Origin of the sequence: Arthrobacter sp. NPDC057259, from assembly GCF_042668995.1 — a bacterium.
GTDB lineage: Bacteria > Actinomycetota > Actinomycetes > Actinomycetales > Micrococcaceae > Arthrobacter.
In genome coordinates this window covers 506339-562216 of record NZ_JBHUYA010000001.1, presented here as the reverse complement: position 1 = coordinate 562216, position 55878 = coordinate 506339, and the positions used below count along the sequence as shown (strand labels likewise).

At 68.2% G+C, this 55878-nt stretch carries 56 protein-coding genes and 1 pseudogene (2 of these 57 only partly in view); 27 read left to right on the top strand and 30 right to left on the bottom strand.

The window, feature by feature from the left end:
• Positions 1–1082, top strand: partial view of a S9 family peptidase gene (locus ACFUCU_RS02705; protein ID WP_377970504.1) — the 3' portion only. Its footprint begins 982 nt before the window's first position; 1082 of the gene's 2064 nt are visible here — the last part of the coding sequence; its start codon lies off the left edge, out of view; the stop codon is at positions 1080–1082.
• Positions 1083–1106: 24 nt separating this feature from the next.
• Here the strand turns inward: ACFUCU_RS02705 and ACFUCU_RS02700 are convergent, their stop codons facing one another.
• Entirely contained in the window at positions 1107–1832 is a 726-nt protein-coding gene (locus ACFUCU_RS02700; protein WP_377970503.1) for a peptide deformylase, read from the bottom strand.
• Positions 1833–1841: 9 nt separating this feature from the next.
• Positions 1842–2915: a hypothetical protein gene (locus tag ACFUCU_RS02695; protein WP_377970501.1), complete on the bottom strand. Its 1074-nt coding sequence runs from the start codon at positions 2913–2915 to the stop codon at positions 1842–1844.
• Between the two features lie 95 nt (positions 2916–3010).
• On the opposite strand from ACFUCU_RS02695, the gene ACFUCU_RS02690 reads away from it, so the two are divergent.
• Complete coding sequence (locus ACFUCU_RS02690; protein WP_377970500.1) at positions 3011–3415, top strand: nuclear transport factor 2 family protein; 405 nt, start codon at positions 3011–3013, stop codon at positions 3413–3415.
• A 34-nt stretch (positions 3416–3449) separates the two neighbouring features.
• On the opposite strand, the gene ACFUCU_RS02685 is transcribed toward ACFUCU_RS02690, so the two are convergent.
• The 3 genes from ACFUCU_RS02685 to ACFUCU_RS02675 are packed head-to-tail and all read right to left on the bottom strand — an operon-like array spanning position 3450 to position 6606.
• Positions 3450–4613, bottom strand: a complete 1164-nt coding sequence (locus tag ACFUCU_RS02685; protein ID WP_377970498.1) for an FAD-dependent oxidoreductase — start codon at positions 4611–4613, stop codon at positions 3450–3452.
• The gene (locus tag ACFUCU_RS02680; RefSeq protein WP_377970497.1) at positions 4610–5380 is read right to left on the bottom strand and encodes a class I SAM-dependent methyltransferase; all 771 of its coding nucleotides are present in this window, start codon (positions 5378–5380) and stop codon (positions 4610–4612) included. The genes ACFUCU_RS02685 and ACFUCU_RS02680 overlap by 4 nt, the downstream gene beginning before the upstream one ends.
• Before the next feature lie 8 nt (positions 5381–5388).
• The gene (locus tag ACFUCU_RS02675) at positions 5389–6606 is read right to left on the bottom strand and encodes a type III polyketide synthase (protein WP_377970495.1); all 1218 of its coding nucleotides are present in this window, start codon (positions 6604–6606) and stop codon (positions 5389–5391) included.
• 140 nt (positions 6607–6746) lie between these two features.
• Here ACFUCU_RS02675 and ACFUCU_RS02670 point away from each other — a divergent pair, with 140 nt between their 5' ends.
• The 3 genes and pseudogenes from ACFUCU_RS02670 to ACFUCU_RS02660 all read left to right on the top strand — a co-directional run.
• A complete protein-coding gene (locus tag ACFUCU_RS02670) occupies positions 6747–9149 on the top strand; it encodes an ATP-binding cassette domain-containing protein (protein ID WP_377970493.1) in 2403 nt (800 codons plus the stop codon).
• Between the two features lie 39 nt (positions 9150–9188).
• Positions 9189–9578, top strand: a complete 390-nt coding sequence (locus ACFUCU_RS02665) for a RidA family protein (RefSeq protein WP_377970491.1) — start codon at positions 9189–9191, stop codon at positions 9576–9578.
• Positions 9579–9704: 126 nt separating this feature from the next.
• Positions 9705–10343 (top strand): annotated as a pseudogene (locus ACFUCU_RS02660) (class I SAM-dependent methyltransferase); the annotation flags it as partial.
• 243 nt (positions 10344–10586) lie between these two features.
• Here ACFUCU_RS02660 and arr read toward each other — a convergent pair.
• Positions 10587–11012 (bottom strand): NAD(+)--rifampin ADP-ribosyltransferase, encoded by a 426-nt coding sequence (gene arr, locus ACFUCU_RS02655; protein ID WP_377970489.1) that lies wholly within the window; start codon positions 11010–11012, stop codon positions 10587–10589.
• Positions 11013–11175: 163 nt separating this feature from the next.
• Between arr and ACFUCU_RS02650 the strand changes: the two genes are divergently transcribed.
• The 6 genes from ACFUCU_RS02650 (at position 11176) to ACFUCU_RS02625 (ending at position 15443) form a co-directional block, all read left to right on the top strand.
• Entirely contained in the window at positions 11176–11784 is a 609-nt protein-coding gene (locus ACFUCU_RS02650) for a GNAT family N-acetyltransferase (RefSeq protein ID WP_377970487.1), read from the top strand.
• On the top strand, positions 11774–12001 hold the full coding sequence (locus ACFUCU_RS02645; RefSeq protein ID WP_377970485.1) for a hypothetical protein: 228 nt from the start codon (positions 11774–11776) through the stop codon (positions 11999–12001). The genes ACFUCU_RS02650 and ACFUCU_RS02645 overlap by 11 nt, the downstream gene beginning before the upstream one ends.
• Positions 12002–12303: 302 nt before the next feature.
• Positions 12304–13158 carry a hypothetical protein gene (locus tag ACFUCU_RS02640; RefSeq protein ID WP_377970483.1) on the top strand — a complete coding sequence of 285 codons (855 nt, stop codon included), beginning with the start codon at positions 12304–12306 and terminating at the stop codon, positions 13156–13158.
• 582 nt (positions 13159–13740) lie between these two features.
• A complete protein-coding gene (locus tag ACFUCU_RS02635; protein ID WP_377970481.1) occupies positions 13741–14085 on the top strand; it encodes a hypothetical protein in 345 nt (114 codons plus the stop codon).
• 21 nt (positions 14086–14106) lie between these two features.
• Complete coding sequence (locus ACFUCU_RS02630; RefSeq protein WP_377970479.1) at positions 14107–14616, top strand: DUF427 domain-containing protein; 510 nt, start codon at positions 14107–14109, stop codon at positions 14614–14616.
• A 101-nt stretch (positions 14617–14717) separates the two neighbouring features.
• On the top strand, positions 14718–15443 hold the full coding sequence (locus ACFUCU_RS02625) for a hypothetical protein (protein ID WP_377970477.1): 726 nt from the start codon (positions 14718–14720) through the stop codon (positions 15441–15443).
• A 54-nt stretch (positions 15444–15497) separates the two neighbouring features.
• On the opposite strand, the gene ACFUCU_RS02620 is transcribed toward ACFUCU_RS02625, so the two are convergent.
• Entirely contained in the window at positions 15498–15806 is a 309-nt protein-coding gene (locus ACFUCU_RS02620) for a hypothetical protein (protein WP_377970475.1), read from the bottom strand.
• 133 nt (positions 15807–15939) lie between these two features.
• On the opposite strand from ACFUCU_RS02620, the gene ACFUCU_RS02615 reads away from it, so the two are divergent.
• The 3 genes from ACFUCU_RS02615 (at position 15940) to glgX (ending at position 19145) form a co-directional block, all read left to right on the top strand.
• On the top strand, positions 15940–16362 hold the full coding sequence (locus tag ACFUCU_RS02615; protein ID WP_377970473.1) for an ASCH domain-containing protein: 423 nt from the start codon (positions 15940–15942) through the stop codon (positions 16360–16362).
• 26 nt (positions 16363–16388) lie between these two features.
• Positions 16389–16925 (top strand): SRPBCC domain-containing protein, encoded by a 537-nt coding sequence (locus ACFUCU_RS02610; protein WP_377970471.1) that lies wholly within the window; start codon positions 16389–16391, stop codon positions 16923–16925.
• Between the two features lie 168 nt (positions 16926–17093).
• Positions 17094–19145, top strand: a complete 2052-nt coding sequence (gene glgX, locus ACFUCU_RS02605; RefSeq protein WP_377970469.1) for a glycogen debranching protein GlgX — start codon at positions 17094–17096, stop codon at positions 19143–19145.
• A gap of 85 nt (positions 19146–19230) precedes the next feature.
• On the opposite strand, the gene ACFUCU_RS02600 is transcribed toward glgX, so the two are convergent.
• From ACFUCU_RS02600 to ACFUCU_RS02590, 3 genes are all read right to left on the bottom strand, one after another.
• On the bottom strand, positions 19231–19578 hold the full coding sequence (locus ACFUCU_RS02600) for a peptidase (RefSeq protein ID WP_377970467.1): 348 nt from the start codon (positions 19576–19578) through the stop codon (positions 19231–19233).
• A 109-nt stretch (positions 19579–19687) separates the two neighbouring features.
• A complete protein-coding gene (locus tag ACFUCU_RS02595; protein ID WP_377970466.1) occupies positions 19688–20797 on the bottom strand; it encodes a cation diffusion facilitator family transporter in 1110 nt (369 codons plus the stop codon).
• The gene (locus ACFUCU_RS02590) at positions 20794–21159 is read right to left on the bottom strand and encodes a metalloregulator ArsR/SmtB family transcription factor (RefSeq protein WP_364135642.1); all 366 of its coding nucleotides are present in this window, start codon (positions 21157–21159) and stop codon (positions 20794–20796) included. The genes ACFUCU_RS02595 and ACFUCU_RS02590 overlap by 4 nt, the downstream gene beginning before the upstream one ends.
• A gap of 110 nt (positions 21160–21269) precedes the next feature.
• Between ACFUCU_RS02590 and ACFUCU_RS02585 the strand changes: the two genes are divergently transcribed.
• Positions 21270–21659 carry a tautomerase family protein gene (locus tag ACFUCU_RS02585; protein ID WP_364135639.1) on the top strand — a complete coding sequence of 130 codons (390 nt, stop codon included), beginning with the start codon at positions 21270–21272 and terminating at the stop codon, positions 21657–21659.
• Here ACFUCU_RS02585 and ACFUCU_RS02580 read toward each other — a convergent pair.
• Entirely contained in the window at positions 21656–22231 is a 576-nt protein-coding gene (locus tag ACFUCU_RS02580) for a cysteine hydrolase family protein (protein WP_290257808.1), read from the bottom strand. The two genes, ACFUCU_RS02585 and ACFUCU_RS02580, sit on opposite strands and share 4 nt — an antisense overlap.
• 156 nt (positions 22232–22387) lie before the next feature.
• Between ACFUCU_RS02580 and ACFUCU_RS02575 the strand changes: the two genes are divergently transcribed.
• Positions 22388–22822, top strand: a complete 435-nt coding sequence (locus ACFUCU_RS02575; protein WP_377970464.1) for a DUF3054 domain-containing protein — start codon at positions 22388–22390, stop codon at positions 22820–22822.
• Between the two features lie 98 nt (positions 22823–22920).
• A complete protein-coding gene (locus ACFUCU_RS02570) occupies positions 22921–23202 on the top strand; it encodes an Lrp/AsnC family transcriptional regulator (protein WP_290257806.1) in 282 nt (93 codons plus the stop codon).
• A gap of 70 nt (positions 23203–23272) precedes the next feature.
• On the opposite strand, the gene trpD is transcribed toward ACFUCU_RS02570, so the two are convergent.
• The gene (gene trpD, locus ACFUCU_RS02565) at positions 23273–24331 is read right to left on the bottom strand and encodes an anthranilate phosphoribosyltransferase (protein ID WP_364135632.1); all 1059 of its coding nucleotides are present in this window, start codon (positions 24329–24331) and stop codon (positions 23273–23275) included.
• Positions 24332–24538: 207 nt separating this feature from the next.
• On the opposite strand from trpD, the gene ACFUCU_RS02560 reads away from it, so the two are divergent.
• The 4 genes from ACFUCU_RS02560 (at position 24539) to ACFUCU_RS02545 (ending at position 28817) form a co-directional block, all read left to right on the top strand.
• Positions 24539–25117 carry a heme-copper oxidase subunit III gene (locus tag ACFUCU_RS02560; protein ID WP_377970461.1) on the top strand — a complete coding sequence of 193 codons (579 nt, stop codon included), beginning with the start codon at positions 24539–24541 and terminating at the stop codon, positions 25115–25117.
• Positions 25118–25204: 87 nt separating this feature from the next.
• Complete coding sequence (locus ACFUCU_RS02555) at positions 25205–25993, top strand: c-type cytochrome (protein WP_290257803.1); 789 nt, start codon at positions 25205–25207, stop codon at positions 25991–25993.
• 96 nt (positions 25994–26089) lie between these two features.
• Positions 26090–27160, top strand: coding sequence for a Rieske 2Fe-2S domain-containing protein (locus tag ACFUCU_RS02550; protein WP_377970459.1), 1071 nt, complete (start codon positions 26090–26092; stop codon positions 27158–27160).
• Positions 27138–28817, top strand: a complete 1680-nt coding sequence (locus ACFUCU_RS02545; protein WP_290257801.1) for a ubiquinol-cytochrome c reductase cytochrome b subunit — start codon at positions 27138–27140, stop codon at positions 28815–28817. The genes ACFUCU_RS02550 and ACFUCU_RS02545 overlap by 23 nt, the downstream gene beginning before the upstream one ends.
• Before the next feature lie 100 nt (positions 28818–28917).
• On the opposite strand, the gene ACFUCU_RS02540 is transcribed toward ACFUCU_RS02545, so the two are convergent.
• Positions 28918–29685 carry a GntR family transcriptional regulator gene (locus ACFUCU_RS02540; RefSeq protein WP_377970794.1) on the bottom strand — a complete coding sequence of 256 codons (768 nt, stop codon included), beginning with the start codon at positions 29683–29685 and terminating at the stop codon, positions 28918–28920.
• A gap of 170 nt (positions 29686–29855) precedes the next feature.
• Between ACFUCU_RS02540 and ACFUCU_RS02535 the strand changes: the two genes are divergently transcribed.
• Entirely contained in the window at positions 29856–30140 is a 285-nt protein-coding gene (locus tag ACFUCU_RS02535; RefSeq protein ID WP_377970457.1) for an HPr family phosphocarrier protein, read from the top strand.
• A gap of 81 nt (positions 30141–30221) precedes the next feature.
• Here the strand turns inward: ACFUCU_RS02535 and ACFUCU_RS02530 are convergent, their stop codons facing one another.
• From ACFUCU_RS02530 to ACFUCU_RS02510, 5 genes are all read right to left on the bottom strand, one after another.
• Positions 30222–30623 (bottom strand): cytochrome c oxidase subunit 4, encoded by a 402-nt coding sequence (locus ACFUCU_RS02530; protein WP_290257799.1) that lies wholly within the window; start codon positions 30621–30623, stop codon positions 30222–30224.
• 2 nt (positions 30624–30625) lie between these two features.
• Positions 30626–32344, bottom strand: a complete 1719-nt coding sequence (ctaD, locus tag ACFUCU_RS02525; RefSeq protein WP_290257798.1) for a cytochrome c oxidase subunit I — start codon at positions 32342–32344, stop codon at positions 30626–30628.
• A gap of 12 nt (positions 32345–32356) precedes the next feature.
• Positions 32357–33229, bottom strand: a complete 873-nt coding sequence (gene coxB, locus ACFUCU_RS02520; protein ID WP_377970454.1) for a cytochrome c oxidase subunit II — start codon at positions 33227–33229, stop codon at positions 32357–32359.
• A gap of 205 nt (positions 33230–33434) precedes the next feature.
• Positions 33435–33824, bottom strand: a complete 390-nt coding sequence (locus ACFUCU_RS02515; protein WP_290257796.1) for an iron-sulfur cluster assembly accessory protein — start codon at positions 33822–33824, stop codon at positions 33435–33437.
• 159 nt (positions 33825–33983) lie between these two features.
• Positions 33984–35417, bottom strand: a complete 1434-nt coding sequence (locus ACFUCU_RS02510; RefSeq protein WP_377970452.1) for a dipeptidase — start codon at positions 35415–35417, stop codon at positions 33984–33986.
• Between the two features lie 152 nt (positions 35418–35569).
• Between ACFUCU_RS02510 and ACFUCU_RS02505 the strand changes: the two genes are divergently transcribed.
• Entirely contained in the window at positions 35570–36163 is a 594-nt protein-coding gene (locus ACFUCU_RS02505) for a DUF3043 domain-containing protein (RefSeq protein WP_290257794.1), read from the top strand.
• A 111-nt stretch (positions 36164–36274) separates the two neighbouring features.
• Here the strand turns inward: ACFUCU_RS02505 and ACFUCU_RS02500 are convergent, their stop codons facing one another.
• On the bottom strand, positions 36275–37348 hold the full coding sequence (locus tag ACFUCU_RS02500; RefSeq protein WP_290257793.1) for a quinone-dependent dihydroorotate dehydrogenase: 1074 nt from the start codon (positions 37346–37348) through the stop codon (positions 36275–36277).
• A gap of 79 nt (positions 37349–37427) precedes the next feature.
• Here ACFUCU_RS02500 and ACFUCU_RS02495 point away from each other — a divergent pair, with 79 nt between their 5' ends.
• Both ACFUCU_RS02495 and ACFUCU_RS02490 read left to right on the top strand, forming a co-directional pair.
• Positions 37428–39128, top strand: coding sequence for an FAD-binding dehydrogenase (locus tag ACFUCU_RS02495; RefSeq protein WP_377970450.1), 1701 nt, complete (start codon positions 37428–37430; stop codon positions 39126–39128).
• A gap of 44 nt (positions 39129–39172) precedes the next feature.
• Positions 39173–40153, top strand: coding sequence for an alpha/beta hydrolase (locus ACFUCU_RS02490; protein ID WP_377970792.1), 981 nt, complete (start codon positions 39173–39175; stop codon positions 40151–40153).
• Here the strand turns inward: ACFUCU_RS02490 and ACFUCU_RS02485 are convergent.
• The 3 genes from ACFUCU_RS02485 to leuA all read right to left on the bottom strand — a co-directional run bounded on the left by ACFUCU_RS02485 (position 40123) and on the right by leuA (position 43585).
• Entirely contained in the window at positions 40123–40965 is an 843-nt protein-coding gene (locus ACFUCU_RS02485) for an isoprenyl transferase (protein ID WP_290257791.1), read from the bottom strand. The two genes, ACFUCU_RS02490 and ACFUCU_RS02485, sit on opposite strands and share 31 nt — an antisense overlap.
• Positions 40966–40967: 2 nt before the next feature.
• Positions 40968–41723, bottom strand: a complete 756-nt coding sequence (gene recO / locus ACFUCU_RS02480) for a DNA repair protein RecO (protein ID WP_290257790.1) — start codon at positions 41721–41723, stop codon at positions 40968–40970.
• A gap of 122 nt (positions 41724–41845) precedes the next feature.
• A complete protein-coding gene (gene leuA, locus ACFUCU_RS02475; RefSeq protein ID WP_290257789.1) occupies positions 41846–43585 on the bottom strand; it encodes a 2-isopropylmalate synthase in 1740 nt (579 codons plus the stop codon).
• Between the two features lie 254 nt (positions 43586–43839).
• Between leuA and ACFUCU_RS02470 the strand changes: the two genes are divergently transcribed.
• Positions 43840–45792 (top strand): M13 family metallopeptidase, encoded by a 1953-nt coding sequence (locus tag ACFUCU_RS02470; protein ID WP_377970447.1) that lies wholly within the window; start codon positions 43840–43842, stop codon positions 45790–45792.
• A 78-nt stretch (positions 45793–45870) separates the two neighbouring features.
• Here the strand turns inward: ACFUCU_RS02470 and ACFUCU_RS02465 are convergent, their stop codons facing one another.
• The 5 genes from ACFUCU_RS02465 to ACFUCU_RS02445 form a co-directional block, all read right to left on the bottom strand.
• A complete protein-coding gene (locus ACFUCU_RS02465) occupies positions 45871–47457 on the bottom strand; it encodes an LCP family protein (protein WP_377970446.1) in 1587 nt (528 codons plus the stop codon).
• A gap of 106 nt (positions 47458–47563) precedes the next feature.
• The gene (gene era / locus ACFUCU_RS02460; protein WP_377970444.1) at positions 47564–48523 is read right to left on the bottom strand and encodes a GTPase Era; all 960 of its coding nucleotides are present in this window, start codon (positions 48521–48523) and stop codon (positions 47564–47566) included.
• Positions 48507–49838 (bottom strand): hemolysin family protein, encoded by a 1332-nt coding sequence (locus ACFUCU_RS02455; protein WP_377970443.1) that lies wholly within the window; start codon positions 49836–49838, stop codon positions 48507–48509. The genes era and ACFUCU_RS02455 overlap by 17 nt, the downstream gene beginning before the upstream one ends.
• Positions 49835–50308, bottom strand: a complete 474-nt coding sequence (gene ybeY / locus ACFUCU_RS02450) for an rRNA maturation RNase YbeY (RefSeq protein ID WP_290257784.1) — start codon at positions 50306–50308, stop codon at positions 49835–49837. Before ybeY ends, ACFUCU_RS02455 begins: the two co-directional genes overlap by 4 nt.
• On the bottom strand, positions 50305–51393 hold the full coding sequence (locus tag ACFUCU_RS02445) for a PhoH family protein (RefSeq protein WP_364135588.1): 1089 nt from the start codon (positions 51391–51393) through the stop codon (positions 50305–50307). The genes ybeY and ACFUCU_RS02445 overlap by 4 nt, the downstream gene beginning before the upstream one ends.
• Before the next feature lie 502 nt (positions 51394–51895).
• On the opposite strand from ACFUCU_RS02445, the gene ACFUCU_RS02440 reads away from it, so the two are divergent.
• Positions 51896–52804 carry a GerMN domain-containing protein gene (locus tag ACFUCU_RS02440; protein ID WP_377970442.1) on the top strand — a complete coding sequence of 303 codons (909 nt, stop codon included), beginning with the start codon at positions 51896–51898 and terminating at the stop codon, positions 52802–52804.
• A gap of 77 nt (positions 52805–52881) precedes the next feature.
• Here ACFUCU_RS02440 and ACFUCU_RS02435 read toward each other — a convergent pair whose 3' ends face one another.
• The 3 genes from ACFUCU_RS02435 to hrcA all read right to left on the bottom strand — a co-directional run.
• A complete protein-coding gene (locus ACFUCU_RS02435) occupies positions 52882–53673 on the bottom strand; it encodes a 16S rRNA (uracil(1498)-N(3))-methyltransferase (RefSeq protein ID WP_377970440.1) in 792 nt (263 codons plus the stop codon).
• A 2-nt stretch (positions 53674–53675) separates the two neighbouring features.
• Positions 53676–54806 (bottom strand): molecular chaperone DnaJ, encoded by a 1131-nt coding sequence (gene dnaJ, locus ACFUCU_RS02430; RefSeq protein WP_377970439.1) that lies wholly within the window; start codon positions 54804–54806, stop codon positions 53676–53678.
• A 66-nt stretch (positions 54807–54872) separates the two neighbouring features.
• On the bottom strand, positions 54873–55878 hold the 3' portion of the coding sequence (hrcA, locus tag ACFUCU_RS02425; RefSeq protein WP_377970437.1) for a heat-inducible transcriptional repressor HrcA. The gene runs 8 nt beyond the window's last position; the window shows 1006 of its 1014 coding nt (coding positions 9–1014); its start codon lies off the right edge, out of view; its stop codon occupies positions 54873–54875.

The following is a 55878-nucleotide window of genomic DNA, read 5'->3' as shown; positions in this document are numbered from 1 at the left end:
GGCTCAGCGACCCGGAAACCCAGGACATCGCGGGCCCGCTGGAACCGGCCGGGACGGACAGCGTGCTGGTGATGAACAACGCGCGCGGTGCCGTTGAGCTGCTCCGCGTCGGCCCCGACGGCAGCAGCACCGCTCTGACAACCGGGCCGCGCGTGGTCACCGGCGCCGCGGATGCAGCCGGAACCGTCTGGATCAGTTTCACCGACGCCGGGACCTCCGGTGACGTCGCCGTGCTCGGCGGGGGGGAGCCCCGGACGCTCACCGACTTCTCGGCTCCGCTGCGGGAGGAGGCCGGCGTGCTGGTGCCGCAGGAGCTCACCTTTGCCTCACCGGACGGCTACCCGGTGCACGGCTGGCTGGTCATGCCCGAGGGCAGCGGCCCGCACCCGGTGCTGCTGAACATCCACGGCGGCCCCTTCGCGCAGTTCACCGGGGCGCTCTTCGACGAGGCGCAGGTCTACGCCGGTGCCGGGTACGCGGTGCTGATGTGCAACCCGCGCGGCTCTGCCGGCTACGGCCAGGAGCACGGGCGCAGCATCAAGGAGCGGATGGGCACCGTGGACATGCAGGACGTCCTGGCCTTCCTCGACGGTGCGTTGGAGAAGTTCGAGGAGCTCGACGGCGGCGCCCTAGGCATCATGGGTGGCTCCTACGGCGGCTACCTGACGGCCTGGACCATCAGCCACGACCACCGCTTCAAGGGCGCAATCGTCGAACGCGGCTTCCTGGACCCCGTAAGCTTCACCGGCTCGGCCGACATCGGCTGGTTCTTCGGCGGCGAGTACACCGGCCGCTCGGCGGAGCAGATGGAAGCCCAGAGCCCCATGGCCCGGATCGGGGAGGTGCGCACTCCCACCCTGGTGATCCACAGCGAGGAGGACCTGCGCTGTCCGGTGGAGCAAGGCCAGCGCTACTTCACGGCGCTGAAGCAGCAGGGGGTGGAGACGGCCTTCCTGGTCTTCCCGGGCGAGAACCACGAGCTGTCCCGCTCGGGCACGCCGCATCACCGCCGGCAGCGGTTCGAGCAGATCCTGCAGTGGTGGGGCCGGTATCTGCCGACGGCCACTAACGCAGTGTCCTAAGCCCCGGGCCCTAGGCCCCCGGTCCTAGGGCCGCGCGTCACCCGGGCCCGGCAGGAATCCCAGTTCCTGCCGGGCCTTTGTGATGTCCGGCTGGGCCCAGCGGGCGGCGTATTCGGTGTTGGTGGTCAGGGACCGCAGTTCTGCCCTGTCCAGATACAGCACGCCGTTGACGTGGTCCGTCTCGTGCTGGACGATCCGGGCCTGCCAGCCGGTGAACTCCCTGGTCTTCACCTCGCCGTCCGGGTCGGTGAAGGTCAGGCGCACCGATTCGGGGCGCAGGACGGCGGCCTGCAGTCCGTTGACGGACAGGCACCCCTCGTAGAAAGCCTTCCGCTCTGTGCCGAGGGGTTCGTAGCTGGGGTTGAGCATGGCGAAGAACTCCAGCGGCTGCCGACCCCGGACGGCAGCGACCTCCGGGTCGACGTCGAACGTGTCCTCCAGCACGGCCAGCCGCAGCGGGATGCCCAGCTGCGGGGCGGCCAAACCCACCCCCGGCGCTTTGTGCATTGCCCGGCGCATCAGATCGATCAGGGCGGACAGGGTGGGGGCGTCCAGCTGCCCCGTGAACGGGGCCGCGCTCTGCCGGAGCACAGGGTGGCCAGCCTGCACGATCGGCGGCAGCACTCCGGCCTCGAGGATCCGGTGGACGGTTTCCCGGATCCGGTCGTCGAGGGAGGGAGTCCCGGCGGAATCGGTGTCCGCGCTGGTCGGATCGGTGTCTGGACTGAGGTTGCTGGCGTCTGCTGGCATGGCTCCAGACTACTGGCGACCGCACGCGGCGGTGACGAAATCGTAGATCCTGCCGCGCAGCGCCATCCCGGCGTCGATCTTGAGTGTGCCTGCCCGGCCTGCCACGGTGACGTGGAGCGGTATCAGCGTGCCCACCTTGTCCTCGGCCACGGCGTGCGGGTCGCACCGCGCCGGCCGCAGGCCCAACGGGACCACGCGTTCGGGCTGGTCGGCGGTGATCTCCAGCCCGTGCGGCCACGGCGCCGCGGCGTCTTCGGCCAGCAGCGTGGTGCCGCCGACGCCATCGATGGTGAGCGCTTGCTTCGACGTCGAATCTCCAGCGTGGCGCGGGGTGATGACGAGGTCGACGACGGCGGCGCGGCCGTCTGCGGTGGGCCGCAGGTCCGGGGCGAACCGGAAACCCGCGACGGCATTCGCCGCCTGCGCCACGCACTGTTCGTCGTTGTTCCGGGTCAGCACCCCGAAGGGGTCGGTGACGGCAACCGTGACCTGGCGGACCGCCCCGGTGGTGTCACGGAGCCGCAGGGTGGCCTCGCCGGCCTTCGCTTCGCTGCCGGATGCCGTACCCGTGGCCTCGGTTCCGGCATTGCCGGATGCTTCGCCGGCCGCCGGGCACGCTGCGGCCGGGAGCGGGGCTGGCAGGCTCTTGGCTTGGCCCGGCGGAAGTTCGGTCCCGCCGCCCGGGGTCGTCCAGCCGATGGCACCGGCGAATAGGGCGGTGGTCACGTCGGCCGCCTCGACGGTGAGGGCGGCGGAGGTGGTGTTGGTCAGCTGGATTTCGACGATCTGCTTGCTGTAGTTGTCCCGGAACTGGTTCATCGCCGCGGTCACGGGTGCAGCGGACGGGGTGCCGGTCGGGGCAGACGCGGTGGCGGGGACGGAGGACCCGGGCGTGGGCGCGGCCGGCGGCGATGTACCCGTGGCGGCGGGGCCGGCGGGGCCCGTGGGGCCGGTGCAGGCCACGGCTACGAACACGGACACCAGCAGCGGCACGATCGTCAGCGCGGCGCGGGCCCGGTGTGGCGGGATCTGCGCCGTCCGCCGTTCCGGCGGTGGCCTGCGGCGGGTCGGAGGGCTGCCCATGCGGCCAGTGTAGGCGCGGGTGCCGCACCGCGGCAGGAGCCGGCTCGGGGAGGTGCCGGGTCCGGGGCGGTTGGTCACTCGGTTAGTCTCAAGGTATGACTGACGCCGCGCCCCTGGATCGTGTGCTGGGACTGCTCCGTGCCATCGAGTCCGGTGCCGGGTCCGCGGCGTTGGAGCCATTTCTCGCCGAGGACTATGTCCTGACGGAGGCTCCCCACCTGTTGGACCCCGCCGGGAGCACCCGGACCCGGGAGCAGGTGCTCGCCGCCGCAGACCGCAGCGGAGAGGTCGTGACCGGGCAGCACTTCGACGTCCGCCGGACCACGTGCGAAGAGGATCGGGTGGCGGTGGAGGCGGAATGGTCGGCCGTCCTGCAGCTGGACCTGCCGCTCTGGGACAAGGGTGAGACCATCCGCGCCCGGACCGCCTCGGTCTTCGAACTCCGCGACGGCCTGATCGTCAGCCAGCACAGCTACGACTGTTACTACACCCCCGAGTAGGCGCCGCCCACACGTCAGTGCACGGTGAAGGGGCTCACTGCATGGTGAAGCGGCGGGCCGTCCACCGGTTCAGCGCCGGAACCGCGGCGGCCGCCGCAATTGCCCCGTTCCGGGCCGCGAGGAGTCCCGCCGGCAACGGCCGTCCCAACGCCATATTGATTTCGGATTGCCGCACGGCCCGTGCCGCGGCCCTGAGCCTGCGGTGCTCGAACGCCCGCACCCCGGGCGCCATGGACGGGTCATGGGCCCGCCCGGTGGACAGTAAGGAGGGAATGAGGCCGGCCAACTCGACGGCGTCCAGCCAGCCGAGGTTCATTCCCTGACCGCCGATCGGGCTGATCTCGTGGGCGGCGTCGCCGATGAGGACGCAGCGCCCCGCGGCCATCCGCCGGACCAGCCGCGAGCGCACGCCGAAGGTGCTCAGCATGGTGTTGTTGCCGGCGTCGACGGTGACGCCGGTGCGCCGTCGAACCTCCCCGGCCAGCCCATGTGCCCCGTCGCCCGGGATGGTGCGCCCGTTGAGGCGCACCACCCAGCGCCGCTGCCGGCCCGGCAGCGGGAAGGACTCCACGATCCCGTCGGCTGCGAGGAAGAGCGCCGCGTCCGGGCCGAGGTCGGTACCGTCGTCGAAATCGCCCATCAGGTACCGGTCCGGGTAGTCCCGGCCGTGTGTCCCGAGGCCCGCGGCGGAGCGCACCGTGGAACGGACGCCGTCGGCGCCGACGACCAGGGACGCCTCGAACTCCTCCTCGTGGCCGGCGCTGTCGGTGCGCACCCGCACGGGGCCGCCCTCCCGGCCCCCACCGGCCAGGCCCGTCACCCGTACCCCGCAGCGGACCGCCCCGGGGTCCAGGCCGCGCAGCCTGGCCGCCAGGACCTCTTCCGTGGTGTTCTGCGGTAGGGACAGCACGAACGGGTAGGGCCCGGGCACTGCATTGAAACTCATCTCCGCCAGGGTGCGGCCCGCGTTGACCGCCACGCCGCGCCGGATCGGGACGCCCCGGCGGATCAGCTCCTGGTCCACGCCGGCGCGGGACAGTGCGTTCAGGGCCGGCGGGTGGATGCCGATGGCGCGGGAGTGCCCGCCGGTCCCGGCGGTCCGGCGTTCCAGGACAGTGACGGATATCCCGCGCTGCAGAAGCAGCGTGGCCAGAAACAGGCCGACGGGCCCGCCGCCGACGATCGCGACGTCGATCACGGGCGACGGCCCGGCGTCGCGGAATCGTCGGACGCGCCCTGAGGGTTCCCGGTGCCGGGAGGGACCTCACTGGCGGGGCGCTCCAGCAGTAGGAGGTTGCGGAACGGAAAGCCGGGCCGCACCGTCCAGCCCGGGGGAGCGGCGGCGCGCAGTTCGGCGGGCGTGTAGCTGCGGCGGATGGACGTCAGCCCGTCGGCCCGGATGAACGATCCACGGAATGGCAGGGCGGCGCCGGAGAACAGCCCGTAGGCCAGTGCGCTGCGCCGCAGGTCGTTGTGCAGGACCAGCCGGCCGGCCAGCGCCGCCGACTCGGCCAGGAACCCGGGCAGATGGTCGTCCGGGAGGTGGTGAAGGACGTGGTTGGAGACCACGACGTCGAACCGCTCCCCGGCGGCCAGGAGCCCGGTGGTGTCCTGCCTCCGGAAGCTGACTCCTGGGGCCTTCCCCGCGGCAGCCCGGGCCTCGGCGAAGGCGGCGGCCCGCGGGTCCGGGTCCACGGCCGTGACCCGTAGCGGAAGCCGGTCGCGGGCGGCCCAGCGGGCCAGCCGGACGGCGACGTCTCCGCCGCCACAGCCGACGTCCAGCAGGGACACCGGGGTCCCTGCCGCGAGAAGCGGCCTGAGGTGCTGCCGGTAGATCCCCCGCCAGCCCGAGACGGCGCGGTTTACCAGGTCAAACTGCGCGTAGGTGCGCTCCAGCCGGCCGGGGTCACAGTCATCCCGGTCCATTTCCTCGACGGCATCGGCCGCCCGGACACTCAGCAGCACGGAAGATCTCAGGCCAGGGCGGACGCGGCGGACGCCGCAGCGGCCGGCTTCAACGCGCGTGGGGAATCCTCACGAGCCCCGGTGACCTTGGTGAACAACGCGGTCTCCACGGTCAGCCCCGGCCCGAACGCCATCGAGCAGATCCGCTCGCCGCGCCCGTCGCCGTCGTCCGCTCCCGGATCGGCGGGAAGGTCCAGGATGTGCCGGAGGACGAAGAGCACCGTGGCGCTGCTCATGTTCCCGTAGTTGCGCAGCGTTTCCCGGGCCGGCCGCAGTTGCTCCTTGCTGAGGCCCAGCCGGGCCTCGACCTTGTCCAGGATGCTGCGGCCGCCCGGGTGGATGGCCCAGTGCCGGATGTCGCCGTACGCGGCACCGGCCAGTGAGGGGTCACGGGCCAGGAGGGGTTCCAGGGCGCCGACGATGTGTTCGTCGATGATGTGCGGGACATAGGTGCCAAGCACCATTTCGAAGCCGGCGTCGCCGATGTTCCAGGCCATGGCCTCCTCGCCCACGGGGGTGAGTACGGTTTCGAAGTGGTCCAGGGTCATCAGCGCCGGCGCGTCCGGAACGTCCCTGGCCGTCACGACGGCGGCGGCCGCCCCGTCGGCGAAGAGGGCCGAGCCCATGATGGTGTCCGGGTCGTTCGAGGTGCGCACGTGCAGCGAACAGAGCTCGGCGCAGACCACCAGCACCACGGCGTCCGGATCCGCCTCGCAGAAGGAGGCGGCGGCCCGCAGCGCCGGGAACGCGGCGTAGCAGCCCATGAACCCGAGGTGGTACCGCCGGACGGAGGGTTTGAGGCCCAGGCCGCGGACGATCTTGTAGTCGGGTCCGGGGTTGAAGAACCCGGTGCAGGAGACGGTGACCAGGTGGGTGATGTCCTCACGGGCGATGCCGGCGCAGGCGTCGACGGCCTTTTCCGCGGCCTCGATGAAGAGTTTGCTGGCCTCGACGGCGAAGACGTCGTTGCGGGCCTTGGTGCCCGGGCTGAGCAGCATCCCGGTCGCGGCGTCGAAGAATTGCGGGTCGGCGGCGGTGCTGCGCGTGGTCAGTTCATCGACGGCGGTGTAGCGCGTATCGATCGCGGCGCCGTCGAAACACGTGGCCACCAGGCGTGCGCCGAGCCTGCTGAGGCCCGGCTGGGCGGCGAAGACGTCGCGGGCTTCGGACTGGATCAGGACAGTGGGCGGGACAGCAGTTTCCAGGGACCTCAGGTAGACCGTCATGGTTCATTCTGTGGGAGCCCGGGGGATTAGACAATGGCGCCCCGGATCCGGCCGCCGCCCGCCGCCGTCGTTCCCGCCCGCTAACGCCACCGACTGTTCTAAGCTGGCCCTGCACGCCCAATGGAAGGAGACGCGGCAGCATGACACCAGCAGGGGAGCCGGCCCCGGCGGCGGCCCACGTCGCGGACACCCATGACCTGATCCGGGTGCAGGGGGCACGGGAGAACAACCTCAAAGACGTCAGCGTCGAGATCCCGAAGCGCCGCCTGACCGCGTTCACCGGCGTCTCCGGCTCCGGCAAGAGCTCGCTGGTGTTCGCCACCATCGCGGCCGAGTCCCAGCGCATGATCAACGAGACCTACAGCGCCTTCGTGCAGGGGTTCATGCCCACCCTGGCGCGCCCCGACGTCGACCTCCTCGAGGGGCTGACGACGGCGATAATCGTGGACCAGGAGCGGATGGGCGCCAACCCCCGGTCCACGGTGGGCACCGCCACGGACGCAAACGCGATGCTGCGGATCCTGTTCAGCCGGATCGGCACCCCGCACGTCGGCCCGCCCACGGCGTTCTCCTTCAACGTCCCCACCCGCAAGGCCAGCGGTGTCATGAGCACCGAGAAGTCCGGCCGCGTGGAGAAGAACGTGGTGCAGAACGTGGTCTACCTGGGCGGCATGTGCCCGCGGTGCGAGGGCATGGGGTCCGTCTCCGACATCGACCTGACCGCCCTCTACGACGAGACCAAGTCGCTGGCCGGCGGGGCGCTGACCATTCCCGGCTACAGCATGGACGGCTGGTACGGCCGGATCTTCAGCGGCTCCGGGTTCTTCGACATGGACAAGCCGATCAGCAAGTTCACCAAGAAGCAGCTGGATGACCTGCTGTACCGCGAGCCGACCAAGATCAAGGTCGAGGGCATCAACCTGACCTACGAGGGCCTGATCCCCAGGATGCAGAAGTCCATGCTGTCCAAGGACCCGGAGGCGATGCAGCCGCACATCCGCGCCTTCGTTGAGCGGGCGGTCACATTCCAGTCCTGCCCGGAGTGCGACGGGACCCGGCTCAGCAAGGAGGCCCGGTCCGCCCGGATCAACGGCAAGAACATCGCCGAACTCTGCGCCATGCAGATCACCGACCTGGCCGGCTGGATCCGGGAGCTCCGGGAACCGTCCGTGGCGCCGCTGCTGGGCGGCCTGCAGCACCTGCTGGATTCCTTCGCGGAGATCGGCCTGGGGTACTTGTCCCTGGACCGGCCGGCCGGGACGCTGTCCGGGGGAGAGGCGCAGCGGACCAAGATGATCCGCCACCTGGGATCCTCGCTGACGGACATCACCTACGTCTTCGATGAGCCCTCGATCGGCCTGCACCCGCACGACATCGAACGAATGAACGGGCTCCTGCTGCAGCTGCGGGACAAGGGCAACACGGTGCTGGTGGTAGAGCACAAACCCGAGACCATCGGCATCGCGGACCACGTCATCGACCTGGGGCCCGGCGCCGGAGCGGGCGGCGGTGAGGTGGTCTACCAGGGCACCGTGGCGGGGCTGCGGGGGAGCGGCACCGTTACCGGCCGGCACCTGGATGACCGGGCCGCGGTCAAGGACCCGGTGCGGACACCGGTGGGGGTATTGGAGGTCCGCGGAGCGTCCACGCACAACCTCAAGGACGTCGACGTCGACCTGCCGTTGGGCGTTCTGTGCGTGTTGACCGGTGTCGCCGGCTCCGGGAAGAGTTCGCTGGTCAACGGATCGGTGGCCGGGCGCGACGGCGTGGTGGTGATTGACCAGGCCGCCATCAAGGGTTCGCGGCGCAGCAACCCGGCGACCTACAGCGGGCTGCTGGAGCCCATCCGGAAGGCGTTCGCCAAGGCCAACGGCGTCAAGCCGGCGCTTTTCAGCTCCAATTCGGAGGGCGCCTGCCCGGCCTGCAACGGCGCGGGCGTGATCTACACGGACCTGGGTGTCATGGCCACGGTGGAATCGACGTGCGAGGAGTGCGACGGCAAACGCTTCCAGGCCTCCGTCCTGGAGTACACGCTGGGCGGCCGGAATATCGCCGAGGTGCTGGCGATGTCCGTGGCCGAGGCGAAGGACTTTTTCGGCGGGGGAGAGGCAGCCACCCCGGCCGCCCATAAGGTCCTGGACCGGCTCGCCGACGTGGGATTGGGTTACCTGAGCCTGGGCCAGCCGCTGACGACCCTGTCCGGCGGCGAGCGTCAGCGGCTCAAACTGGCGGCCCAAATGGCCGAAAAGGGCGACATTTACATCCTCGACGAGCCGACCACCGGACTGCACCTGGCCGACGTCGCGAACCTTCTGGCGCTGCTGGACCGGCTGGTGGACTCGGGCAAGTCGGTGATCGTCATCGAGCACCATCAGGCGGTCATGGCGCACGCGGACTGGATCGTCGACCTGGGTCCGGGTGCCGGGCACGACGGCGGCAGAATCGTTTTCGAGGGCACACCGGCTGAGCTGGTAGCCGCACGGTCCACGCTGACGGGCCAACATCTGGCCACCTATGTGGGCCACCAGACCGCTGACAACTAAACCCTTGAAAGTTCAACCGTAGGAAAGGAACTGGTGTCCATGACCCGCCAGAGTGTTCTCGCATCGACGGCACCGAAGCCCATTGGACCGTATTCACAGGCCGCCACGGCACCCGGACTGGGTGTGCTGTTCCTGTCCGGTCAGACGCCCATCGATGCGTCCACCGGCGAACTGGTGGACGGCGACGCTGAAGCACAGACCCGGCGGGTTTTTCACAATCTGGAGCACGTTCTGACCGAAGCCGGCCTGGGCTGGGACGACGTCGTCAAGGTCAACGTGTACCTGACGTCGATGGCTGACTTTGCGGCGATGAACTCGGTGTACCGTGACATCTTCAATGAGCCGTTCCCGGCGCGCACCACGGTGGCTGTCGCTGAACTTCCGCTCAACGCGCGCGTGGAAATCGAACTGACAGCGGCACTGCGCTAAGCCCCTCCCGGGTTCCTGGCCGTAACGCCGATAATCAACATTATGTAAAGTAAAGCTGAAGTACCCCTCTCCGCCCACCGCCTTCTCTGGCTCCTCGTACCGCGTCGTCACCGTTTCGCCCCGCACGTGGATCACACTGGATGCCGGGAAGACATCATCGACCAGGGGGAAATCGTGGCAGCAGCAGGAACCGATCAAAGTAGCGCAGGTGCCTGGTCCGGCGTCGGGCCTTCGTACGCGAAAAGTTTCGCCCACCTGTGCGCGGGTGCCATCGCGCCGCTGCTTGAGGCAACAGCCGGGATCCTTGGCCCGTTGTCCGGTCGCAGGCTGGCCGACGTCGGGTGCGGAAATGGGAACCTCGCCGCCGTGGCGATCGAACTGGGCGCCGACGTCACCGCTGTAGACCCGGATGCCGGGATGCTCTCCATGGCCCGCGCCGCGGCACCTCAGGCCGACCTGCTTCCGGGCGGTCTGCCTGACCTGCCACTCCCCTCGTCCGATTTCGACGCCGTCCTCGCCAATTTCGTCGTCAACCATGTCGGGGATCCCCGCGCCGCCGTCGCCGAACTCATCCGGATATGCGGCCCGCAGGGCGCGGTCGGCCTCACCATCTGGCCCTCCGAGCTTTCGGCCATCAACACCCTGTGGGCGGACGTGGTGAATGCCAGCGGGGTAACGGCAGCCGGCCAGGAGAGACTTCCGGTGGACAAGGATTTTGATCGGACCGAGCCGGGCCTGCGGGAGCTGCTCCACCGCGCGGGCCTGGAAACCGTGCAGACGAGGACCCTCTCCTGGGAGTTCATGATCGATGCCGAAGACCTGTGGGCCGGTCCGGCCGGTGGCGTCGGGGGAATCGGCAAGATTGTTCGCAGCCGGGCCCCGTCCGTTCAGGCCGCCATGCACCGGGACTACCTGAGACTGGTCTCCCCCATCACCACGGACGGAAAAGTCGTGCTGCCGGCGGTTGCACTGCTCGGCGTGGGACAGGTTCCTCACAAGAAAGAGCTGCTAGTTGATGATTTCGCCGTGGCCGTCGGACAACAGGACCGAAAGCCGTTCGCGCCACATCTGCAGCTGCTCGGGCGTAAGCCGGGTCCACTCAAAGATCTCCCCGGTGATCAGCAGCGGCTCAGCGCTCCGATACGACCGGGTGGGGTTGCCCGGAAACTTCTTGTCCGTCACGTTCGGGTCGTCCTCAAACGCCCCGATGGGTTCGACGACGTAAACACGGGGGCGCAACGCGCCGTCGGACAACTCTGCAGCGATTTCCGCCGCCAACCCGGCCCCATCGACGAGGGCCGTGAAGTAGATGTGGTTCATCACGACCTCGGGACGGTAATTCGACCGTCGGCCCGCAGTCAGCAGGTCCCCCACCCGCAGATCCGCGACCGTGCCATGGAAGAAGGGACCATTCTCACTGGATGCTCCGGACACCCTGTTCCTCCCCTGCCTGGGCCGACGTCGACGCCGCTCCCCTACGTTAGCCCGCATTCCTATCATCCCCCGGCGAGGCACCATCCGCGGAGGGAGCCGACACCGCCGTTGACGTCGACGGGGCGTCCCCGATCGCCAACCCGGGCGATGGCAGACTGGCGCAATGAACACCCGCGGCGACATGCCACCCTGGCCAGCGACCCACCCGGAACAGGGCCCCATCCGTCTGCGCAGGTTCACGGATGCGGACGCGGCCATGGCCATGGCCCTATCGCGGGATCCATACGTCCCGACGGTGGGAAGCCTCCCCGCGAACGCCACCCTGAAGGAGGCTCTTGCGTGGATCGCGCGGCAGCGGCAGCGTTTCACCAATGGCTCGGGGTTCTCCTTTTCGATCGCCGAGCTGACGAGTGACCGGGCCGTGGGAAACATCGGGCTCTGGACCAGGGATCTGGGCCAAGGACGCGCGCAAGCAGGCTACGCGGTCGTCCCCAGCGCCAGGGGCGCCGGGATCGCGGCGGCAGCCCTCGGAGCCCTCACGGCTTTCGCCTGGTCCATCGAACAGCTGCACCGGGTCGAGCTGTTTATCGAGCCTTGGAATGTGGGGTCCATGCGAACCGCAGAACGAAGCGGCTACCGCCGCGAGGGACTACTCCGCAGTCACCAGGAAATTGCCGGGAAACGGTGTGACATGGTCCTTTACGCAACGACCCGCGACGACATCGTCCGGCCGCGGACAGACCGTGAAGGAGAATCAACAAGTGCCCAATAGACTCCCCGATGACGGGATCCTGGTTCGAGTGGACGGCCGCACGCGGTCCGAGATCAAGCACATGCTGGCAGGCGGCGGGGTCCTGCTGAACGCTCACGCAGAAACCCTCCTGGCCCATCCCGCATTCGACGCTTCGGAGGCCCGGATTCTCCGCATCGTGGCCGGACGCGCCGGGCGGCAGAAGTCGACCGGTGCAGATCAGCTGTCGTCCGCATGATGGGCTGAGCCGCGGTGCAAGAAAAGATCCACAGCGGCTTCAGTGAGCCCTTGAACCACGGCCGCAATAACTTCCAGGATGACCGACATGCGGTAACTGTAAGACTTTTTGTTCGGCGTCTCGACAAATCGCCACCTGCTGAAGATTCTCTGCCGGTGTTCGGCCTAAGACCCTGATCTCCGAAGCGGTTTCTCAGAGGGCAGTAAAACGGCGATGCCCGACCGCCTGAAGCCATAGGATGTCCTGAATGTCAGGCAGCAACGGGGAGCTGACGGGAAACTAAGGCGGGAAGGTGACAGACGATGTTCTCGCTCGGGATTGAACTAGGGCCCGAACTGATGGCCCGCCAAGCCGCGTGGTTCGCTCCTACGCATCAGCCTTTCCTCATTCCCAGAGAAGGCTCGAGTCGCATCGGTATCGAACCCCGACGAGGAGAACTCGACGCTGAACTGCGGGATACCTTCGAGATTTACAACGTCCCGGATTACCTGGTCTGCGTTCTGGTGAGCGAAGAAGAGTTCAATGATCTCGGACGAATGGCGCGGGCAGTTCTCCTGCACAACCAGATCACGTTCGCGAGGCAAGTTATCCCCTCCGTCCGAAGCGCCCCTGCTGAAGTTCGCGCCCAGGCAGCTGCCCAGGCTGACGGACATCGCTTCGTGTGGTGGCCCTCGCTGCTGGAAGGACATGAGATACCGGTCCTCGATGAATATCTTCGCCACGGTCGCCGACCTAGCAGGCATCTGGAGGTTCCCGAACATATCTGGGAGAACTCTCGTGCGGCTCTTCCCGGGGCTAGGGCACTCGCGGGCACCTTTCCCCATGCCAGCGGCCCTAACTGTCTTGGGACCGTCATGGCGGCAGCGGGCCGGTCCGACGCTGCCGGGAGGTGGATGCTGCGGGAGACATTCGAGGAGTGGCTGTCTTCGACCGCCGCCCCGGGTGGCTCCGACGACGACGCCGGAACGGTGCTCGTCTGGCGCTCGCCGGACGGATTGGTGCAGCACGCTGCTGTGGCGATCGGGGGCGGGTACGTTCTTCACAAACCATCACAGGGCTGGATGAGCCCCAGGAAGATCCTCACCGCCAAGGAGGCAATTGCCAGTGCCCGGCAGCCTGGCCGGAGACTCACCCGCTACAAACTCCGCACTGTTTAGCGGCGCCGTTCGATCACCCGACGCCAAGGCCAAACCGGGCCTGTTCAACCCTGTGGTTCTCGAGCGAAGACGCTTGGCCAGTTGCCGAATTCGATGCGAAAAGTCAGTACCTCTGCCCGCCATCAAGTGCCCTACGGGCGATCTCCTTCTCAACGAGTGCGGACTCAGCAAGACCGAGAAGACCAACTATTGCCCATAAATACATTTGCCAAGCCCCTCCCCACAGCAGGGAAAGCGCCAACCAGGAGACTCCTAGGACATGGGTGCTGCTTTTCATCGAGCGAAGCGTTTCGGTGGACCGCCTAGGGAAGCGCGATGCTCTGCGCAGGCAACTCCAAATTCTTCGCACCCTTGCTCCTCGTTCCGGCGGTAAGGCGCCTTCATCGTAGTGACACCCATCGGGTGAGGCGACGGACGTGCTTTTCCGGCTACAAAGCGAGCGAGGATGAATAGCCGATCCGGCTCTCCCCCGGATACCCGCCCGGCACCAGGCCGCCCGCCATTCGCACGGCCTCGTTGTGGACAATATGCTAAGTAGGCGTAATACTAGACAAACTAGTAAAGACGTTGAGAGAGTCTGGAGTGACCGTGACGGCTACCATCTCTGCCGGGCCTGGGGCGCCCGAGGTCGATATTCGCAATGCTGACCTTATCCGACTCATCGCCGGGGTGGCTGCCGCCGACAAGCCGTCGCTGGAGGGCTTTTACGCCCTCACCTCGGCCCGGTGCTACGGCCTCATCCGGCAGATCGTCCCCGAGGCCCACGCCGCGCAGGGAGTCCTCGAAGCCGTCTACGCCTCCGTCTGGAAACGGGCACGAACGTACCGGCCAAGCGACGGTACCCCCCTCGCCTGGGCCCTCTCCCTCGCCTACGGGCACGCGATGCAGGCGCGCATGGGTCATGGCCTCAACGCGGCCGGCGCCTGACCCGGTCCGGGCAAAGATCCAATGAACCTCTTCTCCCGGCATCCCCGTCCCATCCCTCCAGCCCCCGGGCAGGAATCCGTCTGGGACTATCCCCGTCCCCCTCGCGTCGAACACCGCAGCGAACGCGTGGTGGTGCGCTTCGGCGGGCAGGTCATCGTCGACACCACCGATTCGGTCCGCGTCCTGGAAACCAGCCATCCCCCGGTCTACTACCTGCCCATCGAAGCCTTCCCGGCCGGGGCGCTGCGGCCGGCGGAGGGGTCCAGCTTCTGCGAATTCAAGGGCGAGGCCCGGTACTTCGACGTCGTCTCCGGGTCATCGACGGCCCACCGCGCCGGATGGACGTACCCGGAGCCGGCCAAAGGCTTCGAATCCCTGCGGGACCGGGTGGCGCTCTATCCCGGCCTGATGGACGCCTGCGAGATCGACGGCGAACGGGTCACCCCACAGGAGGGCGGCTTCTACGGCGGCTGGATCACCAACAACATCGTAGGCCCGTTCAAGGGCGCACCCGGCACCGGCGGCTGGTAACCGGCGCGGTCGAATGTACCAACGCCGTAAAGATCCGGCGTCCCCCGGAAACCTTCATTTCACACGGACAAATGTCCGCCGCAACTGAAATGGGGTCGAAGATGTTGAATCACCGAAAAGGGCTGCTGCCCGTTGTCATGGCCGCCGGTCTGGGCCTTGGGTTCGCGCTCACAGCGTGCGGACCCTACCCGGGTAACGCCGGCATGAGCTCCGCCGGGTCTCCGGTGGTGCGGGACACCGCCGAGTTGACGTCGACGTCGTCCGTTGAAGCAACGACCAAGGCCTCCGTCCCTCCGCACACTGCAAAGGGCCGCGACGCCGGCGACACGAAGGTCTACACCTTTCCGGACGGCGGAATGAGCTTCGCCTACCCTGCCGACTGGACCGTGCAAACCTCGACGCCCCCAGCAGGGCTGCCCGGCGTGGAGGCCCTGGTCACGGACCAGAACGGCAAGGACCGGGTGCTACTGGCCCGGGGTGTTACGGCCGGTTGCGCCGGCGGCCCCGTCTCCCGCACTGTCTTGGACCGCACCGCCGCTCCCGGCATTCCCACAGCCGACGGCGGACACGCAGCGTTCGGCTTTGTCAGCGAAGTCTCCCCCGGCGGCGAGACCTACTCCATGGGGCTCACGGATCCTCGCTCCCTGCAGGAGGGCGACGGCGTCTCCTCCTGGTGCGGCCTGGTGGGTTCCGGCGGGGATGGGCTTTTTACGCGGGCGATCTTCGCCGACCCGGCGTTTCCCAGCCAGGGGGCGGCCAAGGCGTGGATGAAGACCAAAGACTATGACCGCCTCAAGGACTTGCTGGTCAGCGTCACAGTCCGGTGAGACCTAAGCGTGGGGTGCCTGCGGAGGGGCATCCCACACCTGCGTCCGGACGCGTCAGTGCAGAGGCGGAATGGCTCCGTAGGACTTCGGCAGCGCATAGGGGTTGACCGGCCGATCCTCGTCGAGCGACGTCGGCTCTTGCGTCGCGTAGGTGCGCGGCGTACGCAGATTGCGGGACCGGCGTCGGAGTCCCGTCACGAGGAGCCCCAGCCCTGCGAGCAGGAATGCGGTACCGGCGGCGAGGGCCACCCCCGGCACACCCCGGCCCGAGAGCGCGTCGAAAAGGGGCAACGGCATCATGATGAGCGCCGCCGCCAGAAGGGCCACTCCGGACCCGATGAACAACGTTCCTTTTGATCCCACAATGTCCCCCTTAGAGGTCCACGGACGGACCCTACTACCAGTCAACCCGATCCGGCGCGTCGGGGGAAGCTCCCGCAGGCAACCATGTTCGCCGTTTCGCCTGAAGCGTCCAGCCCATGGAGGATAGGGAGCTATGTGTACCGATGAGGACCTGCCGCACGCCGAGTTCGCCTTTCCCGGACCGTTGAGGGACGCACTCGTGGGTGCCATTCTGGATGGCCGAAAGACGTCGACGACATCGCTCGCCGTGGAGTACGCGCTCGCCGACGAGCCTTTACCGATGGTCGGGGCGCGGCGGCAGGTCCTGGATTCGGCAGGCCGTGCCGTTGCGGTCATCGAGACCACGGGTATGCGCCGGGTAACCCTGGCCGAGGTGGACCTGGACCACGCACGGGACGAGGGCGAAGGCTACGAAACGCTGGCCGAGTGGCGCGCCGGACATGAGAACTTCTGGCACAGCGACCAGATGCGGGAGGCACTTGGCGAGCCCGGCTTCACTGTCCGCGACGATACCCTGCTGGTCCTCGAACGGTTCCGCCTGGTTCGTCGACTGTAGGACGGAAGCGGGCTAGGCTCGGCCCCATGACCGCCGCCCAAACCGACACACCGCGACTGCTGGGGACCCTGCACGCCGCAGGCACGTCGGGGTTCGTCCGCCTCGAGGAATACCTGGACGCGCCCGTCGGTACCGTATGGAGGGCGCTGACCGGGCTAAGCGAGCTGGGCGCCTGGCTCGGCGAGCTGGCAGGGATGTCGGGAGAGCCGCTTGCGGCAGCCCCCACCGTGGGGAGCGAGTACCGGGCGCGCTACTTTGCGAGCGGCTGGGAGGGTACCTGCCGCATCGAGGCGTGCGAGAAGGGCAGGGCCATCCGGATCGCCACCTCGTCCGAGGATGAACCCGAGGGGCTGATGAAGATCATGCTGGCACCTCACGGCACCGGGACCTTGCTGGTGTTCGAGGACCATGGCCTGCCACTGACGAACCTGGCCGCCTACGCCGCCGGGGACCAGATCCACGTCGAGGACCTGCAATCCCACCTCGCGGGCAAGGGACGCTGCGACGCCCGACGGCTCTGGCAGCAACTGCACCCGCTCTATCTCCAGCAGCCCACGCACTGACCAGCGCAGGCATCAACGCCCGGCATGGACCCGCCCCGGCGGAGTCCGGAGCGATCCCCAACCGAACTGTGACATGATTCCGTCGACATCCCGCCGTCGCGGTTCAAGCTTTCGTCAGCATGCTTACTATACTGAGGGCTAACACTTCCGTAGAGAAACGAGCATCGCATGACTTCGGCATCCGCCACGCGTTCCCTCCCCTATCCCCTGGGCGTCACGCTGCGTGAAGACGGCGCCAACGTGGCGATCTACTCGCAGACTGCCGACGCCGTCGACTTCTGCGTCTTCGACGGAGACGGCAACGAGACCCGAACCGCGCTCGCCGAACGCACCGGCCACGTCTTCCACGCCGTGGTCCCCGGCGTCGAGGTGGGCACCCGCTACGGGATCCGCGTCGACGGGGCCTGGAACCCGGACGCCGGCCTGCGGCACAACGTGAACAAGCTGCTGCTGGACCCGCACGCCACCGCCGTCGAGGGCGGCTACGACTGGGGCCAGGCCGTCTTCTCGCACGACCTGAACGATCCGACCGTCTTCGACGAGTCCGATTCCGCCGATTCGACGCCGCGCTGCGTCGTGACCGACCCGTCCTTCGACTGGGACGCGGGCTCCCCCGACATCGCCCCCCGCACTCCCCTCGCCGAGACTGTGGTCTACGAGGTCCATGTCAAGGGCTTCACCCAGCAGCACCCGGACGTCCCCGAGGACATCCGCGGCACCTACGCCGGCCTGGCGCACCCGGCGGCCATCAAGCACCTGACGGACCTGGGCGTGACCGCCGTCGAACTGCTCCCCGTCCACCAGTTCGTCCAAGACAGCCACCTCGAGGAGAAGGGCCTCCGGAACTACTGGGGCTACAACAGCATCGGCTTCTTCGCCCCGCACGGCGACTACAGCTCCGCGGGCGACGGCGGCGGCCAGGTCGCCGAGTTCAAGGCCATGGTCAAGGCGCTCCACGCGGCCGGCCTCGAGGTCATCCTCGACGTCGTCTACAACCACACGGCCGAGGGCAACCACATGGGCCCCACCCTGTCCTTCAAAGGCATCGACAACGCGGCCTACTACCGCCTCGTCGAGGGCGAGGAGTCGGCTTACTTCGACACCACCGGCACGGGCAACAGCCTCAACGTCGGCCACCCCGCCGCCCTGGGCCTGATCATGGACTCGCTCCGCTACTGGGTAACGGAGATGCACGTCGACGGCTTCCGCTTCGACCTGGCCACCACGCTGACCCGCCAGGACGGCAGCGCCGAACTACACAGCGCCTTCCTCACCCTGATCGAGCAGGATCCGGTCCTCGCCCCGGTGAAGATGATCGCCGAGCCGTGGGACACCGCCGGCTACCAGGTGGGCGGCTTCCCGGCCGACTGGTCCGAATGGAACGGCAAATACCGCGACGACGCCCGTGACTTCTGGCACGGCGGCGAGAACATCCTGGGCGACTTCGCCCAGCGCTTCCTCGGCAGCCCGGACGTCTACGAGGGCAGCCGCCGCGCCCCGGTCTCCAGCGTCAACTTCATCACCGCGCACGACGGGTTCACCCTGGCCGACCTGACCGCCTACGACGAGAAGCACAACGAGGCCAACGGCGAGGACAACAACGACGGCGAGAGCGACAACCGCTCGGCCAACCACGGCGTGGAGGGACAGACCGACGATCCGGCGGTCAACGAGCTTCGGGACCGCCAGCGCCGTAACTTCCTCTCCACCCTGCTGCTCTCCGCCGGCGTCCCGATGGTCCTCGGCGGCGACGAAATGGGGCGCAGCCAGGGCGGCAACAACAACGCCTACTGCCAGGATGACGAGATTTCCTGGTTCGACTGGAACAAGGTGGACGGCGACCTGCTGGAGTTCACCACCCAGCTGATCACGCTGCGGCGTGAGAACCCGGCGCTGCGCCCCACCTGGTACCGCCACGCCCCCGAGGCCGGCAGCGCGGACACCGTCCGGGTGCTGCGGGCCGACGCCGAGGGCTTCGGCGACGAGGACTGGACCGAGGACCACCGCGCCATCGCCTTCGTGCTCGAGCACGAGGGCGCCGACGCGTTCGCGGTGCTCTTCAATGCGGCCGAAAACGGGGTGGAGTTCACCATCCCGTCGGCACCCGGACAGGAATGGGAGCTGGCGCTCTCCACCGACCCGGAGCAGCAGGTTCAGGCCCCGGTCGAGACCCTGATCGTGCGTGACCGCTCGGTCACGGTCCTTCGTTCGCGGGCCTGATCACACCCTGAAGTGACTGTGGGGCGGGACCATTCGGTCCCGCCCCACAGTCATGCCCAGGCCGCTGTGGCCTGCGTCCTGGCTCTTAGCGGAGATCGGTCAGGCCCGTGCCCTGATCGTCGAGACACGGCGAACGCTTACCGGCGGGCGCCCCGGTGGAGCGCAGGCAGGTGCACTGCGGCCCCTTGGTCCCCGGCAGCGACGTCCAGACGAACCGCTGCATCTTGTTGTAGAGCCCGAAGTCGAGTACCGCCCCGTCCAGCCTGGGAGCAAGGTCCGCGCTGACGCTTAGCTCCACGGCGTCCTCCCCCGCCGGTTCCAGCTGGCACCGCAGCGGTTTCCGCTGCAGGGTCCTGGAAAAATAGAGGCCCTGCTTCCGGCATCCGCCGTCGGCCAGGTAGCAGTGCAGGGTGCCACCGAACACGCCGATCATCTCCAGCGCGGCGTCTGTGACGAAAAAGCGTCCATGGCCGGGGATGGCCGCCCCGGTTCTCGCGGGGCTCCCCTCCTCCGGATGCACTGATACCCGGCCGGTCCGTTGCCTAGCCGGCAACGACGACGACCGTTCCGACGTTGCGGACTCCGCCCCGCACCGCCTGCTCAATGGACCGGGTGGCTTCCGACAGCTCGGCCATGGTCCAGTGGGCGTGCGCCGGGGTGGTGACCTCGACGTGGAGCCGGTGCCCGGACCAGCGGAGCCGGACGGTGGATCCGGGTGCCACGGGTTCGATGGCCGCCTCGGTCCGGTCCACCAGGGCGGGGTCGACGCCGTCGAGCAGGCGCCGACCGATATCCCGCACCGTTCCCCAGAGCAGCACAAAGATGGTGATCGAGATCAGGATGCCGATCAGCGGGTCCGCCAGCGGGAAGCCGAGCCAGACGCCGATGACGCCTGCCACCACGGCCAGGGAGGTGAACCCGTCGGTGCGGGCATGCACGCCGTCCGCCACGAGGGCCGCGGAGCCGATTTCCTTGCCGACCCGGATGCGATAGACGGCTACGATCTCGTTGCCGGCGAAGCCGATGAGACCGGCCGCCAGCACCCAGCCGAGGTTGGTGAGGGGCTCGGGCTGGAAGATGCGGATGACCGATTCGACGGCGGCGACGACGGCGGACAGCGCCACCATGGCAACGATGAACAGGCCGGCGAGGTCCTCGGCCCGGCCGTAGCCGAAGTTGTAGGTCCTGGTGGCGGCGCGGCGGCTGAGGATGAAGGCGATCCAGAGCGGCACCGCAGTCAGGGCGTCCGAAAAGTTGTGGATGGTGTCTGCCAGAAGCGCCACCGAGCCGCTGAAGAGGAAGACCACCAGCTGCAGGAGCGACGTAACGGCCAGGACCACCAGCGAAATCTTCAGCGCCCGGATGCCCTTGGCCGAGGATTCCATGGCCTCATCGACGGAGTCCGCGGCGTCGTGGCTGTGCGGGACGAACAATCCGTGCAGGAACCCACGAAGTCCACCCGGGTGTTCGTGGCCATGGTCGTGCGAGTGGTCGTGGCCATGCGAGTGATCGTGCCCATGGGCATCCGAGTGGTCGTGGTCGTGACTGTGCGCATGGTCGTGGTCGTGGTCGTGACTGTGGTCGTTCGCGTCGTCGTGGTCGTGCTGGTGGGCGGCGGCCTGCGGCACGCTGCCGTCGGTGATGTCTTTCATGCCGTTCCGCTCTCTTGGTCTGCGTGGTGGTGCCGGGGGGTGCCGCCCAAGGTGTGTTCGGCCTGGTAGATCGCATCCGCCACGAGCTGGCGGGCGTGTTCGTTCTCGAGCCGGTAGTACACCCGCGTGCCCTCGTGCCGGGTGGAGACGATCCGCGCCATGCGGAGTTTGGCGAGATGCTGGGAGACCGCGGACTGGGGCTTCCCCACGGTCTCGGCCAGCTCGTTGACGGACAGCTCGCCCTCGCGCAACGCCAGGATGATCCGGACCCGGGTGGCGTCCGCCAACATCGCGAAGACCTCGACGGCCAACTCGACGTACTCGCCGTCGACGTCCAGGCCGCACGGCTTATCTGCATTCATGCGAATATTATGACACAGAGGTATTGGCGGAATTTTGGCCCGGTCCGGTGACTTGCCCATGAGTGACAGCATTCAACGCAGTCCCGCACTGCACCGACCCGGGAGGCACCATGCCACTGATCAACATCGACGTCGTCGAAGGACGCACCGAGGACCAGCTGCAGGCGTTGCTGGACACGGTTCACGAGTCCATGGTGGACGCCTTCGAGGTGCCGCCCACCGACCGATACCAGATCCTGACCCAGCACAAGCCGCACGAGATGGTCGCCCTGGACACCGGGCTGGGGATGACCCGCAGCAACGACCTCGTCGTCCTGCGCTTCACCAGCCGGCGCCGGGCGGAAGACGCGAAGCAGAAGCTCTACCGGCTCCTGGCCACGGGACTCGAGGCGAAGTGCGGCATCAGCCCTCAGGACCTGATCGTCACCATCACCGAGAACGACGCCGCCGACTGGTCCTTCGGCAACGGCACCGCCCAGTTCCTCACCGGGGAGCTTTAGGCTTCCTCCCCCGTACTGTCCCCGGCAAAGTCCACCGCGGCGGCGTCCTGCACCGCCGCGGTGCGGCCCGGGGCGGTGTGGAACTGCCAGTAGAGATTGGTGTGCGCAATGACCAGGTCCGGGCTGGGGGCACCCCACTCGGACTGGTCCTCGGTGGTGTGCGCGTCACCCACCAGCGTCACGTCGTAGCCGCGGACGAACGCGCCGTGGATGGTGGACCGGATGCATTCGTCCGTCTGGGCGCCGGACACCACCAGCCTGCCGATCCCGGCCGACGCGAGGACCTCCTCCAGGTCGGTGTCCTCGAACGAGTCGGCGTACTTCTTGTGGACCACCGGCTCGGAGTCGTGCGGGGAGAGCTCGGGGACGATTCCCCACTCTTCGCTGCCGCGTGCCAGGTGCTCGGAAGAGTGCTGCACCCAGACCACCGGAACCCCCGCCTCGCGGGCCCTCTCGACCAGCCCACCGATGTTCCGGACCACCCGGTCCCGCTCGTAGGCTCCCTCGACGACGCCATTCTGGACGTCGATCACTACCAGGCCCGTTGTCGGCCGATCGGCGAGTGTTGTCATTGCGCACCCCTTCGTGCTGTTTCTGCCGGTGTAATGAGTCGCGCGCATGCTAGCCGCGCGGGGCGACGAAATCCACGGTCCGGGGAACCGGCCGGGGATCGGTCGAGCTTCCGGGCACAGGAATCCGGTCCTGCCGATCCCGGTTAAACTTGGGGCATGCCCCTTAGCGCCCCAGCACCGCACCAGAACCAGCCCCTAGACGGGCGCCGCCCCGCGCCGCGCACCGCGATCCTGGCGGCTGCCGCGGACGCGCTCCTGATCCTGCTCTTCGCCGCCATCGGGCGCGACGCCCACCAGCGCGGCGAAATCGTCACCGGCGTGCTGGCCACCGCGTGGCCGTTCCTGGCCGGAGCCGCGGCTGGCTGGCTGGTCTTCCGTCTCTGGCGCCGTCCGCTGGCGGTGTGGCCGACCGGCGTCGTCATCTGGCTCGCCACGGTGGCGGCGGGCATGCTGCTTCGGGCCCTCACCGGCCAGGTAGTGGTACTTCCGTTCGTGAGTGTCGCCCTGATTGCCGTCGCCGTTTTCCTGCTCGGCTGGCGCCTCCTGGCCGCGGGCGTGAGGCGGCTGCGCTCCCGCCGCAGCGGGAGCTGATGGACTAGGCTTGCAACCATCCGGGCCTGCACGCACCGGCGGCTTCGGCCCTGCTGCGGCACCCCGGCAATGATGCACCCGCTCCGAAAGGTCCCCACGTGATCACCGCTTTCGTCCTGATCAAGACTGACGCTTCCGCCATCCCGGAGACGGCCGAGAAAATTTCGTCGATCCCGGGCATCAGCGAGGTCTACTCCGTCACCGGCGAGTGGGATCTGATCGCCATCGCCCGGGTGGCCAAGCACGAGGATCTGGCGGATGTCATCGCGGACAAGCTCTCCAAAGTTCCAGCTGTGGTGCACACCACCACGCACATCGCCTTCCGCGCCTACTCCCAGCACGACCTCGACGCGGCCTTCGCCCTCGGCTTCGAGCAGTAAGCGCCTCGCGCAACAAAGGCTCAGGCAGTAGACACCCGAGCGCTCACAGCCACGCGCGGCCGGCGACTGTTTAGTCGCGGGACAGCGCCACCCAGCGGTCCAGGACGGCGGCGGCGGCACCCGAGTGCACAGCTTCCTCGGCCCGCTTCATCGCCGCGGCCATCCGCTCGGTCAGCGGCCCGGCGGCATCCAGGTCGAAGGCCACCAGGCCCGCCGCGGCATTAAGCAGGGCCGCGTCCAGCGCCGGCCCGGGATCTCCGGCCAGCACGGACCGAACGACGGCGGCGTTCGCCGCGGCGTCGCCTCCGCGCAGTTCCGCCACCGTCGCCTGACGGATGCCCAGCTCGCGCGGGTCGAAGGTCTGCTCGGCGACGTCGCCGTTCCGGATCTCCCAGATGCGGGAGGGGCCGGTGGTGGTCAGTTCATCGAGGCCGTCGTCGCCGCGGAACACCAGGCCGCGGCTGCCGCGCCGGGCCAGCACCCCGGCCACCAGCGGCGCCATCCGCTCGTTGGCCACACCCACCGCGGATGCCTGGACGTGCGCCGGGTTGGTCATTGGCCCCAGGAAGTTGAAGGCCGTCGGAACACCAAGGTCGCGCCGGGCGACGGCGGCATGCCGCATGGAGGGGTGGAAGACCTGGGCGAAGCAGAAGGTGATGCCCGCTTCTTCGGCGTTGCGGGCCACCCGCGGGATCGGCAGGTCCAACCGGACGCCGAGCGCCTCGAGAACGTCGGCGGAGCCGGACGCCGACGACGCCGCCCGACCGCCGTGCTTGACCACTTTGGCGCCGGCGCCGGCGGAGATGAGCGCGGCCATGGTGGAGATGTTCACGGTGTTCAGCTGGTCCCCGCCGGTGCCGACGATGTCCAGCTTCTCCCCGGCGATCTCCAGCGGGTTGGCGGAGTTGATCATCGACTCGACCAGGCCTGTGAGTTCGGCCACCGTCTCGCCCTTGGCGCGCAGCGATACAAGGAACCCGGCCACCTGTGCCGGCGAGGCCTCACCGGACATGATCGAGGCCATGGCCCAGGCGGTGTCGCCGGCGGTGAGGTCCTCACCCTTGATCAGGGCGCCGATAAGGCGCGGCCAGGTCCTGCTTGCAGCCGGTGTAGATGCCTGGGAAGTCACGGTCCGATGCTATCGAGCCTGGAGCCGCAATGCCCAATGCGAAGGCCCGCGGAACTTTTCCCCGCGATTTCGCGTCTTTGTAGAAAAAGTGCCCTCAAAAGGCGGTTCGCGTTGGGCACACAGGACTTTTACAGACATAATGTCTATGTGACATCTGCGACCCATGCCCCCAGTACCCCGGCGCACCCCACGCTGAACCGCCCGAACATGGTTTCCGTTGGAACCGTTGTCTGGCTCTCCAGTGAGTTGATGTTCTTCGCCGGTCTCTTTGCCATGTACTTCACACTCCGTTCGACGTCCGGACAGATGTGGGCTGAAGAGACAGCCAAGCTCAACTTCCCCTTTGCGCTCGTTAACACGATCGTCCTCGTGGCCAGTTCCTTCACTTGCCAGATGGGCGTCTTCGCCGCGGAACGGCTTCAGCCGCGCCGCCTTGGCGGTCCGCTGAGCTTCTCCCGCTGGGGAATGAATGAGTGGTTCACGCTCACATTCATCATGGGTGCGTTCTTCGTGGCCGGCCAGTCGACCGAGTACGCCATGCTCGTCTCCGAGCACGTCTCGCTCTCCTCCAACGCTTACGGCTCGGCGTTCTACATGACCACCGGCTTCCACGGCCTCCACGTCATCGGCGGCCTCATCGCGTTCCTGCTCATCATGGGACGCTCCTTCGCGGCCAAGAAGTTCGGACACTTCGAGGCAACGTCCGCGATCGTCACCTCGTACTACTGGCACTTCGTCGACGTCGTGTGGATCGGCCTCTTCCTGGTCATCTACGTCCTCAAGTAGCCACCCCTTGTCTCTCTTTCTACAAGAGATAGAATTTCAAGAAGCGGCTCCCGGAGCCAACGCAGCATCGAAAAAAGGAACCACCACGTGAAGGCACTCTCGCAGAAGCGACGTCACCCACTGGCAGCAGTTGCACTGTTGCTGATGGGCCTCCTCATCACTGGTGGGCTGTACGCCGTCGCCACCACCGTCAACCAGGCCAAGGCCGACACCACGAGCTTCAGCGCAAGCGACGCGGAGGAGGGCGGCAAGCTGTTCGCCGCCAACTGCGCCACCTGCCATGGCATGGGTGCCAGCGGATCGCAGGCGGGCCCGTCGCTCGTCGGCGTCGGCGCCGCCGCGGTTGACTTCCAAGTGGGAACCGGCCGTATGCCCATGCAGATGAACGGTCCGCAGGCTTACAAGAAGCCCGCCCAGTTCAACGAGGAGCAGACCCACCAGCTGGCTGCCTATGTAGCCTCCCTGGGCCCCGGCCCCTCCATCCCGGAAGCCGGAGTCCTCGACGAGAAGGGCGACGCCGCCAAGGGTGGCGAGCTGTTCCGCACCAACTGCGCCATGTGCCACAACGCCGCCGCTGCCGGTGGCGCGCTGACCAAGGGCAAGTTCGCCCCGGCCCTGGCCGACGTGTCCGGCAAGCACATCTACGAGGCCATGGTCACCGGCCCGCAGAACATGCCGGTCTTCTCCGACGCCAACGTCTCCCCCGAGGGCAAGCGCGACATCATCACCTTCCTCAAGCAGATCGAATCCAACGGCTCCCCGGGCGGCAACGACCTCGGCGCCCTCGGCCCGGTCTCCGAAGGCCTGTTTGTCTGGATCGCCGGCCTGGGCGTCATCATCGCCTTCACCATCTGGCTGACCTCGCGGACCTCCTAGGCTCCGCACCCCGTAAGAATTTCTGCCGGCCCGCCGGCAGGTTGAATTGAAAACTAACCCGGCGAGAGCCGGGACGAGAGAAGGATGAGGCGAATTATGGGCAACCATAGTGACGGCAGTCCGAACCACTCGGGCACCGTAGCTACGGCTGGTCAGAGCGAGGTGGAGAAGTTCCAGGATCCTGGAATTCCCCCGCACCGTTTGCGCCTGGCTGACACGGACCCGAAGGCCGCAAAGCGAGCGGAACGGCAGGTGGCCCTCCTGTTCGGCGTATCCGTCGTTGGTACCCTGATATTCCTGGTGGCGTACTTCGCCATCGATCTTGGAAACGACTCCTCGATCGCCACCATCCGGCTGCAGAACACCCTGCTGGGCATCGGCACCGCGTTCGCGATGCTGGGCATCGGCACGGGCATCGTGCACTGGGCGAAGGCCCTCATGCCGGACCACGAAGTGTCGGAAGAGCGTCACGCCATCCGCACCGAAGAGGACCGCCAGGCCGCCGTCCGGATCGTCGACGACATCGTCGAGGAAACCGGCATCAAGCGCCGCCCGCTGATCCGCAACACCCTGCTCGGCGCCGTCGCCCTCGCCCCGCTGCCGGCCCTGGCCGTCTTCGGCGACCTCGGTCCCCGTCCGGACGACAAGCTGGCCCACACCATGTGGGCACCGGTCAACGGCAAGACCAAGCGCCTCACCCGCGACCCCGATGGCACCCCCATCAAGGCCTCGGACGTCACCATCGGCTCCGCCTTCCACGTCATCCCGGAAGGCCTGAACGAGCTGGAGTCGGGCAAGCTGAACGAGAAGGCCAAGTCGGTCGTCCTGCTCATGCGCCTGAACCCGGAATCCCTCAACCCCTCCGCGGGGCGCGAGGACTGGGGCTACAACGGCATCGTTGCCTACTCCAAGATCTGCACCCACGTCGGTTGCCCTGTCGCTCTCTACGAGCAGCAGACGCACCACCTGCTGTGCCCGTGCCACCAGTCGACCTTCGACCTGACCCAGGAATGCAAGGTCATCTTCGGCCCCGCCAGCCGGCCCCTCCCGCAGCTGCCCATCGCCGTTGACGATGAGGGTTACCTCTACGCCACGAGCGACTTCAAAGAACCTGTTGGACCTAGCTACTGGGAGCGTGATGAGCATGAGCGCAACGTCAACAGCTGACACCCCCACCTTTGTCGCCAAGACCAAGGGCGGTCGCATCACCGACTTCGTCGACCAGCGCGTCGGCGGATCGGGCATCCTCCGTGAATTCGGCCGGAAGGTCTTCCCCGACCACTGGTCCTTCATGTTCGGCGAGGTGGCGCTGTACTCCTTCGTTATCCTGCTGCTCTCCGGCACCTTCCTGACCTTCTTCTTCGATCCGTCGATGGCTGAGACCCACTACCAGGGTTCCTACATGCCGCTGAAGAACGTCGAGATGTCCGTGGCGTACAACTCCTCGCTGAACATCTCCTTCGATGTCCGCGGCGGCCTGTTCATGCGCCAGGTGCACCACTGGTCGGCGCTGCTGTTCGTGGCCTCCGTGGCCGTGCACATGCTCCGCGTATTCTTCACCGGCGCCTTCCGCAAGCCCCGCGAGATGAACTGGGTGATCGGCTCCGTCCTGCTGATCCTGGCCATGGCCGCCGGCTTCACCGGTTACTCCCTCCCCGATGACCTGCTCTCCGGTAACGGCCTGCGCATCATCGACGGCGTGATCAAGTCCATCCCCGTGATCGGCACCTACATCTCGTTCTTCCTCTTCGGCGGCGAGTTCCCGGGCACGGCCATCATCGGCCGCCTGTATGTGCTGCACATCCTGCTGGTTCCGGCCCTGATCCTCCTGATGATCGCCGCGCACCTGTTCATGGTCGTCGTGCACAAGCACACCCAGTACCCCGGCCCGGGACGCAACGACGGCAACGTCGTCGGCTACCCCCTCGGCCCGGTCTACGCGGCCAAGGCCGGCGGCTTCTTCTTCATCGTGTTCGGTGTCATCGCCCTCATGGCCGGTTTCTTCACCATCAACCCGATCTGGAACTACGGTCCCTACGACCCCTCCCCCGTCTCCGCAGGCACCCAGCCTGACTGGTACATCGGATTCGTCGACGGCGCCCTCCGCCTGATGCCCGGCACGTTCGGCAACTGGCACGTGGAGCAGATCTTCTTCGGCCACGTCTTCACCTTCAACGTCCTGCTGCCGGCCCTGGTCCCGGCGGGAATCCTCTTCACCGTGATGTTCACCTACCCGTGGATCGAACGCTGGATCACCAAGGATGACCGCGAGCACCACGTCCTGGATCGTCCGCGCAACGCCCCGACCCGTACCGCCATCGGCATGGCCGGCTTCGTCTGGTACTGCGTGATGTGGGCAGCCGCTGGTTCCGACCTAATCGCCACGCACTTCCACGTGGCCCTGAACGACGTCACCTACTGGCTGCGCGCACTGTTCTTCATCGGCCCGGTCATCGCGTTCATCGTGACCAAGCGCGTCGCCCTGGCGCTGCAGCGCAAGGACCGTGAGATCGCCCTGCACGGCCGTGAGACCGGCCGCATCGTGCGCCTGCCGCACGGTGAGTTCATCGAGGTCCACGCCCCCCTGGACGAGTACAAGCGCTACAAGCTGGTCGGCTTCGAGTCCCCGAAGCCGCTCCCGGCCCAGCCGAACGAGAAGGGTGTGGTGGACCGCAAGGAAAACCGCCGCGCCAAGCTCTCCCGCTGGTTCTTCGAGGACCGGGTTGCCCCGGTCACGCCCACGGAGCTCGCGGCGGCCCACAGCCACCACGGCGCCCACGAGGCGGTCGAGGCGAACGCCGAGCAGAAGACGCTCAGCCACTAGTCTCCCCTCGTAAGACACAGAAGAGGCCCGGTCCTGATGGACCGGGCCTCTTCTGTGTCTGCGGGGGGCGTCCAGTGCTACGGCCTGGTCCCCGTGGCGCCTAGGGCCGGTAGCCGCTGACATAGTTCCTGGTGGGACGCACGCCGGGCCGCTGCAACGGGACCCAGAGCTTGTACCGGTCGGCCCGGTAGTAGGAGACGGAGTAGTCCACCATGGCGCGGGCCACGAAGGCGTGCCGCTGGATCTTCAGCAGCGGCGAACCTACCTCGACGTTGAGCAGGCGGGCGGTCGACGGCGAGGCGGCGGTGGCCTCGATCATGTCCTCGCCCCACTCCATCACCAGGCCGTAGCGTTCGCTGAGGACGTTATAGAGCGACGTCGGCGGCTCACCGTCGAGCAGGCCCGGCACCCGGTGTGCGGGAATGAAATTCTCGTCCACGCTCATGGGTTCGTTGTCCGCCAGCAGGAGCCGCCGGAAGCGGACCACGGGCGTTCCCTCCTCCAGCTGGAGTTCGCGGGCCAGGAACGCGCTGGCGCCGATCTGTTCGAAGCTGAGGACCTTGGCCGCCGGGACCATGCCGCGGCGCTGCATTTCCTCGCTGTAGGAGGTCAGCTTCACCTGGAGGTCCAGCTTGGGTTTCCGGACGAAGGTTCCCAGCCCCACGACCCGCTCAATGACCTCCTCACCGACGAGGGCGTCGATGGCCTGGCGGACGGTCATGCGCGCCAGCCCGAACCGCTCTGAGAGCTCACGCTCCGACGGCAGGGCCGAGCCCGGCGGGCAGGACGTGGAGATGTGGGCGCGTAGGATCTCGCGCAGCTGGACGTAGATGGGAACCCCGCTGGACCGGTCGATCTCGCCGGCCATCCGGGCGGCGCTACTTCCCACGGCCGGGCCTCATGCAAGCTGTCATGGATCAAGCGTAGGGCACCAACGCCACAGGTCTAGACCAATCCGGGCGCGCGGTTTCTCGGGTGTCCGCTCCCCCGGCTAGGCTTGAGGCTGCATCTTTCGCTTGACCCCATCAGGAGCCTCCCTTGCCCGTACACAAGGCCGTCATCCACGCCGAGATCGGACTCCACGCCCGGCCGGCCGCAGAGTTTGTCCGCGCCGTCACCGCCACCGGGCTGCCCGTCACGATCGCCCGGCCCGGCCAGCGCGGCGTGGACGCCCGGTCCCTGCTCGAAGTCATGACGGAGGACTTCGAACGCGGCTGCGAGGTGGAGCTGTCCGTCGACGCCGCCAGGATTCCGGAAGGCCGCAGCGCCGAGGACGCGGAGGCCGCTCTCAGTGACCTTGGCACCCTGCTGGCGAAGCAGTAACAAACAAAAACGACGGGGACCCCACCGGATGGTGGGGTCCCCGTCGTCGTTAGCGGTGCCGGGCGAAGGCCCGTGCGGCGCCTAGTGGGCGTGGTCTCCGCGGCTGTACTCGTAGACCCAGCCGATCAGCGCCACGATGGCCAGGCCACCGGCGATGAAGGTGATCCAGAAGCCGACTGCGATGCCCAGGAAGCCTCCTGCGCAGGCGAGGCCCAGGACCAGCGGCCACCAGCTCCAGGGGCTGAAGTGGCCCTGCTCGCCGGAACCCTCGTGGATCTCGGCGTCGCTGCGGTCCTCGGGACGCAGGCCGACGCGCTTGCCGGTGAAGCCCAGGTAGGCGCCGATCATGCCCGCCAGGCCGGCGACCAGCAGGATGCCCAGGATGCCGACCCACTCGCTCCAGTTCGTCATGAAGCCGTAGACGATGGCGACCGGGATGAAGAAGAAGACACCGAGTCCAAAAATTCTAGATTCGATTTTCACAGTTAGGCGTCCTTCTGGTCGGCGTTACCGAGCGTCGCAGCAGCCGGCGCCGGGGAGTCGATGGTGTAGCTCTGGGCGAGCTCCGGGTGGTGCAGGTCCAGGGCGGGACGCTCGGACCGGATCCGGGGCAGCGAGGTGAAGTTGTGGCGCGGCGGCGGGCAGGAGGTTGCCCATTCCAGCGAGGCACCGAAGCCCCACGGATCGTCGACCATGACCTTCTCGTTGCTCCGCCAGGTGATGTAGACGTTCCAGAAGAACGGGATTAGCGAGGCGCCCAGCAGGAAGGAGGAGTACGTGGAGAACTGGTTCATCCAGGTGAAGCCGTCTTCGGGCATGTAGTCGGCGTAGCGGCGGGGCATGCCCATGACGCCGAGCCAGTGCTGGATGAGGAAGGTGCCGTGGAAGCCGAGGAACAGCATCCAGAAGTGGATCTTGCCGAGGCGCTCGTTGAGCATCTTGCCCGTCCACTTCGGCCACCAGAAGTAGAAGCCGGCGAACATGGCGAACACGACGGTACCGAACACCACGTAGTGGAAGTGCGCCACGACGAAGTACGTATCGGAGACGTGGAAGTCCAGCGGCGGGGAGGCCAGGATGATGCCGGTCAGGCCGCCGAAGAGGAAGGTCGCCAGGAAGCCGATGCTCCACAGCATGGGGGTTTCGAAGGTGATGGAACCCCGCCACATGGTGCCGATCCAGTTGAAGAACTTCACGCCGGTGGGAACCGCGATCAGCATCGTCATGAAGGAGAAGAACGGCAGCAGGACCGAGCCGGTGACGTACATGTGGTGGGCCCACACGGTGACGGACAGCGCGGCAATGGAGATGGTGGCGTAGACCAGGCCCTTGTAGCCGAAGATCGGCTTGCGGCTGAAGACCGGGAAGATCTCCGAGACGATGCCGAAGAACGGCAGGGCGATGATGTAGACCTCGGGGTGGCCGAAGAACCAGAACAGGTGCTGCCAGAGGACGGCGCCGCCGTTCTCCGGGTCGAAGATGTGCGCACCGAAGCGGCGGTCAGCGCCGAGGGCGAAGAGGGCCGCGGCCAGCGGCGGGAAGGCCATGAGCACCAGGATGGCGGTGACCAGCGTGTTCCAGGTGAAGATTGGCATGCGCCACATGGTCATGCCCGGGGCGCGCATGCAGATGATCGTGGTGATGAAGTTGACCGCACCCAAGATGGTACCGAAGCCGGAGAGGGCCAGGCCGAAGACCCAGAGGTCACCGCCGACGCCGGGGCTGAAGGTGGTGTTGGACAGCGGCGCGTAGGCGAACCAGCCGAAGGAGGCGGCACCCTGCGGGGTGATGAAACCGGAGACGGCGATCGTGGAACCGAAGAGGAAGAACCAGAAGGCCAGCGCGTTCAGTCGCGGGAAGGCGACGTCGGGGGCACCGATCTGCAGGGGCATGATGACGTTGGCGAAGCCGGCGAACAGCGGGGTCGCGAACATCAGGAGCATCACCGTGCCGTGCATGGTGAAGAGCTGGTTGTACTGTTCCTTGGTCTGCAGGATCTGCATGCCGGGTTCGAACAGTTCGGCGCGGATCAGCAGCGCCATGACGCCGCCGAAGCAGAAGAACACGAAGGACGCGATCAGGTACATGTACCCGATGGTCTTGTGGTCGGTGGAGGTGATCCAGTTGACGACGATGCGCCCCTTGGATTTGGGTACTACGGGAGCCTCAAGGATCCCGGAGGGCTGAGAGTAGGTTGTTGCCACTTCGCGCTCCCCTTACTTGTTCTCGGTCGGGGCCGGGTTGCGGTCGTACTCTTCGCCGAGCAGGCCGGTGTTGCCGTCCTGGCGGAGCTGGTTCATGTGGGCGGCGAACTCCGACTCGGAGACGACCTTCACGCGGAACAGCATTTCGGAGTGGTACTCACCACAGAGTTCGGCACACTTGCCGTCATAGGTTCCCTCTTTGGTGGGAGTGAACCGGATGTAGTTGGTCTTGCCGGGGATCATGTCGCGCTTCTGCAGGAAGGCGGGAACCCAGAAGGAGTGGATGACGTCGCGGGAGTTCAGCTCCAGGTCAACGGACTTGTTGACGGGCAGGTACAGCGTCGGCAGCTTTTCCTTGTCGACGTCGTTGCCGGTCAGGTGCGCCTGGACGCCGGCCTCGTGGAGGTCCTCGGTGACGACGTCACCCTTTTTGTAGTTGAAGTCCCAGGCCCACTGCTTGCCGCGGACGTCGACGACGACGTCGGCAGGCTGGCTGCGGTCGTCGATGGCCTTCTGGTCGCTGTCGGTGAAGTAGAAGAACACCAGGACCATGAAGAGCGGGATCGTCAGGTAGAAGACCTCGAGCGGGAGGTTGAAGCTGTTCTGGCGGGGGAACCCGACGGTGCCCTTGCGGCGCCGGTAGGCGACGATGCACCAGATCATCAGGCCCCAGGTGATGATGCCAACGACCAGGGCTGCAATCCATGAGTTGACCCAGAGGTCCATGATGCGGTCAGTGTGGTTGGTGGTGCCGCGCTCGGTCGGCAGCCACCCTTTCTGTACCTCTGGTGAACATCCAGTCAAAGCCAACGCGCCGGCTAGTGCCAAGCCAGTGATCGAAGTGATCTGTTTGCGTCGGCTGCCGGTTCGGTTCTGCGAACTCACAGACGGCCCTTCCTACTTGTTGCTGTCGCCCGGCCGCATACAACGATCCGGGCACACTAAAAGTTTTACTACTCGGTGTAGAGCTTACCGCTCCCTGGGAGTTTTCGCCCACATGTCCGCGCCGTGGTCCGGCACCTTTTTCGGGGTTTCCGCGTTAGGGTCCCCGGACGGAACAATGGCCGGGCTGAAAGCCCGGCCATTGACCTTAGTGGAAGGAGTCTCCGCAGGCGCAGGAGCCGCCGGCGTTGGGGTTATCGATCGTGAAGCCCTGCTTCGAGATGGTGTCCTCAAAGTCGATGCTCGCACCGCTGAGGTAGGGCACGCTCATCTTGTCTACGACTACCTCGACGCCGTCGTAGTCGCGGACGGCATCGCCCTCGAGGAGGCGCTCGTCGAAGTAGAGCTGGTAGATCAGGCCGGAGCAGCCGCCCGGCTGCACGGCGACGCGGAGGCGCAGGTCGGTGCGGCCTTCCTGTTCCAGCAGGCTGCGGACCTTGCCGGCAGCGACGTCGGTCAGCTGCACCTCGTGGCTGGCCAGTTCCTGGCTTTCCTGGACTGCGGTGTCGGTGCTGGTTTCATTGGTTGTAGTGCTCATGGCCTACCTTCTGACGACGGTCGGAGCGGCGCCGCCCGGCGGCGCCGGCCCCTGCTTTAACGGTATGGGCTATAGCTACATGCTACGTCGATCAGTGCTGTAGCTCTAACTCCTGGGATAACCGTCCGCGTCCGCCGGATGTTCCCCGGAAGCCCGGTATCAGGCCAGTCCCTCGGCGTTCAGCCGGGCCAGGAGCAGCGCCTCGGCAATGATCGCGTTCCGGAAGTCCTCCAGGTGCAGGGACTCGTTGGCGCTGTGGGCGCGGGAGTCCGGGTCCTCGACGCCGGTAACCAGGATCTGGACGTCCGGATACAGCTCGGTGAGGTCCGCGATGAACGGGATGGACCCGCCGATGCCGGTCTCGACGGCCGGCACGCCCCAGGCCTCGCCGAGAGCCCACATCGCCAGCCGGGCCGCTGGGGAAGAGGTGTCGGTCATGAAGGCGCTGCCGGTCTCCCCCGGGGTGAAGACCACCTGGGCGCCGAACGGGGCGTTGGCCTCGACGTGGCGGCGGACCGCGTCCATGGCCTCGTCCGGGTTCTGGCCCGGGGCCAGGCGGAGGCTGAACTTGGCCTTGGCGCGCGGCAGCAGGGTGTTGGAGGCGACGTTCACGGCGGGGGCGTCGATGCCGATGATGGACAGCGCGGGTTTCGTCCACATGCGCGAGGCGATGCTGCCGGTGCCGGCGAGCTTGACTCCGTCGAGCACGGAGGCGTCCTTGCGGTATTCCTCCTCGGTCAGGTCCACGGCGGCGTCATCCCGGCCCACCAGCCCCTCGATGGCGACGCTGCCGTCGTCGTCGTGCAGGGTGGCGATCAGGCGGGAGAGCAGGGTGGGGGCGTCGAGCACGGGGCCGCCGAACATGCCCGAATGCACCGCGTGGTCCAGGACCTTGACCTCGATGGTGCCATCCACGAGGCCGCGGAGGCTGGTGGTCAGGGCGGGGATGCCGACCTTCCAGTTAGAGGAGTCGGCAACGACGATCACGTCGGAGCGCAGCAGTTCCTGGTGGGTTTCGAGGAATGCGCGGAAGGTCGGCGAGCCGGCCTCCTCCTCCCCCTCGAAGAAGAACGTGACGCCGAGGCCGAGCTCCTCCCCCAGCACCCGGCTGACCGCGGAATAGGCGGCGACGTGCGCCAGGATGCCGGCCTTGTCGTCCGCGGCGCCGCGGCCGTAGAGCCGGCCGTCCCGCTCGACGGCGGTGAACGGTTCGGTCTCCCAGAGCGAGAGGTCGCCGGTGGGCTGGACGTCGTGGTGGGCATAGAGCAGGATGGTTGGCTTGCCGGCCGCGGCGGGACGGCGTGCGACGACGGCGGGTCCGCCCGGGGTGCCGTCCTCCTTGTCGCAGCGCAGGATGCGCACATCATCGAAACCGCTGCCGCGGACCAGCTCGGCCACCGCGTCGGCGCTGGCATTCAAGGGAGCGGGGTCGAAGCTGGGCCAGGCGATGCCGGGGATCGCGACGAGTGCCTTGAGCTGCTCGACGGTGGCGTCAAAGGCCTCGGTGACGGCCTGGCGGAGGGCTGCGGTATCGACGGTCTGGGTGGTGCCGCCTGCTGAATGCTGCGGGGTGCCCGCGGGTGATGAAGTCATGGCCAAAACACTACCCGTGTCCCCGATCACCTCAAACAGCGCCACAGGCCCCGCCGGAGGCACGACGCGGGCGCCGGCACGCGTCCCGGCGCCCGCGTCCGCCGCCGCGTCATCGGGCCGGGAACGGCACCCCTGCAGGGTAGTCTGTAGGGGTGTTTGGACGGAAAAAGGAAGCGCCCTCGGCGCAGGATGTAGTTGACCAGCAGGTGGCCGCGGCTCGAACCCCCACCGCCGGCAAGGGCGCGCCCACCCCGAAGCGCAGCGCGCAGGAAGCGGCCCGCAAGCGGCCCCTGGTGCCGCAGGACCGCAAGGCCTCGCGAGCGGCGGAGCGCACCGCGGTGGCCGAGCAGCGGCTGAAGATGCGCCAGGCCATGGATACCGGCGACGAGAAGTTCCTCCCGCTCCGGGACAAGGGCCCGCAGAAGCGCTTCGCCCGTGACTACGTGGACGCCCGCTACAGCCTGGGCGAATACCTGATGTTCGGTGCGCTGGTCTTCGTGGTCATTTCCCTGCTGGTGCCCGCCAGCAGCGAGCAGATGATCTACGTCCTGGGCGCCTTCTGGGTGATGTTCCTGGCCGTCTTCGTCGATGTCTTCTTCCTGTCCCGGAAGCTGAAGAAGCGCCTCACGGAGAAGTTCGGCGACGTCGAACGCGGCACGGTCTGGTACGGCTCGATGCGTTCGCTGCAGTTCCGCCGCCTGCGCATGCCCAAGCCCCAGGTCGGCCGCGGCGAGTACCCGGCCTGACCCCACCACCAGCCCACTAAAAACCCCCGGCAGCCTCGCTGCCGGGGGTTTTTCGCATCTGTGGGTGCTGCTGCCTGGGAGGGCGTTGCGTGTCCCGCGGGGGCCCTTCGCCTAGCGACGGACGGGGTGCTTCGCCAGGTACCGGTTGATCCGCGCCGCCCAGAACGGGCCCTCGTAGAGGAAAGCGGTGTACCCCTGGACCAGGGTGGCGCCGGCCTCGAGCCGGGCACGGACGTCCTCGCCCGATTCCACCCCGCCCACCGAGACGAGGGTCAGCGCGCCGCCGGTCGCCGCCTTCAGCCGGGCCAGGACTTCCAGGGACCGCTTCTTCAGCGGAGCGCCGGAGAGACCCCCGGCCCCGCAGGACTCCACGGCATCCGGGTCGGAGGCCAGCCCCGTGCGCCCGATGGTGGTGTTGGTGGCGATGATGCCGTCGAGCTTGAGGTCCAGCGCCAGCCGGGCGACGTCGTCGATGTCCTCGTCGCTGAGGTCCGGGGCGATCTTGACCAGCAGCGGAACGTGCCGTCCGGCGGCGGAGTCGGCCGCCTCCCCCACGGCGGTCAGCAGCGGGCGCAGGGTCTCGACGTCCTGCAGCAGCCGCAGGCCGGGGGTGTTGGGGGAACTGACGTTGACCACCAGGTAGTCCGCGGCCGGCGCCAGGCTGCGCGCGCTGATGAGGTAGTCCGCGACCGCGTCCTCAAGTTCCACCACCTTGCTCTTGCCGATGTTGATGCCGATCACCGGCCGCACGGTCCGGTAGCGGCGCTGCAGCGCCGCGCGCGCGGCGCGGAGACGGGGCGCGACGGCGGCGGCGCCGTCGTTGTTGAAGCCCATCCGGTTGATCACGGCGCGGTCCTCAATCAGGCGGAACAGCCGCGGCGACGGGTTCCCGGGCTGGGCCTGGCCGGTGATGGTGCCCACCTCGATGTGGCCGAAGCCCAGGTCCGTGAGGGCCTCGATGCCGTGGCCCTCCTTGTCGAAGCCGGCGGCCAGGCCGAACGGTGAAGGGAAGGTCAGGCCGAACGCCTCGGTCCGCAGCGACGGCGCCGGTGCCGTGAGCCGCTGCAGCAGCCGGCCCGCACCGCAGCGGTGGGCGAGGCGGATGCCCTGGAAGCCGATCTTGTGGGCACGCTCGGCGTCCATCCAGGAGAAGGCAAGCCGGAAGAAGGTGGGGTAAAGGCGCATGGTCCTAGTTTTCCGGGTCCGGCGCGACAAATCCAACCGGCGCGGGCAGGTGTCCCGGGCCGGGCGCTAGCATGATGCCATGACCCGCGATGAAGCAGTCCCCGCCCGCTCCCCGGGCTCCCCCTCCCCCGCCCGGATTGAGGCGGACGTGCTGGTGGTGGGCGCCGGCCTGGCCGGGCTGGTCGCCGCGTCCCAGGCCTACGCGGCGGGACGCCGGGTGGCGGTGCTGGACCAGGAACCCGAGGCCTCCGCGGGCGGCCAGGCCCACTGGTCCTTCGGCGGGCTTTTCCTGGTCAACACCCCGGAACAACGCCGCCTGGGCGTCCGGGACAGCGCCGAGCTGGCCCTCGCCGACTGGTTCGCCTCCGCCGGGTTCGACCGCGAGGAGGACGCCTCCGCCCGGCAGTGGGCCGAGGCGTACGTGGATTTCGCCGCCGGTGAGAAGCGGTCCTGGCTGGCCTCCCTCGGCGTCGGGCTGTTCCCGCTCGTGCAGTGGGCCGAACGCGGCGGCTACGGACCCGACGGCCACGGCAACACGGTGCCCCGCTTCCACGTCGCCTGGGGTACCGGCCCCGCGATCGTGGCACCATTCCTGGCCAAGCTCCGGGAGGGCCAGGCCGCCGGGCGGGTGAGCTTCCATTTCCGGCACCGTGCCACCGGGCTGACGACGACGGCGGGCCGGGTCACCGGGGTGCACGGCTCCGTGCTCGCACCGAGCACCGCCGCCCGCGGCGAACAGTCCTCCCGGGAAGAGGCGGGCAGCTTCGAGGCCTCCGCGGCGGCGGTGATCGTCGCGAGCGGCGGAATCGGCGGCAACCACTCGGCCGTACGCGCCCAGTGGCCGGGCGGAAACGCCCCGGCGGAGATGCTCTCCGGGGTGCCGGCCTCCGTGGATGGAGAGTTCCTGGGGGCGGTGTCCCGGGCCGGCGGAACCCTGGTCAACGGCGACCGGATGTGGCACTACCCCGAGGGCATCCACAACCACTCTCCCGTCTGGCCCCGGCACGGCATCCGCATCCTGCCCGGCCCGTCCGCGCTCTGGCTTGATGCGACCGGACGGACGCTGCCGGCTCCGCTGTTCCCGGGTTTCGACTCCTTGGGCGCGCTCCGGCACATCCTGGGCACCGGGTACGCCCACTCCTGGTTCGTGCTGAACCGCAGCATCGCGCTGAAGGAATTCGCCCTCTCCGGCTCGGAACAAAACCCTGACCTCACCGGCAAGGACCTGCGCCTGCTGGCCACCCGGCGGCGGCCCTCCCCGGACAACCCCCTGCAGCGGTTCCTGGACCGCGGGATCGACTTCCTCCAGGCCGCAACCCCGCGCGAACTGGCCGCCCGGATGAACGAGCTGGCCGGCGGCGGACTGATCGACGCGGATGGACTCGAGCGCACCATCCGTACCCGGGACCGCCAGTTTGCCAGCGGCCTGGGCAAGGATCCGCAGCTGGCCGCCATCCGCGCCGCCCGCCGCTTCGCCACGGACAAGCTCATGCGCGTGGCACCGCCGCACCCGTTGCTCGATCCGCGGCACGGCCCGCTGCTGGCCGTTCGGCTCTCGGTCCTGACCCGCAAGAGCCTGGGCGGGATCCGGACCGACCTGCAGTCCCGGGTGCTGGACGCGTCCGGCGCACCGGTGGACGGGCTGTACGCCGCCGGCGAGGCGGCCGGTTTCGGCGGCGGCGGCATTCACGGCTACCGCGCCCTGGAGGGGACGTTCCTGGGCGGGTGCCTGTTCTCCGGGCGGGCCGCCGGGCGCGCCGCCGCGGCGGCCGTGGCCTAGGCAGACATCCAGCGCAGGGAGGACGGACGGTGGCCGACGAGGGGCTGCAGTGGCAGCAGGACATCCTGGGCGAAGATTTCGCCGCGTGCACCTTCACCGCGGCCGGCCCGGACGGCGTCGAACGCGAAGCCACGCTGGTCCGTCACGTCCCCTCCCTGGGCGCAGGCCGGCGGCCGCGCCGGGCGGTAGTGTTCCTGCACGGCTGGAGCGACTACTTCTTCAACGAGGAGCTCGCGGAATTCTGGACCGGGCATGGTTTCGACTTTTTCGCCCTGGACATGCACAACCACGGACGCAGCCTGCGGCCGGGCACCCACGGCGGCTACGTGGCGGACCTGGCCGACTACGACGCCGAGATCACGACGGCCATCGCGATCGTCCGGTCGATGGGGGCGGGCGGCCGGTACCCGGTCACGCTGATGGGCCACTCCACCGGCGGCCTGATCGCGGCGCTGTGGGCCAGCCGCCACCCGGGAAACGCCGCGCAGCTGGTGTTGGACAGCCCGTGGCTGGAGATGCACGGCACCCCCGTCCTCCGCCGCGCGGCCCGAACCATGGTGGAACCCCTCGCCCGGTTCCGGCCCGAGTCCGTGATCCGGCTGCCGGCGCGGCCGTTCTACTGGCGCAGCATCAGCAGCGCCGCCGAGGGCGAGTGGCTGCTCGACGACGCCTACCGGCCGCCGCATGCCTTTCCAGTGCGGGCCGGCTGGCTCAGCGCCGTCCTGTCCGGGCAGACCCGGGTGGCACGGGGCCTGAACATCGACGTGCCCATCCTGGTCCTGATCTCCGGGGCGAGCGCCAACGGCATGTTCTGGAAGGAATCCATGCGCCGCACCGACGCCGTGCTGGACGTGAACACCATCGCCCTGCGCGCCCTGAGCCTCGGCCGGACCGTCACGCTGGAGAGGATCGACGGCGCACTGCACGACGTCTTCCTCTCCGCCCCCGGCGTCCGGGCGGACGCCTACGCCCGGCTGGCCCGCTGGATGACGGCCTACGCCCCTGAGGAGGGCGGCGCCGACTGAGCCGCGGCGTCCACGGCACCGCCGTAGCGACGGTCACGCCGGGCGTAGATCTCCACGGCCTCCCACAGGGTCCGGCGGTCCACGTCCGGCCAGAGCGTGTCCAGGAAGACGAACTCGGCGTAGGCGGACTGCCACAGCAGGAAGTTGGACAGGCGCTGCTCGCCGGAGCTGCGAAGGAACAGGTCAACGTCCGGCAGGTCGGGCTCGTCGAGGTACTTCTGGATGGTCTTCTCGGAGATTGCCGAGGGCTTCAGCCGGCCGGCGGCCACCTCCTCGGCGATCGCCGAGACGGCGTCGGCGATCTCCGCGCGGCCGCCGTAGTTAACACACATGTTCAGGGTGCAGGTGCTGTTACCGCGGGTGAACTCCTCGGCCTCCTCCAGCTCCTTGATGACCGAGCCCCACAGGCGCGGCCGCCGGCCGGACCAGCGGATCCGCACGCCCCACTCATTCATCTGGTTGCGCTGGCGACGCAGCACATCCTTGTTAAATCCCATCAGGAAGCGCACCTCTTCCGGGGAACGCCGCCAGTTCTCGGTGGAGAAGGCGTACACGCTCAGGTGCTTGATGCCGAGCTCGATCGCCCCGGCCACCACGTCCAGCAGCGCCGGCTCCCCCGCCTTGTGCCCCTCGATCCGCGGCAGTCCGCGCTGGTTGGCCCAACGGCCGTTGCCGTCCATGACGATCGCGACGTGCTGCGGCACCAGCTCGGCCGGAATGGCCGGCGGCACCGCGCCGGAGGGGTGCGGGTAAGGGGCCACCACGGGGGTGGTGCGCTGCGGGGTGGGGGTTTTCTTCTTGCCGAGGGCCACGGTCAGGTTCGCTCCACATGCTTGAGGGATTTGAGGACACGCTCCAGGTGCCACTGCAGGTAACTGGCCACCAGGCCTGCCGCCTCACGGCGGTGGACGGCCACGGACGCGTCCGCGGCAGTCCAGTTTCCGGTCAGCAGGGCACCGAGGAGGACGACGGTTTCCGGTGCCGGTGCGGGCGATCCGGGCGGGCGGCAGGCCGGGCAGACCATCCCGCCCAGGGGTGCCGAGAAGGCCGTGTGCGGGCCCGGCGCCCCGCAGCGGGCGCAGTCGGTGAAGCTGGGCGCCCAGCCGCCGGTGGACAGCGCGCGGAGCAGGTAGGAATCGAGGATCAGTTCCGGGGCGTGGTCGCCGCGGCTCAGCGACGCCAGCGCCCCGACCAGCAGGTTGTACTGGGCGGTGCCGGCCTCGCCGTCGACGTCGGTGAGCTTCTCGGCCGTTTCGGTCATCGCCGCGGCCACCGTGTAGCGGCCGTAGTCGGCCGCGATGCCGGTCCCGTAGGCGCCCTTCGCGACGGCCTGGGTGACCACGTCCAGGGTGCGGCCCGAGATCAGCTGCAGGTCCGCGACCATGAAGGGTTCCAGCCGGGCCCCGAAGCGGCTGCTGGTGCGGCGGACCCCCTTGGCGACGGCGCGGACCTGGCCGTGGTGCTTGGTCAGCAGCGTGATGATCCGGTCGGCCTCGCCGAGCTTATGGGTGCGCAGGACGACGGCGTCGTCCCGGTAGGCGCGCGCGGCGTAGGAGGATGGTTGGGCCACAGTTTTATCTTCGCACTGACTTCGCGTAATCGCCGCCACGGGGCGCCCGCACCGCGGAAACAGCGCTGCGCCGCCGGAGTCTCCGGCGGCGCAGCGGCTGGGCTGGCGGGCTGGTCCGCTTTTTAGCCGCGGGCGTCCCGGATGGCCCGGTTGACGGCGGAGATGACGGCTTTCAGCGAGGCCATCGAGGTGTTGGCGTCGATGCCGACGCCCCAGAGGACCCGCTCGCCGACGGCGCATTCGACATACGCGGCGGCTTGCGCGCTGCCGCCCTCGGACAGGGCGTGCTCGCTGTAGTCCAGGACCCGGACGTCAACGCCGTCCTCGCGGAGGATGCTCAGCAGCGCCGCGATCGGGCCGTTGCCGGTGCCGGTGCGGCGGAGCGGCTTCCCGTCGACCTTCAGCGCGGCGGTGAGGGTCATGGTGCCGTCCTCGTCGGACTCGGTGCTGACCGCGCCGAGCGCGTAGCGGCCCCACTGGCCCTCGGCGGCCGAGGAGGGCAGGTACTCATCCTGGAACACCTGCCACAGCTGCGCGCCGCTGACCTCGCCGCCCACGGCGTCGGTGCGGCGCTGGATGACGCCGGAGAACTCGATCTGGGCCCGGCGCGGCAGGTCCAGGTTGTGCTCGTTCTTGAGCAGGTAGGCCACGCCGCCCTTGCCGGACTGCGAGTTCACCCGGATCACGGCCTCGTAGCTGCGGCCCAGGTCCTTGGGGTCCACCGGCAGGTACGGGACCTGCCATTCGTAGTCGGCCACGTCCTTGCCGGCGGCGGCGGCGTCGCGCTCCAGGGCCTCCAGGCCCTTCTTGATGGCGTCCTGGTGGGAACCGGAGAAGGCGGTGAAGACCAGGTCTCCGCCGTACGGGGTGCGCTCGGCCACCGGCAGCTGGTTGCAGTATTCGACCGTGCGGCGGACCTCGTCGATGTCGGAGAAGTCGATCATCGGGTCGATGCCCTGGACGAACATGTTCAGGCCCAGGGTCACCAGGTCCACGTTGCCGGTCCGCTCACCGTTGCCGAAGAGGCAGCCCTCAATCCGGTCCGCGCCGGCCAGGTAGCCCAGCTCGGCGGCGGCGACGCCGGTGCCGCGGTCGTTGTGCGGGTGCAGGGAGAGGATGATCCCCTCGCGCGGGTGCAGGTGGCGGCTCATCCACTCGATCGAGTCGGCGTAGACGTTCGGGGTGGCCATCTCGACGGTCGCGGGCAGGTTGATGATCACCTGGCGGTCCGCGGAGGCTTCGAAGACGTCGGCGACGGCGTTGCAGACGCGCACGGCGTATTCCAGCTCGGTGCCGGTGAACGATTCGGGCGAGTACTCGTAGGTGATGTGCGTGTCCGCGAGGGTTTCCTCGTACTTTTTGCAGAGCCGGGCACCCTGCAGGGCGATGTCCAGGATGCCGTCCTCGTCCTGGTTGAACACGACGCGGCGCTGCAGGACCGACGTCGAGTTGTAGAGGTGCACGATCGCCTGCTTGGCGCCGACCAGGGATTCGTAGGTCCGCTCGATCAGGTGCTCGCGGGCCTGGGTCAGGACCTGGATGGTGACATCGTCCGGGATGTGGTTGCCCTCGATGAGCTGGCGGACGAAGTCGAAGTCCGTCTGCGAGGCCGACGGGAAGCCGACCTCGATTTCCTTGTAGCCCATCCGGACCAGCAGGTCGAACATCTTCATCTTGCGTGCCGGGCTCATGGGATCGATCAGGGCCTGGTTGCCGTCGCGGAGATCAACGGCGCACCAGCGCGGGGCCTTGGTGATGACCTTGTCCGGCCAGGTCCGGTCCGGCAGTTCGACCGTGATCAGGTTCTGGAACGGGACGTAGCGGTGGACCGGCATACCTGAGGGCTGCTGTGCGTTTCGCATTACTTATCGGGGCCTTTTCTGTGATTCCTGATGAAAGGGTGGCCGGGCAACACAAACTCCGCAGCGAGGTTTGGCCTTACGCTAGATCGCGTCTGAGGCCCCGCCGCGGCAGCTAAGAAGAAGCAGTTCTGCACGCACATTTTCAAGATAACACGGTGCGTAAGATGAAGGAGCGATACCCCCAGCAACGTCCACCATGCAGACGCCGGCCCGGTCATCACGCTCGCGGCGGCGCCTGAACAGAAGGAGCCGCAGTGCCGCTTTCCGGGATTGACCAGTCCACCATCGACGACGCCGTCCGGCCGCAGGATGACCTGTACCGCCACTTCAACGGCGCCTGGCTGAAGTCCGCCACCATCCCCGATGACCGGCCGCTGGACGGTGCTTTCACCGCCCTCCGCGACGGCGCGGAGCTCGCGGTGCAGGAGATCATCCTGGCCGCCGGCGGCCGGGGCACGGAGGCCAGCGGCATCGAACGGAAGATCGGCGACCTCTACAACAGTTTCATGGACGAGGACGCCGCCGAGGCCAAGGGCGCCGAACCGATCCGGGAGCGGCTGGCCGAGGTGGCCGCCACCGGGTCCGTCGCCGAGCTGCTGCGGCTGGCCGGCCGCCTGTTCCGTGCCGACGTGTCCGGACTGTTTTACATCTACCCGGCTCCCGATGCCGGGAACCCGGACCGGATCCTGCTCTACACCGGGCAGGCTGGCCTGGGCCTCCCGGATGAGTCGTACTACCGGGAAGAACAGTTCGCCGCCACGGTCACCGCCTACCGGGAGCACGTGCGCACCATGCTGCAACTGGCCGGCGTCGCCGACGCGGAGGCCGCCGCGGGGCGCGTAGTGGAACTGGAAACGGCCCTGGCGTCCCACCACTGGGACAAGGTGTCCCTGCGCGATCCGCAGAAGACCTACAACCTCAAGACCGCCGACGAGGTGGCCGGGCTCTTCCCGCTCATGAACGACTGGTTCGACGCCGCCGGCATCGACGCGGACAAGCGCGCCGAGCTGGTGGTCAGCACCCCCGACTTCTTCACCGGCGCGGCGTCGCTGCTGGAGACGGTGCCATTGGGCACCTGGCAGGAGTGGCTCGCGATGCGCGTCGTCAGCGCCGCAGCCCCGTATCTGTCCTCGGCGTTCGTGGACGCCAACTTCGCCTTCTACGGCACCACCCTCAGCGGCACTCCGCGCAACCGTGACCGCTGGAAGCGCGGCGTCGCCGTCGTCGAGGCCGCACTTGGTGAGGCCGTGGGGCAGATCTACGTGGCCCGGCACTTCCCGGAGTCGCACAAGGAACGCATGCGGGTCCTCGTGGGGAACTTGATCGAGGCCTACCGTGAATCGATCACCGGCCTGTCCTGGATGGGCGAGGACACCAAGCAGGAGGCGCTGAAGAAACTGGACGCCTTCCGGCCCAAGATCGGCTACCCGGAGAAGTGGATCGACTACTCCGCCGTCGTGATCGACAAGGCCGACCTGCTCGGCAACGTGGAGCGCGCACACAACGCCGACGTCGACCGGCACCTGGACGAGGTGGGCAAGCCCGTGGACCGGGAGAAGTGGCTGATGACCCCGCAGACGGTCAATGCCTACTACCACCCGCTGCTGAACGAGATCGTCTTCCCGGCCGCGATCCTGCAGCCGCCGTTCTTTACCGCAGACGCGGACGACGCCGTCAACTACGGCGGCATCGGCGCGGTGATCGGGCACGAGATCGGCCACGGCTTCGACGACCAGGGCTCCCAGTACGACGGCGACGGCCTGCTGCGCAACTGGTGGACCGAGGCGGACCGCGGCGCGTTCGAGGCCCTCACCTCGAAGCTGGTGGCCCAGTTCGACGCCCTCTCCCCCGCCGAGGCCTCCGGCCGGCACGTCAACGGCAAGCTGACCCTCGGCGAGAACATCGGCGATCTCGGCGGCCTGACCATCGCCTACAAGGCCTACCAGATTAGCCTCGGCGGCCAGGAGGCCCCCGTGCTGGACGGCCTGACCGGGGCACAGCGGTTCTTCGCATCCTGGGCAGCGGTCTGGCGCCAGGTGATCCGCAGCGAGGAGGCCATCAAGCGGCTCGCGACCGACCCGCACTCCCCCAACGAGTTCCGCACCAACGAGATCGCCCGGAACCTGGACGCCTTCCACGAGGCATTCGGGACCACGGAACAGGACGGCATGTGGCTCGCCCCCGCGGAGCGCGTCAGCATCTGGTGACCTGACAGGCACGTCGATACACGAGGAGGCCCGGGCGTTGACGCCCGGGCCTCCTGCGTACCTGCCGTGACCGTCCGGTCAGCGGACGATCATGGCGGGGTTGACCTGCTGGCAGACCGTGTCGCCGGCCGTCTGGTTCACGATGTCCGGCGGCAGCTGCGCGGACGCGGAGGTGGACGGCTGCGCGCCGGCCGCGTAGTCGGCCCCGAGGTAGGCCTGGACGCCGGTGACGTTCGCCGCGGGGAGGACCTTGGAGGACGGGACGCCCAGCAGGGCGGCGACGTCCGCGGCGACGTCCGCGAAGTTCCCGCCGTAGTACACGGCGGTGGACGCGACGGCGGGTGCGGTGAACTGAGCGGTCTGGGTGAAACCGGCGGCGTTCAAGGCGGCCACCGCCTTCGCGGCGTTGGCCGCGTTGGAGCTGCCGTTGGCGACCGTGACCGGCTGCGCGGCCTTGTTGTAGGCGGCTGCGCTCGTGGCGGCCGGTGCGGGAGCGGACGACGCCGCGTCGGTGGCCCCCGCGGTGGGGGCGGCCGAGGCCGGGGCCTTCGGGTCGGTCAGGTCCACGTCGCTGCGGAGTGCGGCGAAGAGCTGGGACGCCGCGGGTTCGGCCAGTTGCAGGCGGTTGCTGTCCGAGACGGCCGGTTCTGTGGGGGTGGCAACGAAGGCGACCTTGCTGATGTCGATGTTCTTCAGCCGGTTGCCGACGGTGAGCAGGGTGGGCACGGACGCCAGTCCATCGTCCACCGTGAGGTTTTTGGTGATGGCGTCGGCGATGCCGAGCATTCGGCCCGGGTTCGTCAGGGTGCCGTCATCCTTGATCTTGCGGACCAGGGAGGAGAGGAAGCCCTGCTGGGCCTTGATCCGGCCGAGGTCGCCGCCGTCGCCGAACGCATGCCGGGTCCGGACGAAGGAGAGGGCCTGCTCGCCCTGGACCTTGGAGGTGCCCTTGGGCAGCCGCAGGCCTGAATCGGGATCGTAGACGGCGTCGCTGACGCAGACGTCCACGCCGCCGACGGTATTGGAGAGTTCCTTGACGGAGTTAAAGTCGGCCATCATGAAGTGGTCGATCTCGAGGCCGGTGAGCTTATTGACGGTGTCCACCGCGCAGCCGATGCCGGCCTCGGACATCGCCGAGTTGATCATGGCCTGGCGCTGGGCCGGGTATTCCTTCTTGGTCTTCTGGTCCACGCACTTGGGGATGTCCACCAGGAGGTCGCGGGGGAAGCTGATGACGCTGACGCGCTTGTTGTCCGCGGAGATGTCCATCATCATCATCACGTCGGAGTGGCCGTAGCCGGCGGAGTCCTCGGCGCTGCCGTACTCGGAGTTCTTGCCGTCCCGGGTGTCCGAGCCCAGGATCAGGATCTGCATCCGGTCCGTTGCCTCGTTGACGGCGTCCTCGGTGCGCCCGTTGCCGGCGCCGAGGGCCTGCTTGCTGATGTTCCCCTGTAGCCGGATGAACCAGTAGGACCCGAACGCGATCACGCCCACCAGGAGCACGGAGATCACGATGGTGGTGGCCTTCAGCCAGGTGGGGGTCCGGTGCGTTGCGCCCAGGTGCCGGGCGGGCCCGACGGAGGGGTCATCCGCGTGCCGGGCAGCGGCGCCTGACCGGGCCGGTGGAACGGTCCCGTCTGAACGGTTGTCACGGGGTCGAACCACGGATGGTGCCTTCCTTCGCGGAGTGGGTCTACCCATTTTAGTGCCCCGCGGCGGAAAAGCAGTGACCGGCCCCCGCCCTGCGCGGGTTGGGGCCGGCCGGGGAGGGTCAGAAGCCCAGCTTCACCAGCTGCTTCGGGTCCCGCTGCCAGTCCTTGGCGACCTTCACGTGCAGGTCCAGGTAGATCCGCGCGCCCAGCAGCGCTTCGATGCCCTTGCGCGCGTTGGTGCCGACTTCCCGGAGCCGGGCGCCGCCCTTGCCGATGATGATGGCCTTCTGCGAGGGCCGTTCGACGTACAGGTTGACCCGGACATCCAGGAAAGGACGGTCCTCGGGACGGTCTTCGCGCGGCACGATTTCCTCCACGACGACGGCCAGGGAGTGCGGCAGCTCGTCACGGACGCCCTCGAGTGCGGCCTCGCGGATCAGTTCGGCGATCATCACGGCCTCGGGCTCGTCCGTGAGGTGGCCGTCCGGGTAGAGCGGGGGCGACGGCGGCATGTGGCTGATCAGCACGTCGGCGACCGTGTCCACCTGAAAACCGTCCGCGGCGGAGACGGGGACGATGTCCTTCCAGCCCTCCTCCCCGAGGACCTCCCGGCCCAGGGCGGCGACGGCGAGCAGCTGCTCGGTGAGGGCCTGCCGGTCCACCGTGTCCGCCTTCGTGACCAGCGCGATCACGGGTTTGCGGCCGAGGGCGGCCAGCTGGGCGGCGATGAACTTGTCGCCGGGGCCGATCTTCTCGTTCGCCGGGAGGCAGAAACCGATCGCATCGACCTCGGCCAGGGTGTCCGCCACGAGTTCGTTCAGGCGCTTGCCGAGCAGGGTGCGGGGCCGGTGCAGGCCCGGGGTGTCCACCAGGACCAACTGCGAGTCCTCGCGGTGCACGATCCCGCGGATGGTGTGCCGGGTGGTCTGCGGCTTGGCGGAGGTGATGGCCACCTTCTGGCCCACCAGGGCGTTGGTCAGGGTGGACTTTCCGGCGTTAGGGCGTCCCACCAGCACCGCGAACCCGGCCCGGTACCCGCCGTAGGGCGCTCCGCCGTCGGACTTATTCTGCTTGCTCACGTGGAACTCCCTGTTGCATTGTGTCGGCCTCGTCGAGTAGCTCTCCAAGGTCAGTGTCTTCCTTTGGCGCTGCCGCCGCAATGACGTGGCTGACGCGGTTCCGGCGGCCCTCGAGCCGGTCGGCGCGGAGGGTCACGCCGTCGACCGTGACGGTGCTTCCCACGATCGGGACGCGGCCCAGGGCCTTCGCGAGCAGGCCGCCCACGGTGTCCACTTCGTCGTCGTCGAGCTCCAGGTCGAAGAGCTCGCCCAGGTCGTCGATGCTCATCTTGGCGCTCACCCGGTAGGTGCCGTCGCCCAGCTCGACGGCCTCGGCGGACTCTGTGTCGTATTCGTCGACGATCTCTCCGACGAGTTCCTCGATCAGGTCCTCCAGGGTGACCAGGCCGGCGGTGCCGCCGTATTCGTCGATGACGATGGCCACGTGGGTGGATTCATTCTGCAGCTCGCGCAGCAGTTCGCTGACGGGCTTGGAGTCGGGAACGTAGCGCACCTCACGGGCGAGGGCGTCCACGGCGGGCGGTTCGACGCCGGGTTCCAGGTTGTGGATCACGGCGGCGACGTCCTTGAGGTAGACGATGCCGAGGACCTGGTCGGTGCTCTCGCCGATCACGGGGATCCGGGAATAGCCGGAGCGGAGGAACAGGGACATGGCCCGGTGCAGGCTGGAGCCGGAATCGATGGTGAGGATGTCCGTGCGGGGCACCATCACGGCGCGGACCAGGGTGTCGCCGAAGTCGAAGACGGACTGGATCAGTTCCGCCTCGTCGTTCTCGATCACCTCGGATTCGCTGGCGCGTTCGACGAGTTCGCGGAACTCCTCCTCGCTGAAGAATGCCTCGTTGTCCGCCGGGGCTCCGGGGGCGACGGCGCTGCCGAGGGTGACCAGCCAGCCCGGGATGGGGCCGAGCACCCAGCAGAGCCAGCGGATCAGCGGGGCGGAGAAACGCACCAGCCCGGCGGAGTGCACGCGGCCCAGCTGGCGCGGGGAAACCCCCACGATCACAAAGCCGAGGATCGCCATGATGCCGGTGGCGATCAGGCCGGCCAGCCAGACGTTATCCAGCACGCTGTGCAGCAGCACGGTCACGGCCACCGCGGAGGCCATCTCGAACCAGATCCGCCAGAACCGCAGGGCGCGCATGTGCGCCACCGGCTGGGCGAGGATCCGTTTGAGGGCGGTGCCGCGGCTGTTAAGCACCGCCGCCTCGGCGTCGTGCCGAGGGAGGTAGTTGAAGGCTGCCTCGGCCGCTGTCAAAAGCGCGGCAAAACTCAGGAAGACCAGCGACATGCCGGCCAGGATCAGTGGGGTCACTGAATCGTCTCTGCCGGGGCTTCCCGGCCGGTGAAGCCGGAGAGGAGTTCGCGCTGCAGGCCGAACATCTCTTCCTTCTCCTCCGGCTCGGCGTGGTCGAAGCCGAGCAGGTGCAGGATGCCGTGCGTGGTGAGCAGCAGCATCTCGTCCTGGGTGGAGTGGCCGGCGTTCTGGGCCTGGATCTCGGCGACCTGCGGGCAGATGGCGATGTCACCGAGCATGCCCTGCGGGGTGGGCTTGTCCGGGGTGCCGGGGGTCAGCTCGTCCATCGGGACGGAGAGGACGTCGGTAGAACCCGGCTCGTCCATCAGTTCGATGTGCAGCTTTTCCATCGCGGGCTCGTCCACCAGCAGGATGGACAGCTCCGCCTGCGGGTGGATGAAGAGCCGTTCGAAGACGTACCGGGCCAGCGCCACCAGTTCGGCCTCGTCGACGGCGATGCCGGATTCGTTGTTGACCTCGATGCTCATGCGTGTTCTCCCCGGTTGTCCCGGGCGACGGAGTGCTTGACCCGGTTTCGTTGTGTTTCGTCCCAGACGCTGTAGGCGTTGACGATGTCGCCCACCAGCCGGTGCCGGACGACGTCGGCGGCGTCCAGGACGGAAAAGTTGACGTCCTCGATGCCCTGCAGGATGTCCTCGACGATCCGCAGGCCGGACCGGGTACCGAACGGCAGGTCCACCTGGGTGATGTCGCCGGTGACCACCATCTTGGAGCCGAAGCCCAGGCGGGTGAGGAACATCTTCATCTGCTCCGGCGTCGTGTTCTGGGCCTCGTCCAGGATGATGAAGGCGTCGTTCAGGGTCCGGCCGCGCATGTACGCCAGCGGGGCCACCTCGATGGTGCCCGCGGCCATCAGGCGCGGGATTGACTCCGGGTCCATCATGTCGTGCAGCGCGTCGTAGAGCGGCCGCAGGTAGGGATCGATCTTGTCGCTCAGCGTTCCGGGCAGGAAGCCGAGCCGCTCACCGGCCTCGACGGCGGGGCGGGTGAGGATGATCCGGCTGACTTCCTTCTGCTGCAGCGCCTGCACGGCCTTGGCCATGGCCAGGTAGGTCTTGCCCGTGCCGGCGGGACCGATGCCGAAGATCACGGTGTTCGCGTCGATGGCGTCCACGTAGTTCTTCTGGTTCAGCGTCTTGGGCCGGATGGTCTTGCCGCGGCTGGAGAGGATGTTGGTGGTCAGCACCTCCACCGGGTTCTGCAGCGACTGGCTGCGGAGCATGGAGACGAGCTGCTGCAGGACGGCCGGGGTGATGACCGTGCCGCGGGCCACCAGGCCGCGCACCTCGTTCAGGAGCCGCATGATCCGGGGGACGTCCGCCGGCGGGCCGCTGATGGAGAGTTCGTTTCCGCGGACGTGGAAGTCGACGCCGGGGTACTGGGATTCGATGAAGCGCAGCGCCTCGTCGTGGCTGCCCAGCGACTGCACCATCTGGCCCGAGTTCTCGAAGACCACGACCTCCGTCCGCACGCCTGGGATGGAGTGGGGAAATTCCCCGGTGGTGCGTTCGCCCGCGGTGGTCCGGGCCTTGCCGTTGGCTGCTTCAGTCATGGTGATGGCCCGCGGGCCTCTGGTTCCCTCCAGCTCGAATATGCTCCGTCGCCGCCGCTCCCGTCTGGCCGCCGTGAGGTGCGGCGTCGCCGGGTCCGGCGGTCCTCCCATCTTACGTCAGGAGACCGCTGCCGTGCCGCGCTCCAGGCCCGGCCGGACGGGGCGCCCCAACGCCGGGCCGCCGTCGCCACCGGCCGCTGCCACGGCGCCTTCCGGTGGCCTGCCCGACGCCCTGTTCGACGTCCCGTCGACGCCGTGGCGGCAGCGGTTAGCCGGCTTTAGGTATCAACTTCATATCGGCCTCATATCGTTCCCGTTGCAGTTTGTTCGGGTGCCCCGCTTCCCCGCCGGCGTGCACCTCCCCTGTGCCATGCTGGATTGGGCCTATCGGTCCCGGCCGGCGACGGCCCGCACATCAACGACCACCGCGAGAGGGAGCACCGCAATCGGCATCAAGGGCGCCAGCAGTCAGGGCACGAGGACCGCGACGGCGGCGCGGCGCATGCGCCGCGGCTTGCTGATGTTCGTGCTGCCCGCTTCCCTGGTGCTCTCCGGTTGCGTCGCCAACCCCCGGCAGGACATCACCGATGCCGGCTCCCCCACCCAGACGGTGCCGGGACCCGCGGACGGGACCACCGCCACGAGCGCCCCGCTGGAATCCGCGCAGGCCTCCAACAAGGCCCCGGTGTACTGGATCGGCCGCAGCAACAACAACGTCTTCCTCTACCGCGAATTCCGGGATGTCTCCGAGGACGACAACCCCGTGACCCGCGCGTTGCGGGTGATGATGTCCCAGAAGCCGCTGGACCCTGACTTCTTCACCCCGTGGCAGAATCCGCGCAAGCTCGCCACGTCAATCTCCGGCAAGAACACCATCACGGTGGACGTCTCCTCCGACGCGTTCAACAGCAACCTCGACGCCGACATGGCCGAGCGCGCCATCCAGCAGCTGGTCTACACGGCCACCGCCGCCGCGGCCAGCGCCGGGCTGACGGACTCCGGGCAGCAGATCCAGGTGGTCATCCTGGTGGACGGCCACACCGACTACGTCGCGTTCAACCGGGTCCGGCTGGGCGCACCCACCTCCCGCAGCGCCGGCATGGTGGCGCCGGTGTGGATCATCGACCCGCAGGAGGGCACCACCGTGGCCGACGGCGCGGTAAAGATCTCCGGCCGCAGCACCTCGCCGGGCGGGAAGCTCCGCTGGGAGATCCAAAAAGTCGACGGCACCGCCAAGACCCCGTACCAGAGCGGCATGATGACCGCGGCCGCGGACGCCCAGCAGTCGGGGCTGTTCAGCTTCACCCTGAACCTGGGACCGGGCAGTTACGAGGCGCGGGTCTCCCAGGTGGACGCGAACGGCAAGGCCACCGACCTCAACGTCGACACCCGCGGCTTCACGGTTAAATAGCCCGGTCCAATAGCACCGTCAAATAGCCCGGCTAATTGACCACCTAAAACACCGCTAAGCAGCCTGCCGGGTAGCCGCTACCAGCGGCCCAGGATGTCGCTGGCCAGCACGGTGGCCGCGGGCCCGGCGGTGGAGGACCGCAGCACGTGGTGCCCCAACAGCGCGGTCACGGCCCCGGCATCACAGAGCCGGGTGACCTCCCGCGGGCTGATCCCGCCCTCCGGTCCCACGATCAGCAGCACCTCGCGCGGCGCCGCGCCGTCGTCCGCGCTATTAACGCTCTCCTGCCAGTCGGCCAGCACCCGGCGCAGCGGCCGGACGGCGTCCTCGTGCAGGATCACGGCCAGCCCGCCGGGAGTCACCGTGGCGGCGACGGCCGCCTGCAGCGAGCCGCCGTCCACCGCGGCGCGAACCTCGGGGATCCAGGCCCTGCGGGCCTGTTTCGCCGCCGCCGTCACCACGGACTGCCACTTGGCGTGCGCCTTCGCGGCGCGCTCGGGCTTCCAGCGGACGATCGACCGTTCGGCCTGCCACGGGACGACGGCGTCGATCCCCAGCTCTGTCGCGGTCTCGGCCGCGAGTTCATCCCGGTCACCCTTCGCCAGGGCCTGCACCAGGACCAGCCGCACCGCGGGACGCGGCTCATCGTTGACGGCACTGCACTCTAGCGTCAGCTCCTGGGGCCCGGCGGCGGTGACCGTGCCGGTGATCCGGCGGCCGGCGCCGTCGGCGATGTCCACCTGCTCCCCCGCCGTGAGGCGTTTGACCGTGACGGCATGCCGCGCCTCGGCGCCGTCCAGCACGAAGATGGAACCCGGGGCCTGGTGGTCCAGGGTTCCGGCGGGGGTGAAGAAGACCGGGTTGCTCACCGCTACAGGTTACCGAGGCGGTCCCGCAGCTTGGCGAAGACCCCGCCGCTGGCGGCCAGCTTGCCCTCGGTGAACTGCTCGCCGCGGAGCTTGGCCAGCTGGCGCATGAGATCCTCCTGGGCGGCGTCGAGCTTGGCGGGGGTCTCCACCTGCAGGTGCACCTTGAGGTCGCCGCGGCCGTAGCCGCGCAGGTGGGTGACGCCGAGGCCGCGCAGGGTGATGACCTCGCCGGACTGGGTGCCGCTCTTGACGTCGATTTCCTGCTGCCCGTCGAAGGTGTCCAGGGTCAGCTCGGTGCCAAGGGCCGCGGCCGTCATCGGAATGGTGAGGCTGGCGTGCAGGTCGTCGCCCTCGCGGACGAAGGTCGCGTCGTTGTTGACCCGGATCTCCACGTACAGGTCGCCGGAGGGGCCGCCCGCCGGGCCGGCCTCGCCCTGGCCGGAGAGCTGGATCCGGGTGCCGGTGGCGACGCCGGCGGGGACCTTGACGGTCAGCGACCGGCGGCTGCGGATCCGGCCCTGGCCGGCGCACTCGTTGCAGGGGTCCTTGATGACGGTGCCGAAGCCCTCGCAGCTGCCGCAGGGGGCGGTGGTCATGACCTGGCCCAGGATGGAGCGGACCGGGCGCTGGACCTGGCCGCTGCCGCCGCAGATGTCGCAGCGTTCGGGGTGGCTGCCCTCGCGGCAGCAGGAGCCCTCACAGGTGGGGCAGGTGACGGCGGTGTCCACCTCGAGCTTCTTGTTGACGCCGAAGACGGCGTCGCGCAGCTCGATCCGGACGCTGATCAGCGCGTCCTGGCCGCGGCGGACGCGGGAGGCCGGACCGCCGGCACCGGCGGCACCGCCGAAGAAGGTCTCGAAGATGTCCTGGAACGCGAAGCCCTGACCGGCGTAGCTGCCGCCGCCGAAGCCGTTGTCCGTGCCGTTCTCGTTGCCGGTGGTGTCGTAGACGCGGCGCTTCTGCGGGTCGGAGAGCACCTCGTAGGCGTGGGTGACCGCCTTGAAGCGCTCGGACGCGTCCTCGCCCGGGTTGACGTCCGGGTGCAGGGTCCGCGCGAGTTTGCGGTAGGCCTTCTTGATTTCCTCGCCGGTTGCTTCGCGGGAGACTCCAAGAACGTCGTAGTGGCTGCTCAAAGTGTGTATCTCTTCCTTTTTGTACTGCCGGTGCTGGGCGACAAGCCTGGTGGTGGATCCGGCCGGTCAGGGCCCGAGGATCCGTGAAAGGTAGCGGGCCACCGCGCGGACGGCGGCCATGGTGGTGGGGTAATCCATCCGGGTGGGGCCGAGGATGCCCACCTTGGCGGTGGCGTCGGGGCCGTACCCGGTGGCCACTACGGAAGCCTCGGAAAGCCCGTCGTAGGGGTTCTCCCGGCCGATGCTGACGGTCACGCCGCGGGGGTCCTCCGCCATGTCCGAGAGCAGCCGGAGCATGACCACCTGCTCCTCAAGGGCCTCGAGGACGGGACCGATGCTCAGCGGGAAGTCAACGTTGGAGCGGGCCAGGTTGGCCGTGCCGGCCATCACCATCCGCTCCTCGCGGCTGCTGGCGGCCAGCGCCTCCAGTCCGCGGGCCAGCGCCTGGGCGGCGCCGCGGCGGGCGGGGGCGGTGCTGTCGACGACGTCGGGCAGGGTCTGCGGGAGCAGGCTCAACGGGGTGCCGCCGAGCCGGCCGAGGAAGATGCCCCGCAGTTCGGCGAGGGTCTCGTCGCCAAGGTCCTGGCCGACGTCGATGACGCGCTGTTCGACCTTACCGGTGTCCGCGATGAGCACGGTCAGCACCTTTCGCGGTGCCAGCAGCACGAACTCGATGTGCCGCACCCGGGCCCGGCTGAGCAGCGGGTACTGCACGACGGCCACCTGGTTGGTCAGTTGCGCCAACAGGCGCACGGTCCGGTCCAGGACGTCGTCGAGGTCTTCGGAGCCCTCCAGCAGGGCCTGGATGGCCCGCCGCTCCGCCGGGGACAGCGGCTTGACCGCGGAGATGCGGTCCACGAAGAGCCGGTAGCCCTTGTCCGTGGGGATCCGGCCGGCGCTGGTGTGCGGGGCGGTGATCAGCCCCTCGTCCTCCAGCGCGGCCATGTCGTTGCGGATCGTTGCGCTGGAGACGCCCAAGTGGTGGCGTTCCACCAGCGCCTTGGAGCCCACGGGTTCACGGGAATGGACGTAGTCCTCCACGATGGCGCGCAGCACTTCGAGTTTGCGTGGT

Excerpts from the sequence above, each read along its gene's own strand:
- glgX (WP_377970469.1), top strand. The coding sequence starts at position 17,094 with ATGACTTCGGCATCCGCCACGCGTTCCCTCCCCTATCCCCTGGGCGTC.
- ACFUCU_RS02540 (WP_377970794.1), bottom strand. The coding sequence starts at position 29,685 with ATGGCCGGCGAGATCGACCGGTCCAGCGGGGTTCCCATCTACGTCCAG.
- ACFUCU_RS02575 (WP_377970464.1), top strand. The coding sequence starts at position 22,388 with ATGCCCCTTAGCGCCCCAGCACCGCACCAGAACCAGCCCCTAGACGGG.
- ACFUCU_RS02630 (WP_377970479.1), top strand. The coding sequence starts at position 14,107 with ATGAACCTCTTCTCCCGGCATCCCCGTCCCATCCCTCCAGCCCCCGGG.
- ACFUCU_RS02500 (WP_290257793.1), bottom strand. The coding sequence starts at position 37,348 with ATGCGCCTTTACCCCACCTTCTTCCGGCTTGCCTTCTCCTGGATGGAC.
- ACFUCU_RS02695 (WP_377970501.1), bottom strand. The coding sequence starts at position 2,915 with ATGGGCAGCCCTCCGACCCGCCGCAGGCCACCGCCGGAACGGCGGACG.
- ACFUCU_RS02545 (WP_290257801.1), top strand. The coding sequence starts at position 27,138 with ATGAGCGCAACGTCAACAGCTGACACCCCCACCTTTGTCGCCAAGACC.
- ACFUCU_RS02700 (WP_377970503.1), bottom strand. The coding sequence starts at position 1,832 with ATGCCAGCAGACGCCAGCAACCTCAGTCCAGACACCGATCCGACCAGC.
- ACFUCU_RS02665 (WP_377970491.1), top strand. The coding sequence starts at position 9,189 with ATGACCCGCCAGAGTGTTCTCGCATCGACGGCACCGAAGCCCATTGGA.
- ACFUCU_RS02560 (WP_377970461.1), top strand. The coding sequence starts at position 24,539 with ATGGTTTCCGTTGGAACCGTTGTCTGGCTCTCCAGTGAGTTGATGTTC.
- ACFUCU_RS02640 (WP_377970483.1), top strand. The coding sequence starts at position 12,304 with ATGTTCTCGCTCGGGATTGAACTAGGGCCCGAACTGATGGCCCGCCAA.
- leuA (WP_290257789.1), bottom strand. The coding sequence starts at position 43,585 with ATGCGAAACGCACAGCAGCCCTCAGGTATGCCGGTCCACCGCTACGTC.
- ACFUCU_RS02590 (WP_364135642.1), bottom strand. The coding sequence starts at position 21,159 with ATGAATGCAGATAAGCCGTGCGGCCTGGACGTCGACGGCGAGTACGTC.
- ACFUCU_RS02515 (WP_290257796.1), bottom strand. The coding sequence starts at position 33,824 with ATGAGCACTACAACCAATGAAACCAGCACCGACACCGCAGTCCAGGAA.
- ACFUCU_RS02595 (WP_377970466.1), bottom strand. The coding sequence starts at position 20,797 with ATGAAAGACATCACCGACGGCAGCGTGCCGCAGGCCGCCGCCCACCAG.
- ACFUCU_RS02440 (WP_377970442.1), top strand. The coding sequence starts at position 51,896 with ATGCGCCGCGGCTTGCTGATGTTCGTGCTGCCCGCTTCCCTGGTGCTC.
- ACFUCU_RS02585 (WP_364135639.1), top strand. The coding sequence starts at position 21,270 with ATGCCACTGATCAACATCGACGTCGTCGAAGGACGCACCGAGGACCAG.
- ACFUCU_RS02550 (WP_377970459.1), top strand. The coding sequence starts at position 26,090 with ATGGGCAACCATAGTGACGGCAGTCCGAACCACTCGGGCACCGTAGCT.
- ybeY (WP_290257784.1), bottom strand. The coding sequence starts at position 50,308 with ATGAGCATCGAGGTCAACAACGAATCCGGCATCGCCGTCGACGAGGCC.
- ACFUCU_RS02650 (WP_377970487.1), top strand. The coding sequence starts at position 11,176 with ATGAACACCCGCGGCGACATGCCACCCTGGCCAGCGACCCACCCGGAA.
- ACFUCU_RS02445 (WP_364135588.1), bottom strand. The coding sequence starts at position 51,393 with ATGACTGAAGCAGCCAACGGCAAGGCCCGGACCACCGCGGGCGAACGC.
- ACFUCU_RS02600 (WP_377970467.1), bottom strand. The coding sequence starts at position 19,578 with ATGATCGGCGTGTTCGGTGGCACCCTGCACTGCTACCTGGCCGACGGC.
- ACFUCU_RS02615 (WP_377970473.1), top strand. The coding sequence starts at position 15,940 with ATGTGTACCGATGAGGACCTGCCGCACGCCGAGTTCGCCTTTCCCGGA.
- ACFUCU_RS02670 (WP_377970493.1), top strand. The coding sequence starts at position 6,747 with ATGACACCAGCAGGGGAGCCGGCCCCGGCGGCGGCCCACGTCGCGGAC.
- ACFUCU_RS02495 (WP_377970450.1), top strand. The coding sequence starts at position 37,428 with ATGACCCGCGATGAAGCAGTCCCCGCCCGCTCCCCGGGCTCCCCCTCC.
- ACFUCU_RS02610 (WP_377970471.1), top strand. The coding sequence starts at position 16,389 with ATGACCGCCGCCCAAACCGACACACCGCGACTGCTGGGGACCCTGCAC.
- ACFUCU_RS02625 (WP_377970477.1), top strand. The coding sequence starts at position 14,718 with ATGTTGAATCACCGAAAAGGGCTGCTGCCCGTTGTCATGGCCGCCGGT.
- ACFUCU_RS02690 (WP_377970500.1), top strand. The coding sequence starts at position 3,011 with ATGACTGACGCCGCGCCCCTGGATCGTGTGCTGGGACTGCTCCGTGCC.
- ACFUCU_RS02675 (WP_377970495.1), bottom strand. The coding sequence starts at position 6,606 with ATGACGGTCTACCTGAGGTCCCTGGAAACTGCTGTCCCGCCCACTGTC.
- ACFUCU_RS02510 (WP_377970452.1), bottom strand. The coding sequence starts at position 35,417 with ATGACTTCATCACCCGCGGGCACCCCGCAGCATTCAGCAGGCGGCACC.
- ACFUCU_RS02580 (WP_290257808.1), bottom strand. The coding sequence starts at position 22,231 with ATGACAACACTCGCCGATCGGCCGACAACGGGCCTGGTAGTGATCGAC.